This window comes from Streptomyces sp. NPDC044063 (assembly GCF_056434285.1).
Genome location: NZ_JBWKFM010000038.1, coordinates 1 through 57,091, shown reverse-complemented (window position 1 = coordinate 57,091; position 57,091 = coordinate 1). Strand labels below are relative to the sequence as shown.

At 72.9% G+C, this 57,091-nt stretch carries 50 protein-coding genes and 1 riboswitch; of the genes, 9 read left to right on the top strand and 41 right to left on the bottom strand.

The window, feature by feature from the left end:
• Positions 1-372 precede the first annotated feature (372 nt).
• On the bottom strand, positions 373-1,740 hold the full coding sequence (locus AC07BS_RS31575) for a peptidase C39 family protein (RefSeq protein ID WP_478644437.1): 1,368 nt from the start codon (positions 1,738-1,740) through the stop codon (positions 373-375).
• 310 nt (positions 1,741-2,050) lie between these two features.
• On the opposite strand from AC07BS_RS31575, the gene AC07BS_RS31570 reads away from it, so the two are divergent.
• Together AC07BS_RS31570 and AC07BS_RS31565 are read left to right on the top strand one after the other, a co-directional pair.
• The gene (locus AC07BS_RS31570) at positions 2,051-2,677 is read left to right on the top strand and encodes a uridine kinase family protein (protein ID WP_478935206.1); all 627 of its coding nucleotides are present in this window, start codon (positions 2,051-2,053) and stop codon (positions 2,675-2,677) included.
• Between the two features lie 522 nt (positions 2,678-3,199).
• Positions 3,200-5,119: an AAA family ATPase gene (locus tag AC07BS_RS31565; RefSeq protein WP_478644441.1), complete on the top strand. Its 1,920-nt coding sequence runs from the start codon at positions 3,200-3,202 to the stop codon at positions 5,117-5,119.
• Between the two features lie 50 nt (positions 5,120-5,169).
• Here the strand turns inward: AC07BS_RS31565 and AC07BS_RS31560 are convergent, their stop codons facing one another.
• The 10 genes from AC07BS_RS31560 to ribD all read right to left on the bottom strand — a co-directional run bounded on the left by AC07BS_RS31560 (position 5,170) and on the right by ribD (position 13,711).
• Complete coding sequence (locus AC07BS_RS31560; protein ID WP_478644443.1) at positions 5,170-6,294, bottom strand: hemolysin family protein; 1,125 nt, start codon at positions 6,292-6,294, stop codon at positions 5,170-5,172.
• Positions 6,291-7,622, bottom strand: coding sequence for a hemolysin family protein (locus AC07BS_RS31555; protein WP_478645055.1), 1,332 nt, complete (start codon positions 7,620-7,622; stop codon positions 6,291-6,293). Before AC07BS_RS31555 ends, AC07BS_RS31560 begins: the two co-directional genes overlap by 4 nt.
• 164 nt (positions 7,623-7,786) lie before the next feature.
• Positions 7,787-8,254: a PH domain-containing protein gene (locus AC07BS_RS31550; protein ID WP_478644446.1), complete on the bottom strand. Its 468-nt coding sequence runs from the start codon at positions 8,252-8,254 to the stop codon at positions 7,787-7,789.
• A gap of 38 nt (positions 8,255-8,292) precedes the next feature.
• Positions 8,293-9,141 carry an ATP phosphoribosyltransferase gene (gene hisG, locus AC07BS_RS31545; protein ID WP_478644449.1) on the bottom strand — a complete coding sequence of 283 codons (849 nt, stop codon included), beginning with the start codon at positions 9,139-9,141 and terminating at the stop codon, positions 8,293-8,295.
• Positions 9,142-9,199: 58 nt separating this feature from the next.
• A complete protein-coding gene (locus tag AC07BS_RS31540) occupies positions 9,200-9,469 on the bottom strand; it encodes a phosphoribosyl-ATP diphosphatase (protein WP_086574932.1) in 270 nt (89 codons plus the stop codon).
• Between the two features lie 33 nt (positions 9,470-9,502).
• Positions 9,503-9,988, bottom strand: coding sequence for a 6,7-dimethyl-8-ribityllumazine synthase (gene ribH / locus AC07BS_RS31535; protein WP_478644451.1), 486 nt, complete (start codon positions 9,986-9,988; stop codon positions 9,503-9,505).
• A gap of 49 nt (positions 9,989-10,037) precedes the next feature.
• Complete coding sequence (locus AC07BS_RS31530) at positions 10,038-11,333, bottom strand: bifunctional 3,4-dihydroxy-2-butanone-4-phosphate synthase/GTP cyclohydrolase II (RefSeq protein ID WP_478935205.1); 1,296 nt, start codon at positions 11,331-11,333, stop codon at positions 10,038-10,040.
• Entirely contained in the window at positions 11,330-11,989 is a 660-nt protein-coding gene (locus AC07BS_RS31525; RefSeq protein ID WP_478935204.1) for a nicotinamide mononucleotide transporter family protein, read from the bottom strand. The genes AC07BS_RS31530 and AC07BS_RS31525 overlap by 4 nt, the downstream gene beginning before the upstream one ends.
• On the bottom strand, positions 11,986-12,600 hold the full coding sequence (locus AC07BS_RS31520) for a riboflavin synthase (RefSeq protein WP_478644456.1): 615 nt from the start codon (positions 12,598-12,600) through the stop codon (positions 11,986-11,988). The genes AC07BS_RS31525 and AC07BS_RS31520 overlap by 4 nt, the downstream gene beginning before the upstream one ends.
• Before the next feature lies 1 nt (position 12,601).
• Positions 12,602-13,711 carry a bifunctional diaminohydroxyphosphoribosylaminopyrimidine deaminase/5-amino-6-(5-phosphoribosylamino)uracil reductase RibD gene (gene ribD, locus AC07BS_RS31515; protein WP_478935203.1) on the bottom strand — a complete coding sequence of 370 codons (1,110 nt, stop codon included), beginning with the start codon at positions 13,709-13,711 and terminating at the stop codon, positions 12,602-12,604.
• A gap of 196 nt (positions 13,712-13,907) precedes the next feature.
• Positions 13,908-14,039: riboswitch (FMN riboswitch) on the bottom strand.
• Positions 14,040-14,441: 402 nt separating this feature from the next.
• Here ribD and AC07BS_RS31510 point away from each other — a divergent pair.
• Both AC07BS_RS31510 and AC07BS_RS31505 read left to right on the top strand, forming a co-directional pair.
• Entirely contained in the window at positions 14,442-16,799 is a 2,358-nt protein-coding gene (locus AC07BS_RS31510; protein ID WP_478935211.1) for a chitinase C-terminal domain-containing protein, read from the top strand.
• A gap of 42 nt (positions 16,800-16,841) precedes the next feature.
• On the top strand, positions 16,842-18,056 hold the full coding sequence (locus AC07BS_RS31505; protein ID WP_478935202.1) for an MFS transporter: 1,215 nt from the start codon (positions 16,842-16,844) through the stop codon (positions 18,054-18,056).
• Between the two features lie 60 nt (positions 18,057-18,116).
• Here AC07BS_RS31505 and AC07BS_RS31500 read toward each other — a convergent pair whose 3' ends face one another.
• Positions 18,117-18,863: a hypothetical protein gene (locus tag AC07BS_RS31500; RefSeq protein ID WP_478644463.1), complete on the bottom strand. Its 747-nt coding sequence runs from the start codon at positions 18,861-18,863 to the stop codon at positions 18,117-18,119.
• 208 nt (positions 18,864-19,071) lie between these two features.
• Here AC07BS_RS31500 and AC07BS_RS31495 point away from each other — a divergent pair, with 208 nt between their 5' ends.
• Positions 19,072-20,502 (top strand): uracil-xanthine permease family protein, encoded by a 1,431-nt coding sequence (locus AC07BS_RS31495; RefSeq protein WP_478644465.1) that lies wholly within the window; start codon positions 19,072-19,074, stop codon positions 20,500-20,502.
• A 76-nt stretch (positions 20,503-20,578) separates the two neighbouring features.
• A complete protein-coding gene (locus AC07BS_RS31490) occupies positions 20,579-21,274 on the top strand; it encodes a DUF5995 family protein (protein ID WP_478644468.1) in 696 nt (231 codons plus the stop codon).
• Positions 21,275-21,336: 62 nt separating this feature from the next.
• Here AC07BS_RS31490 and AC07BS_RS31485 read toward each other — a convergent pair whose 3' ends face one another.
• From AC07BS_RS31485 to AC07BS_RS31475, 3 genes are all read right to left on the bottom strand, one after another.
• Positions 21,337-23,043, bottom strand: coding sequence for a flavin monoamine oxidase family protein (locus tag AC07BS_RS31485; protein WP_478644469.1), 1,707 nt, complete (start codon positions 23,041-23,043; stop codon positions 21,337-21,339).
• Positions 23,044-23,100: 57 nt separating this feature from the next.
• The gene (locus tag AC07BS_RS31480) at positions 23,101-23,901 is read right to left on the bottom strand and encodes a carbon-nitrogen hydrolase family protein (protein WP_478935201.1); all 801 of its coding nucleotides are present in this window, start codon (positions 23,899-23,901) and stop codon (positions 23,101-23,103) included.
• A gap of 205 nt (positions 23,902-24,106) precedes the next feature.
• Positions 24,107-24,598 (bottom strand): MarR family winged helix-turn-helix transcriptional regulator, encoded by a 492-nt coding sequence (locus tag AC07BS_RS31475; RefSeq protein ID WP_478644473.1) that lies wholly within the window; start codon positions 24,596-24,598, stop codon positions 24,107-24,109.
• Between the two features lie 62 nt (positions 24,599-24,660).
• Here AC07BS_RS31475 and AC07BS_RS31470 point away from each other — a divergent pair, with 62 nt between their 5' ends.
• Positions 24,661-25,788 carry a questin oxidase family protein gene (locus AC07BS_RS31470; RefSeq protein ID WP_478935200.1) on the top strand — a complete coding sequence of 376 codons (1,128 nt, stop codon included), beginning with the start codon at positions 24,661-24,663 and terminating at the stop codon, positions 25,786-25,788.
• Between the two features lie 89 nt (positions 25,789-25,877).
• Here the strand turns inward: AC07BS_RS31470 and AC07BS_RS31465 are convergent, their stop codons facing one another.
• From AC07BS_RS31465 to fmt, 12 genes are all read right to left on the bottom strand, one after another.
• Positions 25,878-26,333, bottom strand: a complete 456-nt coding sequence (locus tag AC07BS_RS31465; protein ID WP_190065105.1) for an Lrp/AsnC family transcriptional regulator — start codon at positions 26,331-26,333, stop codon at positions 25,878-25,880.
• 99 nt (positions 26,334-26,432) lie between these two features.
• Positions 26,433-26,999 carry a GNAT family N-acetyltransferase gene (locus AC07BS_RS31460; protein ID WP_478644477.1) on the bottom strand — a complete coding sequence of 189 codons (567 nt, stop codon included), beginning with the start codon at positions 26,997-26,999 and terminating at the stop codon, positions 26,433-26,435.
• Positions 27,000-27,124: 125 nt separating this feature from the next.
• Complete coding sequence (locus AC07BS_RS31455) at positions 27,125-28,837, bottom strand: amino acid permease (RefSeq protein ID WP_478644479.1); 1,713 nt, start codon at positions 28,835-28,837, stop codon at positions 27,125-27,127.
• Between the two features lie 349 nt (positions 28,838-29,186).
• Entirely contained in the window at positions 29,187-30,629 is a 1,443-nt protein-coding gene (locus tag AC07BS_RS31450; protein WP_478644481.1) for a GuaB1 family IMP dehydrogenase-related protein, read from the bottom strand.
• Positions 30,630-30,755: 126 nt separating this feature from the next.
• Positions 30,756-32,087 (bottom strand): MFS transporter, encoded by a 1,332-nt coding sequence (locus AC07BS_RS31445; protein WP_478935199.1) that lies wholly within the window; start codon positions 32,085-32,087, stop codon positions 30,756-30,758.
• A complete protein-coding gene (locus AC07BS_RS31440) occupies positions 32,084-32,593 on the bottom strand; it encodes a glycine-rich domain-containing protein (RefSeq protein WP_478935198.1) in 510 nt (169 codons plus the stop codon). The genes AC07BS_RS31445 and AC07BS_RS31440 overlap by 4 nt, the downstream gene beginning before the upstream one ends.
• Before the next feature lie 26 nt (positions 32,594-32,619).
• Positions 32,620-33,858, bottom strand: a complete 1,239-nt coding sequence (locus tag AC07BS_RS31435; protein ID WP_478644489.1) for a phenylacetate--CoA ligase family protein — start codon at positions 33,856-33,858, stop codon at positions 32,620-32,622.
• Positions 33,859-33,925: 67 nt separating this feature from the next.
• Positions 33,926-34,078 carry a hypothetical protein gene (locus AC07BS_RS31430; protein WP_478935197.1) on the bottom strand — a complete coding sequence of 51 codons (153 nt, stop codon included), beginning with the start codon at positions 34,076-34,078 and terminating at the stop codon, positions 33,926-33,928.
• A 219-nt stretch (positions 34,079-34,297) separates the two neighbouring features.
• Positions 34,298-35,287, bottom strand: coding sequence for a sugar-binding transcriptional regulator (locus tag AC07BS_RS31425; protein ID WP_478645060.1), 990 nt, complete (start codon positions 35,285-35,287; stop codon positions 34,298-34,300).
• Between the two features lie 171 nt (positions 35,288-35,458).
• Positions 35,459-36,145, bottom strand: a complete 687-nt coding sequence (rpe, locus tag AC07BS_RS31420) for a ribulose-phosphate 3-epimerase (protein WP_478644494.1) — start codon at positions 36,143-36,145, stop codon at positions 35,459-35,461.
• Between the two features lie 106 nt (positions 36,146-36,251).
• Positions 36,252-37,679, bottom strand: a complete 1,428-nt coding sequence (locus AC07BS_RS31415) for an RsmB/NOP family class I SAM-dependent RNA methyltransferase (protein ID WP_478935196.1) — start codon at positions 37,677-37,679, stop codon at positions 36,252-36,254.
• A 40-nt stretch (positions 37,680-37,719) separates the two neighbouring features.
• On the bottom strand, positions 37,720-38,664 hold the full coding sequence (gene fmt / locus AC07BS_RS31410; RefSeq protein WP_478935195.1) for a methionyl-tRNA formyltransferase: 945 nt from the start codon (positions 38,662-38,664) through the stop codon (positions 37,720-37,722).
• Positions 38,665-38,949: 285 nt separating this feature from the next.
• Between fmt and AC07BS_RS31405 the strand changes: the two genes are divergently transcribed.
• Positions 38,950-39,453, top strand: coding sequence for a hypothetical protein (locus AC07BS_RS31405; protein ID WP_478644501.1), 504 nt, complete (start codon positions 38,950-38,952; stop codon positions 39,451-39,453).
• 227 nt (positions 39,454-39,680) lie between these two features.
• Here AC07BS_RS31405 and AC07BS_RS31400 read toward each other — a convergent pair whose 3' ends face one another.
• The 14 genes from AC07BS_RS31400 to pyrR form a co-directional block, all read right to left on the bottom strand.
• Positions 39,681-41,828 carry a primosomal protein N' gene (locus AC07BS_RS31400; protein WP_478935194.1) on the bottom strand — a complete coding sequence of 716 codons (2,148 nt, stop codon included), beginning with the start codon at positions 41,826-41,828 and terminating at the stop codon, positions 39,681-39,683.
• An 87-nt stretch (positions 41,829-41,915) separates the two neighbouring features.
• Positions 41,916-43,124, bottom strand: a complete 1,209-nt coding sequence (metK, locus tag AC07BS_RS31395; RefSeq protein ID WP_478644506.1) for a methionine adenosyltransferase — start codon at positions 43,122-43,124, stop codon at positions 41,916-41,918.
• Positions 43,125-43,324: 200 nt separating this feature from the next.
• Positions 43,325-44,530 (bottom strand): bifunctional phosphopantothenoylcysteine decarboxylase/phosphopantothenate--cysteine ligase CoaBC, encoded by a 1,206-nt coding sequence (gene coaBC / locus AC07BS_RS31390; RefSeq protein WP_478935193.1) that lies wholly within the window; start codon positions 44,528-44,530, stop codon positions 43,325-43,327.
• 159 nt (positions 44,531-44,689) lie between these two features.
• Positions 44,690-44,962 carry a DNA-directed RNA polymerase subunit omega gene (gene rpoZ / locus AC07BS_RS31385; protein ID WP_030360466.1) on the bottom strand — a complete coding sequence of 91 codons (273 nt, stop codon included), beginning with the start codon at positions 44,960-44,962 and terminating at the stop codon, positions 44,690-44,692.
• Positions 44,963-44,996: 34 nt separating this feature from the next.
• On the bottom strand, positions 44,997-45,587 hold the full coding sequence (gene gmk / locus AC07BS_RS31380; RefSeq protein WP_478644511.1) for a guanylate kinase: 591 nt from the start codon (positions 45,585-45,587) through the stop codon (positions 44,997-44,999).
• 73 nt (positions 45,588-45,660) lie between these two features.
• The gene (locus tag AC07BS_RS31375; protein ID WP_086566690.1) at positions 45,661-45,984 is read right to left on the bottom strand and encodes an integration host factor; all 324 of its coding nucleotides are present in this window, start codon (positions 45,982-45,984) and stop codon (positions 45,661-45,663) included.
• 257 nt (positions 45,985-46,241) lie between these two features.
• Positions 46,242-47,090 (bottom strand): orotidine-5'-phosphate decarboxylase, encoded by an 849-nt coding sequence (gene pyrF / locus AC07BS_RS31370; RefSeq protein WP_478644514.1) that lies wholly within the window; start codon positions 47,088-47,090, stop codon positions 46,242-46,244.
• Between the two features lie 11 nt (positions 47,091-47,101).
• Positions 47,102-48,205 carry a quinone-dependent dihydroorotate dehydrogenase gene (locus AC07BS_RS31365; RefSeq protein ID WP_478644515.1) on the bottom strand — a complete coding sequence of 368 codons (1,104 nt, stop codon included), beginning with the start codon at positions 48,203-48,205 and terminating at the stop codon, positions 47,102-47,104.
• Between the two features lie 84 nt (positions 48,206-48,289).
• Positions 48,290-51,598 carry a carbamoyl-phosphate synthase large subunit gene (gene carB, locus AC07BS_RS31360; protein WP_478644516.1) on the bottom strand — a complete coding sequence of 1,103 codons (3,309 nt, stop codon included), beginning with the start codon at positions 51,596-51,598 and terminating at the stop codon, positions 48,290-48,292.
• Positions 51,591-52,730, bottom strand: coding sequence for a glutamine-hydrolyzing carbamoyl-phosphate synthase small subunit (gene carA / locus AC07BS_RS31355; RefSeq protein WP_478644518.1), 1,140 nt, complete (start codon positions 52,728-52,730; stop codon positions 51,591-51,593). The genes carB and carA overlap by 8 nt, the downstream gene beginning before the upstream one ends.
• The gene (locus AC07BS_RS31350) at positions 52,727-53,290 is read right to left on the bottom strand and encodes a PH-like domain-containing protein (protein WP_478644519.1); all 564 of its coding nucleotides are present in this window, start codon (positions 53,288-53,290) and stop codon (positions 52,727-52,729) included. The genes carA and AC07BS_RS31350 overlap by 4 nt, the downstream gene beginning before the upstream one ends.
• Positions 53,287-54,573 (bottom strand): dihydroorotase, encoded by a 1,287-nt coding sequence (locus AC07BS_RS31345; RefSeq protein ID WP_478644520.1) that lies wholly within the window; start codon positions 54,571-54,573, stop codon positions 53,287-53,289. The genes AC07BS_RS31350 and AC07BS_RS31345 overlap by 4 nt, the downstream gene beginning before the upstream one ends.
• Positions 54,574-54,575: 2 nt before the next feature.
• Entirely contained in the window at positions 54,576-55,562 is a 987-nt protein-coding gene (locus AC07BS_RS31340; RefSeq protein ID WP_478644522.1) for an aspartate carbamoyltransferase catalytic subunit, read from the bottom strand.
• A gap of 90 nt (positions 55,563-55,652) precedes the next feature.
• Positions 55,653-56,222, bottom strand: a complete 570-nt coding sequence (gene pyrR / locus AC07BS_RS31335; protein ID WP_478644524.1) for a bifunctional pyr operon transcriptional regulator/uracil phosphoribosyltransferase PyrR — start codon at positions 56,220-56,222, stop codon at positions 55,653-55,655.
• Positions 56,223-56,457: 235 nt separating this feature from the next.
• On the opposite strand from pyrR, the gene bldD reads away from it, so the two are divergent.
• Entirely contained in the window at positions 56,458-56,958 is a 501-nt protein-coding gene (gene bldD, locus AC07BS_RS31330) for a transcriptional regulator BldD (RefSeq protein ID WP_004948690.1), read from the top strand.
• The last annotated feature ends 133 nt before the right edge of the window (positions 56,959-57,091 follow it).

Genomic DNA, 57,091 nt, shown 5'->3' with positions numbered 1-57,091 from the left:
GACTGTGTCTCCAGCTCGTCTCAGGGGTGTTGAGCAGAGGCTACTGATCGTTCGTTCGAATGGAAGTAGCAAGCGGAAATGGGCGATCCGCATTCGGCCACCCTTCACCTTCGCCTCCTGCGGATGTGTTGTTCGCGGCGGTTCGAAACCACCCGGACGCGTGACATGCATCTCCCTCGCCGCGACAGCGGATCTCCGCAGGTCCGGCGCCGGAAAGCGGCAAAGATCACACCAATGATCATTTCTTCGGTCGCTGGAGCAAATGATCACATGGCGGAGGTATGTGACGTACGCGCGGGGCCCCGGCTCGCACAAGGTCCGGGTGGCCCGGGCCCGGACGGTCCCCCTGTCCCGCCCGGGCCGGGACCCGGCTCAGCGCACCCCGACCGAGGCCAGCGCCCGTGCCTGACGTGTCGTCGGGCGCAGCGGGAAGTAGAGGTAGCAGATGCCGCCCGAGCCGCTCCGGACCTCTCCCTGGGCGTTGCGGCGCTTGGTGCGCAGCCAGATGTTCTCGAACTGCCGGCGCTTGTAGACCCGCTCGACGGCCGCGTTCGAGGGGCTCGCCGGGTCGTTGACCACCACGTCGCCGTCCTCCGTGAAGCCGGCCACGCACATCAGGTGGCCCGCCGTCCCGTACCCGGCGCCGTCGAGCTCGGTGGCGAGGAAGGACTGGGAGGTGATGACGGGGATGCCCGCGCGCACGAGCCGTTCGGCGTCGTTCAGGGTGCGCAGGCGGGTGACCACCGCCTGGAGGTCGGGGTAGGTGGCGGCGTACGCGGCGTTGAACGGCCAGTTGCCGCAGCCCCGGTACTGGTGGTCGTAGGTGTGGCGGGCGGCGTGGCAGACCTGGGGGTCGGCGTAGGAGGGGTCGACCCAGGCGAGGTCCTCCCGGCTGGGCCTGCGGCCCCAGTGCTCGACGACCATCTGCGAGGAGGTGGGGCTGCACCAGGCCTCGCCGCCGTTGTCGTACTCCGGGTACTGCCCCTTGTGGATCTCCTGCGAGTAGCGCGGCACCCCCAGCCGGTGGCCGGCCCCCTCGCCGGGCGCGGAGGCGGGGACGGTGAAGCGGTCGGGGATGTCGGAGGCCATGGCGCCGAGCCGCCAGACGGTCGGCGTCAGCCGGGTGCCGGGCCGCCGGTAGAGGGTGAGCCGGAGTTCGTAGGAGGCCACGCGGAGACCGGTGGCGGGGTCGGAGACGGCGAGGGTGTCGGTGGATACGGAGCTCTTGCCGTCCCGCTGGTCGTCGACGGAGGTCCGGCGGATGTCGCCGTCCGCGTCGCCGGAGGTCCAGCGGCCCATCACATACCAGGGGCCGTGGGTGCGGTCGGTGTACGCGGGCCGCGCCTCGGCCTGGATCCAGGTGCCGGCGGGGGTGCGGGCGTTCCAGGAGACGACGATCTCGGTGGCGGGCACGGGCGGGGTGCGCACCGGGGAGAGCCAGGTGGCGTACTCCCAGGACGACGTACGGCCGGTGTGCGGGTCGCGGTACTCCTGGGTGCCGATGGGCGTGCCGATGACCAGGCCGGGCCGGTCGCCGCCGACCACGCGGGTGCCCGCGCCCCGGCCGCCGGACCACTGCGGGAAGGTGGCCCAGGAGCGGAGGTCGACGGCCCCCTCGGTGGGACCGCTGCCGCCGGAGGCGCCGGCGAAGGCGGCCGGGGCCGAGACGAGGGGCGAGGCCGCCGCGAGGGCGAGGGCGGCGGTGAGCACGGTTCGGCGGGGCGTGGATCTGCTGGACATCGACGTGGTCCCCCAGTCGTCTCATGGATGGGGCGGTGGATGGATGGGGTGTGGGACGGGAAGTCGGGTGGGATGCCGGACGGGCCCGCGGCCGTCGAGCGGGGTCGCGGCCGTGGAACGGGGTCGCGGCCGTGCAACGGGGTCGCGGCGCGATCCGGCCCGCACCGGCCGGACCACTATCGCGGCTGCGACGGCCCACGGCCAGTGATGCCCGCGCGGCGCGTCCTCGATGCCCGGCGGGGCGGGTCCGGTCGGGGAACGTGCCCCGCGGGTCGGTCACGGCCCTCGGGGCGCGGCCTAGGGTGGTCCGGTGAACGATCGATTCCGGCCTCCGGACCCCGAGCCCGCGTCCGGTCCCGGCGCGCTCGCCGGCCTCGCCCGCCGGCTGCTGGCGCTGCCCCCGTCCGTCGGCCCGGTGCGCCTCGTCGCGGTCGACGGGCACGCCGGTTCGGGGAAGTCCACCTTCGCCGAGCGGCTGGCCGCGGCCCTGGGCGGCGCACCCGTGCTGCACCTGGACGACCTGGCGACGCACGAGGAGTTGTTCGACTGGACCGGGCGGCTCGCCGAGTGGGTCCTCGCGCCCCTCTCGCGCGGCGGGACCGCGCGGTACCGGGCGTACGACTGGGTGGCGCGGCGCTTCGGCGCGGAGCACGAGCTCCCGGCGGCTCCGGTGGTGCTGGTGGAGGGCGTCGGTGCGGGCCGTCGGGCCCTCCGCCCCTATCTGGCGTGTTTGTTGTGGATGGAGTTGCCCCACGAGCACTCGTGGGAAAGGGGTCAACTCCGCGACGGACCCGAACTGACCGAATTCTGGGACGGCTGGAAGCGAGCGGAGCGCGCCCATTTCACTACCGACCCCTCCCGGCCGTACGCCGAACTCCTGGTGCTCCAGTGCAAGGAGGGGTACATGTTGCGTCCGGGGCCGCGGAAAACCGACTGATCGACCACCCCTCTCACCCTCCGTGAACGCCCGCGGCCGGACCGCTCCCGCGCGGCGTACGATCCCCGCCGACTGCCTCAACTCGGCTTGACCCAGGGGCCGTACAGGTCTTACGTTCTCAATGTGCGGTCCACCAAGGCCGCTTGCAGACGCGAAGCCCCCGGTTGTTCCCCCGTGATCGGGGGCTTCGTTCTGTCCTCCGCGTCACGTTTCGCGCCCTTCGCCCCCGCACCCCTCTCCCCGTCGCGTCACCCACCGTGACCGCTCTCCGGGGCGCTTCCCCGACCGCCCCCGGCTCGCGTTCCCGCCGCGGGGCGCGCCCCCGCACCCTTCGGCCGACGCCGATCGCGCAGGTACGATGCGAGGCGGCGCACCCGTCGGCGGCCACCGCCGGCCCGGAGGCGCCGCGGGAACATCAGGGTGGTCAACTCCCGTCCACGGCACAGCGGTTCGACGAAGGCACGGCCAAGGCACTCGCCCGGCGGCTCGGCACGCTACGGGGGCAGGTTTGTGGGGGACGTGATGGATCTCGGCATGCAGGGCCCGCCCGCCCCGGCCGATCTCGCCTGGCTGCGCGCCGTCGACGCCTACACCATGGGCGCGTACACGGAGGCCGAGCAGGAGTTCAGGGCCGCCGTGCGCGCGGACCCCGGTATGGCCGATGCCTGGCTCGGCCTCCACGCGCTGCGCGCCGAGACCACGACCGCGCTGCTGCGCATGTACCGCCACCGCGACCGGTTCGGCGAGCAGCGCGCCCGGCACCGGCGCCCCCTCAACTCCTGGTACTGGCTGGGCTGGTGGGTCCAGCCGGTGCTGGAGAACGGCCGCGACCTGCTGCTGGCCCACGCCTCCCACTGGCTGGACGCCCGGCACGTCCCCGAGCTGGACCGGGCGCTCGCCGGCTGCCCGCCCGTCGAGGCCGACCCCCAGGTCCGCTTCCTCCACGCCTGCCGGGCGTACCTGGTCAAGGACTGGGACCTCCTGGTCCGGCACACCGAACCGCTCCTCCACGACCCGCTGCTGGGGATCGAGGCCGGGCTCTTCGGCGGCATGGCCCGGGTCCGGCTGGAGATGTACGGACAGGCCGAGCCGCTGCTGGCCACCGCGCTGATGCGCTGCCGCAGCGAGCAGCCGCAGCGCAAGGAGCTGCGCTACTGGCTCGCCCGCGCCCACGAGGGCACCGGTCGCAGCGCCGCGGCCCTCCCCCTCTACCGCGCCGTCCACCGCGTCGACCCCTCCTTCATGGACACCGCGGCCCGGCTGACCGCGATCGCCGACGCCGACGGCCTCGACGACGAGCACCTGGACCTCGCCGGCGTGCCGCTGGGCGGTGGCGGCCCGCCCGCCGAGCCGGCCGACGCGGCCGTGGAGAGCGAGCCGCAGGGTCTGCCCGACGCCTTCGACGTCCTCACCGGCACCGGCCCGGAGGACGAGCCCGCGGCCGGCGCCCCGGTCGAGGCCGACGGCGTGCGCGAGAAGTTCCGCGTCCCCGCCCAGGGCGGGCCCGCCCGGCCGCCCGGCCGGTCCGACCCGGTGCTGCTCGCCAGGGCGCTGGCCGAGCTGGAGCGCATGGTGGGCCTGGAGCCCGTCAAACGGCAGGTGCGGGCGCTGTCCGCGCAGCTGCACATGGCCCGGCTGCGGGCCGGGCAGGGCCTGCCCGTCCAGCCGCCCAAGCGTCACTTCGTCTTCTCCGGCCCCTCGGGCACCGGCAAGACCACGGTCGCCCGTATCCTCGGCCGGGTCTTCTACGCCCTCGGGCTGCTCGGCGGCGACCACCTGGTCGAGGCCCAGCGGGCGGACCTGGTGGGCGAGTTCCTGGGCCAGACGGCCGTGAAGGCCAACGAGCTGATCGACTCCGCGCTCGGCGGGGTGCTCTTCGTCGACGAGGCGTACAGCCTGTCCAACTCCGGCTACAGCAAGGGCGACGCGTACGGCGACGAGGCCCTCCAGGTGCTGCTCAAGCGCGCCGAGGACAACCGCGACCGCCTCGTGGTGATCCTGGCCGGCTACCCCGAGGGCATGGACCGGCTGCTCGCCGCCAACCCGGGCCTCCACTCGCGCTTCACCACCCGGGTCGACTTCCCCAGCTACCGGCCGGCCGAACTCACCGCCATCGGCGAGGTGCTGGCCGCGGAGAACGGCGACGCGTGGGACGAGGAGGCGCTGGAGGAGCTGCGCAGCATCAGCGGTCACGTCGTCGAGCAGGGCTGGATCGACGAGCTGGGCAACGGCCGGTTCCTGCGCACCCTCTACGAGAAGAGCTGCGCCTACCGCGACCTGCGGTTGTCGGCCTATCCGGGCACGCCGACACGCGACGACCTGGCGACGCTGCGGCTGCCGGATCTGATGCAGGCCTACGGCGAGATCCTGTCCGGGCCGGGCTGGGGCGCGCCGCGCCGCCGCCAGGGCGACGCGCGCGACCCGCAGGACCCGGCGCCGTGAGGGGACCGGGGTGGAACGGCGCCCGCCCCACCCCGGTCCCCGTCGGGGGCTCAGCCCGCCAGGACCTCCTCGGCCTCCAGGGAGCGCTCCCCGGCCGCCGGCCGCTCGACCGCCGGCTCCTGGGCGGTCCGGGCCTCCGGGAGCTCCCGGTGCGCCGGGTCGCGTACCTCTCCGACGAGCATCTCCAGCACGTCCTCCAGGGCGACGAGCCCGATCACCCGTCCGGAGGCGTCGGTGACGGCGGCCATATGGGCGGCGGCCCTGCGCATGACCGTCAGCGCGTCGTCGAGCGGCAGCTCGGCCCGCACGGTCTGCACGCGCCGCCACACGTGCTGCGGCACGGCCCGTTCCCGCTCCTCCAGGTCCAGTACGTCCTTGACGTGGAGGTAGCCCATGAAGGCCCCGCCCGGCGCGGCGCATATCGGGAAACGGGAGTAGCCGGTGCGGACCGTCAGTTCCTCGATCTGCCGGGGGGTGACCGACGGGTCGACGGTCACCAGCGTGGCCGGGTCGAGCAGTACCTCCGTCACCGGGCGGCTGCCCAGTCCGAGGGCGTCCTCCAGCCGCTCCTGCTGCTCGGGCTCCAGCAGCCCGGCCTGGCGGGAGTCGTCGACCAGACGGTTGAGCTGCTCGCTGGTGAAGACGGCCTCGACCTCGTCCTTGGGCTCGACGCGGAAGAGCCGCAGCACCCCGTGCGCGCAGGCACCGAGCAACCGGGTGACCGGCCGGCACAGCCGGGCGAAGGTCACCAGGCCGGGGCCCAGCCACAGCGCCGCCCGGTCGGGCGCGGACATGGCCAGGTTCTTCGGCACCATCTCGCCGATGACCAGGTGGAGGAAGACCACCAGGGCCAGCGCGATCACATAGCCGAGGGGGTGGATGAGCCCCTGCGGCAGCCCGATCGCGTGGAAGACGGGCTCCAGCAGCTCGGCCACGGTCGGCTCGGCCACCGCGCCCAGTGTCAGCGAGCAGACGGTGATGCCGAACTGGGCCGCCGCCATCATCTGCGGCAGGTTCTCCAGGCCGGTCAGGACCGTGCGGGCCCGGCCCGAGCCCTCCGCGGCGCGCGGCTCGATCTGGCTGCGGCGCACGGACACGAGGGCGAACTCGGCGCCCACGAAGAATCCGTTGGCGAGCACCAGCACGAGGGCGAGGAGGAGTTGCAGGACGCTCATCGGCGCACTCCCGCCGGGACGTCCGTACGGACGAAGCGGACCCGCTCGGCCCGGTGGTGACCGACCCGGCGCACCGACAGCCGCCAGCCGGGCAGCTCGGCGGCGTCCCCGGGGGCCGGGATGCGCCCCAGGAGGCCGGCGACGAGGCCGGCGACGGTCTCGTAGGGCCCGTCGGGCGCCTCCAGGCCGATGCGGCGCAGGATGTCGACGCGACAGCTGCCGTCGGCCTCCCAGGCCTGGCGGCCGTCCTCGCAGGGCACGGAGGCGAGTTCCGGCCGGTCGGCGTCGAGGGCGTCGTGCTCGTCGCGCACCTCGCCGACCAGCTCCTCGACGATGTCCTCCAGCGTGACCACGCCGGCCGTGCCGCCGTACTCGTCGACGACCACGGCTATCGGCTGCCGGCTGCGCAGCTGCTCCAGGAGCGGCTGGACCGGAAGGGTGCCGGGGACGAGCATGGGGGCCACGGCGATCCGCCCGACGGGGGTGCGCAGCCGCTCGTGGCCGGGCACGGCGAGGGCGTCCTTGAGGTGGACCATGCCGACGACCTCGTCGAGGCGCTCCCGGTAGACCGGGAAACGGGAGAGGCCGGTGGCGCGGGTGAGGTTGAGGACGTCCTCCGCGGTGGCGGTGGACTGCAGGGCGCTGACCTTCACCCGGGGGGTCATGACGTGCTGGGCGGTCAGGCCGCCCAGCGAGAGGGTGCGGACGAAGAGGTCGGCGGTGTCCTGCTCCAGCGCGCCGGCCCGGGCGGAGTGCCGGGCGAGCGAGACGAGTTCGCCGGGGGTGCGGGCCGAGGCCAGCTCGTCGGCGGGCTCGACGCCCATGGCCCGGACGAGCCGGTTGGCGACGGTGTTGAGCACGGTGATGACGGGCCGGAAGAAGTGGGCGAAGACGCTCTGCGGGCCGGCCACGAACCGGGCGACCTGGAGCGGCCGGGAGACGGCCCAGTTCTTGGGGACCAGCTCGCCGACGACCATCTGCACGGCGGAGGCCAGCAGCATGCCGGACACGACGGCGGCGCCGGGCGCGGCGCCGTCCGGCAGCCCGGCGGCGGCCAGCGGGGCGGTGAGCAGCCGGCCGAGCGCGGGCTCGGCGAGCATGCCGACCACCAAGGAGGTGATGGTGATGCCCAGTTGGGTGCCGGAGAGCTGGAAGGACAGCTCCCGCAGGGCGGCGACCACGGTACGGGCCCGGCGGTCGCCGTCGGCCGCGGCCCGTTCGGCCTCCGGCTTCTCGACGGTCACCAGGCCGAACTCGGCGGCGACGAAGAAGCCGTTCGCCAGGATGAGCAGGAGGGCTGCCGCGAGCAGCAGCAGGGACACGGTGATGCTCATGACGCCGCCTCGCCGTAGGGGGCGGCGCAGGTACTACAGGACGATCCGTCCATCGCCGGAGTTCGTCACTCCTCGTTTCGCAGGTGCCCCGGTGACGGGGCGGGGCACGTGTGTGCCCGTGGCACCAGAGTAATCAAGGAACCGGGAGGGACGGCGATTCAGGTCGTGGAGCGCCCTGTGCCGTGCGCCTCGACGAGGGCGCGCAGGGCGCGGGCGTCGGCGATGGCCCGGTCGCGGGCGATGCCGGGCTGGATGCCCATGGCGGGCAGGCTGGTGCCGTCGGAGAGGTCGAGGTGGACCCAGGCGTCGCCCGAACGGAGGTTCACCCGCACGATCTGGGCCCAGGCCAGCCGCCGGGTCGTCGTGAGGTTGGTGACGGTGACACCGTCCTCGGTGGCGACGACCTTGGGGCGGCTGAGCAGGCCGAGGACCGCGAGGCCGAGCAGACCGGTGGAGATGAACGTGATCCGGTCCCCCGTGGTGAACGTCGTCAGCAGGAACGACATCACCGTGAGCACCACGAACAGCGCGGAGCCGATGCCGAGCAGGACGACGCGGGTGCGGGTGGGACGGAAGGTGACGGGCAGCGCGGGCAGGCCGGCTGCCGCCGGGGCGGGGGTGGTCACGTCGGAATGGTCTCTTTCGGGGCTGCGGCGGTGGTCCGTCAGAGGCGGCAGGCGTGGATGCCCGTGGTGAGGATGGCCCGGGCGCCGAGCTCGTAGAGCTCGTCCATGATCCGCTGGGCGTCCTTGGCCGGGACCATCGAGCGGACCGCGACCCAGCCCTCGTGGTGGAGCGGGGAGACGGTCGGGGACTCCAGGCCCGGGGTGAGGGCGACGGCCCGGTCGACGTGCTCGACACGGATGTCGTAGTCCATCATCACGTAGCGGCGGGCGACCAGGACGCCCTGCATCCGGCGGAGGAACTGCTGGACCTTGGGGTCGTCCACGGGCGCGCCGTGCCGGCGGATGACCACGGCCTCGGAGGTGAGGATCGGCTCGCCGATGACCTCCAGGCCGGCGTTGCGCAGGGTGGTGCCGGTCTCGACGACGTCCGCGATGATCTCGGCGACGCCCAGCTGGATGGCGGTCTCGACCGCGCCGTCGAGGTGGACGACGGCGGCGTCGACGCCGTGGTCGGCGAGGTGCTTGGTGACCAGGCCGGCGAAGGAGGTGGCGATCGTCATGCCGCCGAACTCGCTGACGTCGCTCGCGGTGCCCGGCCGGGTGGCGTAGCGGAAGGTGGAGCCGGCGAAGCCGAGCTGCATGATCTCCTCGGCCTGGGAGCCGGAGTCGAGCAGCAGGTCCCGGCCGGTGATGCCGATGTCGAGCTTGCCGGAGCCGACGTAGACGGCGATGTCGCGCGGGCGCAGGAAGAAGAACTCGACCTCGTTCTCGGCGTCGACGAGGACGAGCTCCCTTCGGTCCTTGCGCTGGCGGTAGCCGGCCTCATGGAGCATCGCCGACGCAGGCTCGGAGAGAGAACCCTTGTTGGGAACGGCGATGCGCAGCATGAGGTCTGTTTTCCTTCGTGCGGGAAGCGGGGTGTACGGGAGAGGTGGATCCGGTGGATCAGAGATGAGCGTATACGTCGTCCAGGGAGATCCCCCGGGCCACCATCATCACCTGAAGGTGGTACAGGAGCTGGGAGATCTCCTCGGCGGTGGCCTCGGCACCCTCGTACTCGGCGGCCATCCACACCTCGGCGGCCTCCTCGACGACCTTCTTGCCGATGGCATGGACGCCCTTGCCCACCAGCTCGGCCGTACGGGAGGTGGCGGGGTCGGCGGAGGCCTTCTGCTGGAGCTCGGCGAAGAGCTCCTCGAACGTCTTCTTGGACATGGTGGTCCTACCCTACGCCGCCCGGCCCCCGGGTCAGTGCCAGGGCTCGGACACCGAGCGGAGGATCACCGCCGTGGCGACGGCCGCGGTGACGGCCTCGTGGCCCTTGTCCTCGTTGGAGCCCTCCAGCCCGGCGCGGTCCAGGGCCTGCTCCTCGGTGTCGCAGGTGAGCACGCCGAAGCCGACCGGGACGCCGGTGTCGACGGACACCCGGGTCAGGCCGTCGGTGACGCCGTGGCACACATACTCGAAGTGCGGGGTGCCACCGCGGATGACGACGCCCAGGGCGACGATGGCGTCGTAGCCGCGGCCGGCGAGGGCCTTGGCCACGACCGGCAGCTCCCAGCTGCCCGGGACGCGCAGCAGCGTCGGCTCGTCGATGCCGAGGTCGTGGAGGGCGCGCAGGGCGCCGTCGACGAGTCCGTCCATCACCTTCTCGTGCCACTGCGCGGCGATCACGGCCACACGCAGGTCCTGGCAGTTCTTCACACTCAGCTCGGGGGCGCCCTTGCCGCTCACGTGTCGTCTCTTTTCGGTCGGGTGGTTCTTTTCGGTCGGGGTGGTCTGATCACTGGTTGCCGCAGGCGGACACCCGGTCGGTGTCCAGCCAGGGCAGGTCGTGGCCCATGCGGTCGCGCTTGGTCCGCAGGTACGTCAGGTTGTGCTCGCCGGCCTGGACGGGCATGGGCTCGCGGCCGTTGACCTTGAGTCCGTGCCGGACGAGGGCGGCGGTCTTGTCGGGGTTGTTCGTCAGCAGGCGCAGCGAGCGCACGCCGAGGTCGGTGAGGATGCGGGCGCCGGCGGCGTAGTCGCGCGCGTCGGCGGGCAGGCCCAGTTCGAGGTTGGCGTCGAGGGTGTCGCGCCCCTCCTCCTGGAGCTCGTAGGCGCGCAGCTTGGGCAGCAGGCCGATGCCGCGTCCCTCGTGGCCGCGCAGGTAGAGGACGACGCCCCGGCCCTCGGCGGTGATCCGGTCCAGGGAGGCGTGCAGCTGGGGGCCGCAGTCGCAGCGCAGGGAGCCGAAGACGTCGCCGGTCAGGCATTCGGAGTGGACGCGGACGAGGACGTCCTCGCCGTCGCCGAGGTCGCCGGAGACGAGCGCGATGTGCTCGACGCCGTCGACGGTGGAGCGGTAGCCGTAGGCGCGGAAGTCGCCGTGGGCGGTGGGCAGCCGGGTCTCGGCCTCGCGGCGCACGGTGGGCTCGGCGGAGCGGCGGTAGGCGATCAGGTCCTCGATCGAGATGATCGACAGGCCGTGCTTGCGGGCGAAGGGGACCAGCTCGGGCAGGCGCAGCATGGCGCCGTCCTCGCCGGCGATCTCCACGATCGCGGCGGCGGGCCGGAGCCCGGCGAGGCGGGCGAGGTCGACGCCGGCCTCGGTGTGGCCGTTGCGGGCCAGGACGCCGCCGGGCTTGGCGCGCAGCGGGAAGACGTGGCCGGGGCGGACGAAGTCGCCGGGGACGGCGGCGGGGTCGGCCAGCAGGCGGATGGTGACGGCCCGGTCGGCGGCGGAGATGCCGGTGTCGGTGCCGTGGGCGCGGCCGGCGTCGACGGAGACGGTGAAGGCGGTGCGCATCGACTCGGTGTTCCGCTCGACCATCTGGGGCAGGTCGAGCCGGTCGATGTCCGGCTCCTCCATGGGCACGCAGATCAGGCCGCGGCACTCGCTCATCATGAAGGCCACGATCTCGGTGGTGACCTTCTCGGCGGCGATGACGAGGTCGCCCTCGTTCTCGCGGTCGGCGTCGTCCACGACGACGACCGGCCGGCCGGCGGCGATGTCGGCGATGGCGCGCTCGACGGGGTCGAGCGTCAGCACACCGGCCTCCTCGCCCTCGGTCTCGTACCAGCTCTGCACGATGGTCATGCCGTTGCTCCTTCCGCAGCGGTCGCGGGGGCGGGACTCGTGCGCGAACGCAGCCACCAGTCGCGCAGGCCCCAGAGGACGAGGACGAGATAGACGACGTAGACGAGGCCGGAGAAGGCCAGTCCGCTGTCGAAGGCGAGCGGGACGCCGACCACGTCGACGAGCAGCCAGGCGAACCAGAACTCCACCAGTCCGCGGGCCTGGGCGACCATCGCGGCGAGGGTGCCGACGAAGATGTAGGCGTCCGGCCAGGGGTTCCAGGACAGCTCGGGCACGGCGGTGAACAGGGACCCGACGGCGAGCGTGCCGGCGGCGGTGCCGGCGAGCAGCAGGAGCCGCTCGCGGCCACTGGCGAAGCGCACGGCGATGGAGCCGTCCTGGGCCCCTTGCCGGCCGCGCGTCCACTGCCGCCAGCCCCACAGGGCGACGACGATGACGAGCAGCTGCTTGCCGATGCCGCCGCTGAGGTGGGCGGAGGCGTAGGCGGCGACGAGGACGACGCCGGAGAGGAACTGGGCCGGCCAGGTCCACACCGAACGCCGCCAGCCGAGGGCCAGGGCGACGAGGCCGATGCTGTTGCCGATCATGTCGGACCAGATGACGTGCTGGCCGAGGACCGCGAAGGCCTCCCCGTTCAGCCAGGAGAGGGCGCTCATGCCGGACCCTCCCCGCCGCCGGCGCGGTGGCCGAGCAGCGACTCGACGTACTTGGCCAGCACGTCCACCTCCAGGTTGACCTGCTCGCCCGGCTGCTTGATGCCGAGGGTGGTCAGCGCGAGGGTGGTGGGGATGAGGCTGACGGTGAACCAGTCGTCCCCGGTGGTGACGACGGTCAGGCTGATGCCGTCGACGGTGATCGAGCCCTTCTCGACGACATAGCGGCCGAGGCCGGCCGGGAGGCCGATCCTGACGATCTCCCAGTGCTCGGCGGGCACCCGCTCCAGGATGGTGCCGGTGCCGTCCACATGGCCCTGGACGAGGTGGCCGCCGAGACGCCCGCCGAGCGCCATGGGGCGCTCCAGGTTGACGCGGGAGCCGGGGACGAGGGCGCCGAGGCTGGAGCGGTTCAGGGACTCGGCCATCACATCGGCCGTGAACTCGCCGTCCTCGGTGTCGACGACGGTCAGGCAGACGCCGTTGACGGCGATCGAGTCGCCGTGCTTGGCACCCTCGGTGACGAGGGGGCCGCGCAGCCGGAAGCGGGAGGCGTCGTCGAGCTCCTCGACGGCGACGACCTCTCCCAGTTCTTCGACGATTCCGGTGAACACGTCAGTTCTCCTCGATGGCGGTGGCGGGGGCGGTGGCTTGAGGGGTGGCGGTGATCCGCAGGTCGGGGCCGATCAGGGCGACGTCGGTGACGTCCAGGCGCAGCGCCCGGGCGATGGTGCCGACGCCGGCGTCGCCCAGGGCGGCCGGTCCGGCGCCCAGCAGGGCGGGGGCGACGTAGCCGACGACCCGGTCGACGACGCCGGCGGCCAGGAAGGCCCCGGCGAGAGTGGGGCCGCCCTCCAGCAGGACCGAGCGCACGTCGCGCTCGTGGAGGGCGGCCAGCAGGGCGGGCACGTCGAGGCCGGCTCCGGCGGCGGCACGCGGGAGCCGCAGGGTCTCGACGCCCGCGAGGTGCCGGATGTCGGCGTCCTCGGCGACGGCGACGAGGGTGGGCGCGGCGCCGTCCAGGACGCGGGCGCCGGGCTTGATCGTGGCGTGGGTGTCCACGACGACGCGCAGCGGCTGGGTGACCGGGCCCGGCCGGCCCGGCGGGTCGGCGCGGACGGCCAGGTGCGGGTCGTCGGCGCGCAGCGTGCCGGAGCCGACGACGACCGCGTCGGCCTCGGCGCGCAGCCGGTGGACGTCGGCGCGGGACTCGGCGGAGGAGATCCAGCGGCTGGTGCCGTCGGCGGCGGCGCTGCGCCCGTCGAGGGTGGCGGCGTACTTCCACACCACGAAGGGGCGGCCGCGCAGCACGGAGGTGAGCCAGGCGGCGTTGCCGTCGGCGGCCCGGTCGGCGAGCAGCCCGCCCTCGACGTCGACACCGGCGGCGGCCAGGGTGGCCGCGCCGCCGGAGGCGCCCGGGGTGGGGTCGGGGACGGCGTAGACGACGCGGGCGACTCCGGCGTCGATCAGCGCCCGGGAGCAGGGGCCGGTGCGGCCGGTGTGGTCGCAGGGCTCCAGGGTGACGACGGCGGTGGCGCCGCGGACGTCGTGCCCGGCGGCGCGGGCGGCCTCCAGGGCGTTGATCTCCGCGTGCGGGCCGCCGGCCCGGTGGTGGAGGCCCTCGCCGAGGGTCCGGCCGCGGTCGTCGAGGAGGACACAGCCGACGACGGGGTTGGGGCTGGTGGAGCCGAGGGCGCGGGCCGCGAGCGCGATGGCGCGTCGCATCGCGTCTGCTTCGGTAGCGGTGGCCACCGGGGTCCTCCTGCCTCTTCAGGGCACGGACTCCGGGGCGTCGTACGGGACGACGAGCAAGCGGGTACGCCGCAGCGGTGGATCACGCCGGGTGGGGAACGGGTATACGGGTACGCCACGAGGGCGCCCGCTCCGCGCCCACCGATGACGATGTGCCGATGCGTGCCCGCCGCGCACTGCCTCCCATCCGGACTTTAACCGTCGGTCCAGGAATTCCACCTGGTCAACCGGCCGCTGGTGTGCGGTCGGGTCGCGGACTATAACCGCCGGTTCGGACTTTCACCGACCCCGGAGTGCGCTGCGTGAATGTGATCAATTTTCCAGTACAAAGCGCCTGACCTGTGGGTTCCTTGAAAACCGCAGATCCGGCGAGTCCGAGCGTACGCCGGACGGCGCCACGGTGTCCACGGGGACTTGACAGAGTGCGCGGGCTCACATCCCGGCGGGGCGACCGGAACCCCGCCGCGCACTTGGTCCAGACCTATTGACGCACTGGTCTAGTCCTCTTAACCTCTGCCACACCTCCATGGAGTACGGCCCGCCGGTGCGCGCGCACCACGGGCCACAGCACGTCGCACACCCCCCGCACCGCTCGGCAACGAGCCCCCCACTGGAGGAACCGACCGTGTTGTCCCCTACGAGCACCCCCGGCTCCCCCGCCGGATCGACCGGAAGAAGACCTTCCGGATCGCGCCGGCGCCGGATCGCCGCCCTCGCGTCGGCGGGCGCCGCCCTGGCCTCACTGCTGGCCGGCACGCTCTCCGCGACCGTCTCGCACGCCGCCGACCAGTCGGCCTGCCGCCCCGACGGTCTCTACACCACCCCCGGTGTCGACGTCCCCTACTGTTCGGTCTACGACGCCTCCGGCCGCGAGACGATGGGCCCCGACCACCAGCGCCGCGTCATCGGCTACTTCACCGGCTGGCGCACCGGCAAGGACGGCACCCCCGCCTACCTCGTCCCGGACATCCCCTGGGACAAGGTCACCCACCTCAACTACGCCTTCGCCCACGTCGGCCCCGACGACAGGATCTCCGTCGGCGCGGACGGCCCGGACAACCCCGCGACGGGGATGACCTGGCCCGGCGTCGCCGGCGCCGAGATGGACCCGGCCCTGCCCTACAAGGGCCACTTCAACCTGCTGACCACGTACAAGAAGAAGCACCCGCAGGTGAAGACGCTCATTTCCGTGGGCGGCTGGGCCGAGACCGGCGGATACATCGACGAGAACGGGAAACGCGTCGACTCCGGCGGCTTCTACAAAACGGCCACGAACGCCGACGGCTCCGTCAACCAGGCCGGCATCGAGAAATTCGCGGATTCGACCGTCGCGTTCCTCCGGACGTACGGATTCAACGGCGTCGACATCGACTACGAATACCCGACCTCGATGAAGGACGCCGGGAACCCCAAGGACTGGGCCCTCGCCAACGCCCGGCGCGGCGGCCTCACCCAGGGGTACGCGGCCCTGCTGAAGACGCTGCGCGAGAAGCTCGACCGGGCCGGCGCCGCCGACGGCCGGCACTATCTGCTCTCGGTCGCCGCGCCCTCGTCCGGTTATCTGCTGCGCGGCATGGAGACGTACCGGAGCACCCGGTACCTGGACTACGTCAACGTGATGTCGTACGACCTGCACGGCGCCTGGAACGAATTCGTCGGGCCCAACGCCGCGCTGTACGACGACGGGAAGGACGCCGAACTCGCCAAGTGGGGCGTCTACACCACCGCGCAGTACGGCGGCATCGGCTACCTCAACGGCGACTGGGCCTACCACTACTTCCGCGGCTCCCTGCCGCCCGGCCGCGTCAACCTCGGCCTGCCGTACTACACCCGCGGCTGGAAGAACGTCACCGGCGGCACCGACGGCCTGTGGGGCACCGCGAAGACCACCACCTGCCCGGCCGGCTCGGGCCTGACGACGTGCGGCGACGGCGCCGTCGGCATCGACAACCTCTGGCACGACAAGGACGACGCCGGCAAGGAGTCGCCCGCCGGGTCCAACCCGATGTGGCACGCCAAGAACCTGGAGAAGGGCGTCGCCGGCGACTACCTGCGGAAGTACGGCTTCCCGGCCGGCACGAAGCCGAGCGGGACGTACGCCCGTCACTACGACGCCACGCTGACCGCCCCCTGGCTGTGGAACGCCGAGAAGAAGGTCTTCCTGTCCACCGAGGACGAGCAGTCGGTGAAGGCCAAGGCGCAGTACGTGGTGGACAAGGGCCTCGGCGGCACCATGATCTGGGAGCTCGCCGGCGACTACGGCTGGAACGCGGGCAAGGGCCAGTACGAGCCCGGCTCCACCCTGACGACCGCCCTCCACGACGCCTTCCGCGCCGCCCCCGGGTACGGCGCCCGGCGGGCCACGACGGACCTGCCGGACCAGGCGGTCGACGTCGGCGTGGAGTTCACGGACTTCCCGCTGGGCGACTCCAACTACCCCATCAACCCCAAGATCCGCATCACCAACAACACCCGGACCGCCCTTCCCGGCGGCACGGAGTTCCAGTTCGACTACGCCAACTCCGCGCCCGGCAACGCCAAGGACCAGTCGGGCTGGGGCCTGAAGGTCGTCCGCAGCGATCACACCGCGACGGGCAACGTCGGCGGCCTCAAGGGCGACTACCACCGGGTCTCCGTACGACTGCCCGCCTCCCAGCCGCTCGCCCCGGGCGCGTCGACGAGCCTCGACTTCGTCTACTACCTGCCGGTGTCCACGCCCTCCAACTGGACCGTGACCTTCGGCGGCCGCACCTACGCCCTGGCCGGCGACCTGGCCCGCGGCACCACCGTGGTCGACCCGGGCGGCCCCACGCCCACTCCGACCGGCACGCCCACGGCCACACCCACCGGGACCCCGACCGGCACGCCCACCGGCACGCCGACCGCGAGCCCCACCGGCGGCACCTGCGCCGCGCCGGCCTGGGACCGGGAGACCGCCTACAACGGCGGCGCCACCGTCTCCTGGCAGTCGCACACCTGGAAGGCCAAGTGGTGGACGCGCGGCGAGGAGCCCGGCACCACCGGCCCCTGGGGGGTCTGGCAGGACCAGGGCACCTGCTGATGGACTGGTGGCGCACGGTCGGGCCGGCGGACGGGGAACGGCATGGACACCACACCTTCGGACCCTGACGGCGCCCGCGTCCGCCGGGCGCGGATCGCGATCGCCGCGGTCTTCGCCGTCCACGGCGCGGTCACCGGCAGCTTCGCCACCCGCGTCCCCTGGATCCAGGACCACGTGGGCGCCGGTGCCGGTGCGCTCGGCCTCGCGCTCGTCTCCCCCGCGATCGGCGCGTCGGTCGCCATGCCGCTCGCGGGGCGTGTCACCCATCGCTACGGCACCCGGGCCGCGCTGCGCCTGCTGCTCGTCCTGTGGTGCCTGTCGCTGGTGCCCGTCGCCCTCGCCCCCGGCCTGACCGCGCTCTGCGGCGCGCTGCTGGTGTACGGGGCGACCTCGGGGATGGCGGACGTCGCGATGAACGCGCTCGGCGTCCGTACCGAGGAGCGGCTCGGCCGCCCGGTGATGTCGGGACTGCACGGGATGTGGAGCGCGGGCGGGCTCGCCGGCTCCGCGGCCGGCACGGTCGCCGCCCACGTGGGGACCGACGCCCGCGTCCACTTCGCGCTGGCCGCGGCCGTGCTCGTCCCGGTAGGGGTCGTCGCCTGCCGCGGGGTGCTCGACCTGCGCCCTGCGGCCGGCGACCGCCCGCCGCCCCGCTTCGCCCCGCCGCCCCGGTCGGCCCTGGCCATCGGGGCGGTCGGGTTCTGCGCGGTCTTCGCCGAGGGCGCGGGGCTGGACTGGTCGGCGGTCTACCTGCGCGACGTGACCGGCTCCGCGGCGGGCACGGCCGCCGCCTGCACCACGGCGTTCGCCTGCGCGATGGCACTGGCCCGCTTCGCCGGCGACGCCGTGGTGCGGCGCTTCGGGCCCGTGGGGACGGTCCGGGCGAGCGGGGTCCTGGCGGTCCTCGGCGGGGCGCTGGTGGTCTCCTCGGCCGGGGTCCCGGTCGTGATCGCGGGCTTCGGTCTGCTGGGCGTGGGGATCGCCGTGGTCGTCCCGCTGGCCTTCGCGGCGGCGGGCCGCGGCGGGCCGCACCCGGACCAGGCCATCGCGGGCGTCGCGACCGTCGTCTACTCCTCGGCGCTGGTCGCGCCGGCCGTCATCGGCCAGATCGCCGGCGCCACCTCGCTCGTGGTGTCGTTCGCGCTGGTGACCGTGCTGGCGGCGGGGCTGGTCGCGGGGGCGGGGGTGCTGCGCGTGCCGGCCGCGGGGCGTGAGAGCGCGCCCGCGCTCGCCCGGACACGCCGCCGCGGGCCGTGAGCCGTCCCGGTGGGGTCGGCCACGGCCCGCGGTGGAGGGGGACCGTCAGGCGCGGAAGGGTCAGATCAGGATGCCCCAGCCGTGCCCGCCGCCCCAGTGGCCGCCGCCGTGCCCGTGGTCGTTGCAGTCGTCGTGGCCGCGGTGGTGACCGCCGCCCCACTTGTCGCCGCAGTCATCGCCCTTGTGGTGGCCGCCCCAGTGCTCGTGGCTGCCGCCCCAGTGGTCGTGGCCGCCACCCCAGTTGTCGTGGCCGCCACCCCACCAGTTGTTGTGGCCCCAGTTGTTGTGGCCCCAGTCCCAGCCGCCGTGGTGCTTCCACTTACCGATGAAGATGCCACCCCAGCCGCCACCCCAGTTGTTGTGGCCCCAGTTGTTGTGGCCCCAGCTGTCGTGGCTCCAGCTGTGACGCCAGTGGTCGCAGTCGTCCCGGTCGTGGTGACGCCCGCGGTCGCAGTCGTCCCGGTCGCGGCCGCGGTCACGGCCGTGGTCGCAGTCGTCCCGGTCACGGTCGTGGTGACGCCCGCGGTCGCAGTCCCGGTCGCGGTCGCGGTCACGGCCCTTGTCCCGGTCACGGCCCTTGTCACGGCCCTTGTCCTTGTCGCGACCCTTGTCACGGTCGCGGCCCTTGTCGCGGTCGCAGTCCCGGTCGCGGCCGCGGTCACGGCCTCGGTCGTGGTCGTCGTCCCAGCTCGAGGACTGGGCGCCCGACGCGATCTGCGGCGCGGCCTGGGCCACTCCGGCGAGCGGAATGATGGTTGCGCCGGCGATGAACGCGGCGGCCGCGGTGCGGCCGACGAGGTTACGCATGTGTGTCTCCTGAATTGCAGGAAAGTCGGACAATGAACGCATACCTCGCATGAACTGATAAACAGCCGGTGCTTCTGGTCATACAGCCCTACGGGGTGCATATTGCGCCGATCGCAGCAACCCCCTGCGCGGCCGCCGGCGGGCGGGCGCACCGCGGCGCCCGGCTTAGCATGGTCCGGATCACCACAACGCGACATATGGAGCAGTCATGGGCCTCGGCGTCCGCTGGACCCTGCACGGCGACGGGCGGACCCCCGCCCCGGGAGCCGTCGTCAGACCGGATGAGCGGCTCTCGTGGCCGAGGACGGCGGGGCTCGGTGCCCAGCACGTGGTCGCGATGTTCGGCGCCTCGTTCGTCGCGCCCGTCCTGATGGGGCTCGACCCGAACCTCGCGATCATGATGTCGGGCGTCGCCACCATGATCTTCCTGCTGGCGACCCGCGGCCGTGTGCCCAGCTACCTGGGGTGCAGCCTCTCCTTCGTGGGCGTCGCCGCGATCATCAGGGCGCAGGGCGGGGACAGCGCGGCCGTCACGGGCGCGATCCTCGTGGTGGGCGTGGTGCTGTTCCTGAGCGGTCTGGCGGTGCGCAGGTTCGGCGCCCGGATCATCCACGCGGCGATGCCGCCGGTGGTCACCGGCGCGGTCGTCATGCTCATCGGCTTCAACCTGGCGCCGGTGACGGCCACCACCTACTGGCCGCAGGACCAGTGGACCGCGCTGCTGACGATGCTGTTCACCGGGCTCGCCGTGGTGTGCCTGCGCGGGTTCTGGTCCCGCATCGCGATCTTCCTCGGCCTCCTCTTCGGCTACGCCCTGTCCTGGGTGCTCGACCGCGTCCTCGGGAAGATCCACTCGGTGCACGGCGGCACCGAGGCCGTCGACCACTGGCGGCTGGACCTCTCCGGGGTGGGCAAGGCGGACTGGATCGGCCTGCCCTCGCTGCACGGGCCGAGCTTCGGCTGGTCGGCGGCGCTGGTGGCGCTGCCGGTCGTCATCGCTCTGATCGCGGAGAACGCCGGGCACGTCAAGGCCGTCGGCGAGATGACCGGCGATCCGCTGGACGACCAGCTGGGCACCGCGATCGCCGCGGACGGCGCGGCCACGGTGCTGTCCACCGCGGTCGGCGGCCCCGCCAACACCACGTACTCCGAGAACATCGGGGTCATGGCCGCCACCCGGGTCTACTCGACCGCCGCCTACTGGGCGGCGGCCTGCTTCGCCCTGCTGTTCGGCGTGTGCCCGAAGTTCGGCGCGGTCGTCGCCGCCGTTCCCGGTGGCGTGCTGGGCGGGATCACCGTGATCCTCTACGGCATGATCGGCCTGCTGGGCGCGCAGATCTGGGTGCACAACAAGGTCGACCTGCGCAATCCGCTGAACCTGGTGCCGGTCGCCGCGGGCGTGATCATCGGCGTGGGCGGCGTCGGGCTGAAGATCAGCGACAACTTCGAGCTGAGCGGCATCGCCCTCGGCACGATCGTCGTGATCACCGGCTACCACGCGCTGCGCGCCCTGGCGCCCGCCCACCTCAGGACCCAGGAGCCGCTGCTCGACTCGGGCACGAGCGGCTACGACGACGCGGCCGGCGGCGGGGCGGGCGACACGGCGGGCGGCGAGGGCGGAACGCCCCGCGGGGCCTGACCGAACCGTTCACCCGTTCGGGCTAAATGGACCCCGGACCCTGGCTACGCTTCGTGTCCACTGTCACTCTGTGTGTATGACAAGGGTGGGGGAACGGCCGGGGACGGCCGCCGACGGCATCGAGCGGGTGCTGGCGGGGATGCGGCGGCTGGAGGCCGCGCTGCCGCCGGGCGACGGCGTGGCGGTCTTCAACCGCGTCTATCTGGCGGTCACCGAGGAGATCGCCCGCCGGGCGTCGGCGGGCGCCTTCCACGACCGCCGGGCGGCGGCCGAGCTGGACGTGCGCTTCGCCGAGCGGTATCTGCGCGCCGTCGACCGGGCCGCGTCGGGGCGGCGGGTGCCGGCCTGCTGGCGACCGCTGTTCCAGCTGCGGGGCCATCCCGGCGTCAGGCCCCTGCAGTTCGCGCTGGCGGGGATCAACGCCCACATCGGGCACGATCTGGCCCTGGCCCTGAGCGACACCTGCCGGGCGCTCGGCCGCGATCCGGCCGCCCTGGAGGGGGACTTCGACCGGATCGGCGAGGCGCTCGTCGCGATGGAGGAGCGCGTCCGGGAGGAGCTGATGCCCGGCCCGGACGTGCTGGACGTGGCCGATCCGCTGACGCACCTGGTCGGTTCGTGGACCCTGGAGGCCGCGCGGAGCGCCGCCTGGGCGTCCTTCCGCACGCTGTGGGCGCTGCGGTCCCTGCCGGAGCTGAGCGAGGAGTTCACCGACCGCGTCGACGCGAGCGTGGGGATGGTGGGACGGTGTCTGCTCACCCCGCTGGGCTGAGCGCCCGGCCCCGGGCCGGTGGGCCGGTGCGCGCGCGGACCCACGCGCACCGGCCCCGGACCTCAGTCCTCCGGGAGCTCCACGGGCGCGATCTCGTCGAAGAGGTCGCCCGGGCCCGGGTTGGTCCCGTCCGTGCCGCCGCCGAACTGGTGCATGACACCCCACACGGCGTTCAGCGCGGTCTGGACGGCACCCTCGGCCCAGCCGGCCGTCCACGAGATGTCGTCGCCGGCGAGGAAGATGCCGCGCTTGTCCTCGGGCAGACGGTCCTGCATGAAGTGGGTGTACAGACGCCGCTGGTAGCGGTAGTGGCCCGGGAGGTTCGCCTTGAACGCGCCCATGAAGTAGGGCTCGTTCTCCCACGAGACGGTCACCGGGTTGCCGATGATGTGCTTGCGGATGTCGACCTTCGGGTAGATCTCGCCGAGCGACTTGAGCATGACCTCCAGGCGCTCGTTCGCCGACAGCGGCAGCCACTTGAGGCTGTCGTCGCACCAGGTGTAGGAGAGGCAGATGACGGCGGGCTTGTCCGGGCCGTCGTCCAGCAGGTAGGTGCCGCGCGTCATGCGGTCGGTGAGCGTCATCGACATGACGTCCCGGCCCGTCTCCTCGTCCTTGTCCAGCCAGAACGGCCGGTCGACGGGCACGAACAGCTTGGACGACTCCATGTAGTGGGTGCGCTCCATCGCCGTCCAGTGGTCGATGGGGAAGAGCGAGTCGTCGCACGCGATCTTGGACAGCAGCATCCAGGACTGCGCGGTGAAGATGGCCGCCTTGTACGTACGGATGTCGCCGCTCGCGTCGGTCACGGTGATGCGGTTGCCGGCGGTGCGGTGCAGGCGGGTCACGGCCGGGCGGGGGGTACCGCCGTGCAGCGAGGACAGCGAGGTGCCCGGCGCCCAGTGGACGATCTTCTCCGGCTCGCGCTCCCACAGGCGCAGCGGCACCTGCTGGCTGCCGCCCACGATGCCGCGGTGGTGGTCGTCGGCCTCGGTGTAGACGACGCGCAGGATCTCCAGGATGGAGTTCGGGAAGTCGGTGTCCCAGCCGCCGGTGCCGAAGCCGACCTGGCCGAAGATCTCGCGGTGGCGGAAGGACTTGAAGGCCTCGGACTCGCAGAGGAAGCCGTAGAAGGTCTGGTTGTCGAGCTTCTCGACCAGCTTCGCCCAGATCTCGCGGATGCGCGGCACGTCGCGCTCGCGCATGGCGCGGTTCATGTCGGAGAAGTCCGCGCCCTCCTCCAGGCAGGCGTTCCACGCCTGGGCCACGTCGCGGTAGACCTGCGGCAGGTCGTCGACCGTCTCGGCGTAGTGGGACTCGCCCTTGAGGTCGACGACGGTCGAGGGGGTGCAGGGCGCCAGCGGGTTGGGGAACGGCTTGGTCTCCAGGCCCACCAGATCGATGTAGTGCTGGAAGGCGGTGGAGGACGGCGGGAAGCGCATCGCGCCCATCTCCGCGGTCAGGTTCTCGTCGCAGCCCTCGAAGCCCACGGTGCGCAGCCGGCCACCGATCTGGTCGGCCTCGTAGACGACGGGCTTGAGGCCCATCTTCATCAGCTCGTAGGCCGCGATGATGCCGGAGAGACCGCCGCCGATGACGGCGACCTCGGTGCCGTGCTCGGTGGCGGGTATCTGGCCCAGGCCCGCCGGGTGGGCGAGGAAGTCGTCGTAGGCGAAGGGGAAGTCCGGGCCGAACATGGTGATCGGCGGCTCGACGGGCTGGACCTGCTCGTGCTCGTCGTGGACGGCGGTGGGCACCGTGGACGTCATCGGCTGGACTCTCCTACTGGCAGGGGGGTGGGGGAGGGGGCGGGCTGGGCCCGTGGTTCAGGCGAGCGAGCCGTAGAGCTCGGGGCGGCGGTCGCTCAAGTAGGTGTTCTCGGCGCGGGAGGCCTTCAGCAGCCCCGGGTCCACATCGGCGACGATCAGGTCCTCGCCCGCGCCGGCCCGGGCCCGGACGGTCCCGTCGGGCGCCGCCACGCAGGACAGACCGGCGAAGGTGAAGTCGCCCTCGTCGCCGCAGCGGTTGGCGTACGCGATGTAGAGCTGGCTCTCCCAGGCCCGCGCCGGGACGATCGTCTGCGGAACGATCTCGTACGGGCGCATCAGCGCGGTCGGCACGAGCAGCAGCTCGGTCCCCGCCAGCGCGTGGGCGCGCACGGCCTCGGGGAACTCGACGTCGTAGCAGATCAGGAGGCCGAGGCGGACGCCGTCGAGCTCCGCCTGGACCACGGGCTCGGTGCCGGGGGTGAAGCTGGTGGTCTCGTAGTCGCCGAAGAGGTGCGCCTTGCGGTAGTTCGCCAGGAGACCGCCGTCGGGGCCGACGAGCTGGAGGGAGTTGTGGACCACCGCGCCGTCGCGCTCCGGATAGCCGAAGCCGATGGCCAGGCCGTGTTCGGCGGCGATCGCGGCGACGGCTCGCGCGGAGGGCCCGTCGGCGGGCTCGGCGAGGTCGGCGACGGCCGGCCCCAGGCCGTAGCCGGTGAGGAAGAGCTCGTCGGTCAGCAGCAGCCGGGCGCCCGCGTCCGCGGCCCGGCGGGCGGCGGCGGCCAGGGCGGCGAGGCTGTCCGCGACGGACGCCGGAACGCCACTGGGGCCCTGGTACAGCGCGATGCGCAGCGGCGTCATGCGTCCTCTTTCGCGGTCGGTGTTCGCGGCGGGGCCGTACGGCGGAGCCGGGCCGTCCACGCTTCGGTGTAAACGACTCGACGGTACGGTTCCGGCTCCGGCCCGGACAAGGCGTGGACGTTGCGCGACGACGACCGAAACGTTGCGCGTTTCGGGCCTCCGGCGGCGATTCGTTGCGCCGCCCCGCGGGCCGTCGGCCGACGCCCTAGCCCTGGACCTCCCGGACCCATGCCGTGAGCCCCGCCAGGAACCCCGCCCGCTCCTGCGGAGCCAGGCCGTCCAGGGCCCTCAGCAGCGGTTCGGAGCGGCGGGCGACGAAGGTCTCCAGCGCCGGCCGGTGGGCGGCGGCGAGGGAGACCAGGACCCGGCGGCGGTTGGCGGGGTCCTCGTTGCGCTCCACGATGCCGGCCCGGCTCAGGGCGCCCACGAGCTCGCTGGCCGTGGGGAGGGAGACATGGAGCCGCTGGCCGATCTCCCCGACGGTGAGCGGGACGCCGGCCAGCAGATGCGGCAGCACGGCGCCGTGACGGGGCGTCAGACCGTGGGTCTCCATGGCCCGGCGCAGCGGCTCGGGCATGAGCCCGCGCACCTCCGCTTTGCGGAAGAACGGCTCCAGGAGGGGGACGAGGGCGATGACGTCGAGATCGGCGGGGGTCGGAACCCGGGGCGCTGTCCCGGCCTCGCGAGTGTGCGGCATACTGCGAGTGTAGATGCTTTGGATCTCCAAACTATTGGAATATCCGAAAGGTAGGGATCCGTATGCCCACGATCAGCTACGACGACGCGCTCAACGACGCCCTGGAGCGCCTGGACGACCTCGGCTACGAACGCGGCCAGGGCGTCGACCTGGCCAATCACGGCCCGATGGGAGCCGAGGCCCTCGCCCTGCTGGGCCGCACGGACGAGGTGGCCCGCTGGGTGGAGCGCTACCGGCGCGCCATGGACCACCACGAGCCGCCCGCCCCCCGCTTCGCCCTGGACCCGGCGGACGAGGCCTCCTGGCGCCCCGCCCTGGGCCGCTTCGACCGGGCCGGCGACTGGGAGCGGCTGTTCGCCCGCGAGCTGGCCGAAGCCCCCTGGCGCGAGGTGCTCGTACGGTGGTGGCCGCGGCTGCTGCCGGGGCTCTTCGCCGGACTGACCCACGGCCTCATCCGCACCGCCCACGCCGTGCGGGGCCTCTACGCCGCCGGCACCCCCACCCCGTTCCAGCTCGCCGAGCTCGCCAGGGGCCTGGCCTACTGGGCGGCCCGCTGGAGCGAGCTGCCCGGGCGGCCCCGCCTGGCCGGTACGGACGAGGTGGCGGAGGCGGTCGCCGCGCTCCCCCGGCCGCCGGTGGACGGCACGCCGGGACCCGCGGCCGCGCAGGCCAGGCTGGCGCGCCTCGGCACGCTCCCCGGCTACGACGAGGCCCTGGGGCGGCTCGCCCCCGAGGCCGCGCCCCGGCTGCTGAGCGAGATGACGCTGCGGTTCGCCGACGTCTATCTGGGCCACCCCGAGGTCTTCCCGGTCCCCCTCGTCCACGGCGTCACGGCACCCGCCGCCGCCCGGCTCGTCCTGCCCCACCTGCCGCGGGAGCTGCACGAGCCGACGCTGGCCGTGCTGTGGCAGATCCAGGCCGCCTTCCTGCTGGTCTTCACCACGGACCGGCGGGGAGAGGAGTCGGGCGCCTGGCGGGAGGAGGTGCCGGACGTGCCGTCGCCGGCCGAGCTGGGCGCGCTGGCGGCGGAGCACGGCGACGAGCACGTCATCAAGTTCACCGAGGCGTGCCTGCGCGAGTACGCGCTGCGGCCCGATCCCCGCTATCCGGCCGCGGCCCTCGCCGCGCTGCGCCGGATACCTCCGCTGGACGCGGGCGGCGGGATCGCCAGGGCCGGGGTGCGCGGCTGAGCGGCTGAGCGGCTGAGGAGCTGAGGAGCTGAGGGGCCCAGGCGGGCGCGGGCCGGGCCGGGACCGGCCGCGCGATCCCGTAGGAGGCCCTACGAAGGCGCGCCGGAGCTGAAGCGGCGCAGCAGCGGGGAGAGCACCAGCACCGATTTGGTGCGCTCCACGAACGGCTCGCCGGCGATGCGCTCCAGCACGCGCTCGAAGTGCCGCATGTCGGAGGCGAAGATCTGCACGATGGCGTCGGCCTCGCCGGTGACGGTCGAGGCGGACGCCACCTCGGGATAGCGCGTCAGACCGCGGTGGATCGCCTCGGGCGAGGTGTTCCGGCGGCAGTAGAGCTCGATGAACCCCTCGGTCTCCCAGCCGAGCGCGGCCGGGTCCACCCGGACGGTGAAGCCCGTGATGGCCCCCTCGGCGCGCAGCCTGTCCACGCGCCGTTTGACGGCCGGGGCGGACAGGCCGACCTCCGCGCCGATGTCGGCGTAGGAGCGCCTGGCGTCCTCGGCCAGGGCATGCACGATGCGTTCGTCGAGCTCGTTCAATCGCACGGCGGGTGGATCACATTTCTACGGGTGTACCTGCTGTCGTTACCAGCAGTAGATCACGTGTCCGGGGGTGATCCCGCCCGAAGGGTGCTCATCCGGACGTCAGCCACCCAGCGCGGCACACATCGCGGACGGGCCGGGGAAGTCCTCGATCAGGGCGTCCATCAGCACTTCGTCCACGTACTGGCCCAGCCAGTGCCCCGACCTGCGGAAGCGGCCGGTGGGCCGGAATCCGGCCTTCTCGAAGGCGGTGATCCCGGCCCGGTTGGGTTCGAGGACCTTCAGCCAGACGGCCCGCAGCCCGGCCAGGTGGAACCCCCAGTCCAGGGTGAGCCGGGTGGCCTCCTCGGCGAAGCGCTTGCCGCGCTGGTGCGGGGCCAGGAAGATCGTGAACTCGGCCCGGCGCTCCCGGGGATCGACCTGGAGGGCGGTCAGGCCGACGGGTTGTTTGTCCTTCAGGCGCACGACCTCGAAGCGGGCGTGGTCGCGGTCGTCGAGCCGCCGGTCCCACTCCTCGGCGTGCACCTCCCAGGCCCGGGGGAACCGGCTGCCCCGGCCGAGGATGGTCCCGGGGTCGGTCTCCCAGGAGTGGTACTCGGCCAGCATCGCCTCGCGGGGCATGGCCAGGGCGAGGCGGTCGCCGGTCAGCAGGAGGCGGGGGCTGCTCATCGGATGTGATCCCTTCCGTGCCCCGACGGCCGGGCCGGGGCCGTCGACATGCCCGAACGAACGACTGCCGGGTCCGCGCGGAGCGGACCCGGCAGTCGGGGATCATAGGGCGACGCGTACGAAGATCACTTCTTCGCGGACCTCTTGCGGGCCTTGCCGGCCGGCTTCGCGCCGGGGCGGCCGGAGCGCTGGGCGGGCTTCGCCGGGGCCTTCCCGGACGTCGCCGCGGCGGGCTTGGCCTGCGCGGACTTCGCCGGGGCCGGCTCGGCGGCCGCCGGGACCGGCTCGGACACCGGGGCGGCGGCCTCCAGGGCCACCCCGCCACTCGCCTCACGGGCCAGACGCGAGCTGCGCATGCCGTAGGCGAAGTAGATCACCAGGCCGATGACCATCCAGCCACCGAAGACCTCCCAGGTCACGATGTCCAGGCTGGTCATCATGTAGACGCACAGACCGAAGCCGATGGCGGGGAAGATCGGGGCCAGCGGCACCGTGGTGTCGCCGAAGGGGATACGGACACCCGAAAGCGGTACCTGGAAGGTGCGCTTCATGGTGGGGCGGTTGACGCGGAGCACGATGACGGCGATGTTGACCAGCGCGAAGGCGAAGAGCGTACCGATGCTGGTGGCGTCGACCAGCTTGCCCAGCGGGACCGCCGCGGCCAGGCCGCCGCAGAACAGCGAGACGATCACGGTGTTGCCGACCGGCACGCCCTTCTTGCTGACCTTGGCGAAGCTCTTGGGCACCAGACCGTCACGGGACATGGCGAAGAGGATGCGGGTCTGGCCGTAGAGCACGGTCAGCACGACGCTGGCGATGGCGATGACGGCGCCGGCGGCCAGGAGGACGGCCCAGAAGCCGTGGCCCGTGACGTCCTTCATGATGCCGGCGAGCGCGGCCTCGGAGCCCTCGAACTTGTCCCACGGCATGGCGCCGACCGCGATCGCCGCGACCAGCACGTACAGCGCGGTGACGATCAGCAGCGAGAGCATGATGGCCTTGGGCAGGTCCCGCTTGGGGTCCTTGGCCTCCTCGCCCGCGGTGGAGGCGGCGTCGAAGCCGATGTACGAGAAGAAGAGCGTGGCGCCCGCGGCGCTGACGCCGCCGAGGCCGAGCGGCATGAACGGGCTGTAGTTGCCGGCCCGGATGCCGGTGAAGGCGACGGCGCAGAAGAGCAGCAGGGCCGCGATCTTCACACAGACCATGATGGTGTTGGCGCGGGCGCTCTCCTTGGCGCCGCCCAGCAGGAACGCCATGCACAGCAGCACGACGAGCAGGGCCGGGAGGTTGAAGACGCCGCCGTCCACGCCGGGCGGGTTGGCCATCCAGGTGGGGATGGTGACGCCGATGGTGCCTTCGAGGAGCTCGTTGAGGTACTGGCCCCAGCCGACGGCGACGGCCGCGACGGAGACGCCGTACTCCAGGATCAGGCACCAGCCGCAGATCCAGGCGACGATCTCGCCCAGGGTGGCGTAGGCGTACGAGTACGAGGAGCCGGAGACCGGGATGCTGCCCGCGAGCTCGGCGTAGGACAGGGCCGAGAAGAGCGCGGTCAGACCGGCGATCACGAACGAGATCACCACGGCCGGGCCGGCGCTGGGGACGGCCGAGCCCAGGACGACGAAGATGCCGGTGCCCAGGGTGGCACCGATGCTGATCATCGTCAGCTGCCACATGCCGAGCGAACGGCGCAGGCTGCCGCCCTCGCCCTGGCCGCCCTCGGCGACCAGGCGCTCGACGGGCTTGCGGCGCATGAGCCGGGCGCCGAAGCCGGCGGTCGGCAGCGGGGCACGCTTGTCGTCGCCGGTCAGGGCCGGCGATGCGCCTTTGTCCAACACTGGGGTCGATCCCACAGGGGTCGCTCCGTTCATGATTCCCGGTCGGGGGGTGCCGGTCGGGAGCGACGGCCGACGGCGGTGACCCAGGGCGCGCCGGCAGGGCAGAGCTGTCCCGTAGCGAGGGGGTACCGCCGAGCAAGCGGTATCCGCCACTCCACGTTCTGCGCAGACCTTACGGGGGGATGGCCCGCGCTCGTAATGCACCATTCTTGCGTATGCCCGTTCGATCATTGCGTCGGGGGGTTCTTAGCAGCCGATCGTTGCGCATGGTGTTATGAATCGGTACAGGGGGAGCAAAAAAGGGGCGCGACCCGGCGAACCGGATCACGCCCCTTCCGGGCGGTGCGGACTACTGCCAGCTGGCGTGCAGCGGCTTGCCCTCGGCGTAGCCGGCGGCGCTCTGGACGCCGACGACGGCACGCTCGGCGAACTCCTCCAGGGAGCCCGCGCCCGCGTAGGTGCAGGAGGAGCGGACGCCCGCGATGATCGAGTCGATCAGGTCCTCGACGCCCGGGCGGGCCGGGTCGAGGAACATGCGGGAGGTGGAGATGCCCTCCTCGAACAGACCCTTGCGGGCCCGGTCGTACGCGGACTCCTCGGAGGTGCGGTTCTGGACCGCGCGGGCCGAGGCCATGCCGAAGGACTCCTTGTAGAAGCGCCCGTCGGCGGTCTGCTGGAGGTCGCCCGGGGACTCGTAGGTGCCCGCGAACCAGGAACCGATCATGACGTTGGAGGCGCCGGCCGCGAGGGCCATGGCCACGTCACGCGGGTGACGGACGCCGCCGTCGGCCCAGACGTGCTTGCCGTACTTCTTCGCCTCGGCGGCGCACTCCAGCACCGCGGAGAACTGCGGGCGGCCCACGCCGGTCATCATGCGGGTGGTGCACATGGCGCCCGGGCCCACACCGACCTTGATGATGTCCGCGCCGGCCTCGATGAGGTCGCGCACGCCCTCGGCGGCGACGATGTTGCCCGCGACGATCGGGACCTTCGGGTCGAGCGCCCGGACGGCCTTGATCGCGGAGATCATCGACTCCTGGTGGCCGTGCGCGGTGTCGATGACGAGCGTGTCCACGCCGGCGTCGAGCAGCTGCTTGGCCTTGCCCACGAAGTCGCCGTTGATGCCCACGGCGGCGGCGATGCGCAGCTTGCCCTCGGCGTCGGTGGCGGGGGTGTAGAGGGTGGCCCGCAGGGCGCCCTTGCGGGTGAGGATGCCGGCCAGCCTGCCGTCCGCGTCGACGGCGGGCGCCAGCTTGCGGTGGGCGGCGTCGAGGCGGTTGAAGGCCTCGCGCGGGTCGATGTCGGCGTCCAGGAGCAGCAGTTCGGTGGACATGACCTCGGACAGCTGGGTGAAGCGGTCCACGCCGGTCAGGTCGTGCTCGGTGACGACACCGACGGGGCGGTGCTCGTCGTCGACGACCACACCGGCGCCGTGCGCCCGCTTGGGCAGCAGGGACAGCGCGTCGGCGACGGTCTGCGTCGGCGTGAGGACGATCGGGGTGTCGAGCACGAGGTGACGGCCCTTGACCCAGGAGATGACGTCGGTGACGACCTCGATCGGGATGTCCTGGGGGATGACCACGAGGCCACCGCGGCGGGCGACGGTCTCCGCCATGCGGCGGCCGGCGATCGCGGTCATGTTGGCGACGACGAGCGGGATGGTCGTGCCCGTACCGTCCTGTGCGGAGAGGTCCACACCCTGACGGGAACCGACCGCGGAGCGGCTCGGCACCATGAACACATCGTCGTACGTCAGGTCGTACGACGGCTTCTGGTCATTGAGGAAACGCATACTGGCTCTCTCACCTGCGAATTTGAGTACAAAGCGGGTGGGGAGTCAGACCGAACCTGGCGCCGGATCGGGCTGAGGTTCCTGGACCCATCATCCATGATGCTCGCGTCTTCTGGCCAATATGGGTCACATTCTGTGAGTTCTCCCAGGGGTCCCCGGAGGGCGTTTGTGGGTTCCGCCAAGAGGGCGCGAGGGTCGCGCCCGGAGCGCGAGGACGGGCACGATCGCCAGCGCCAGGAGGCCCCCGCCGGCCGCCAGCAGCGGGAAGCCGCCGTGCGCCACGACCAGGCCCGACGCCATGCCGCCGGTGGCGCCGGCCAGCGAGACGCCGACGTCCACCAGGCCCTGGGTGGAGGCGCGGGTGGCGGGCGGGACGGCGTCGGTGACCATGGCGGTGCCGCTGACGAAGCCGAGGTTCCAGCCGATGCCCAGCAGGACGAGCGCCGCGGCGAGCGCGGGCACGGAGTGCGCCGGGGCCAGGGCGGCCAGCGCGCCGGCCGTGAGCAGCGTGACCCCGGACGCCGCGGCGATCGGTGCCCGGCCGAAGCGGTCGACGAGGTGGCCGGTGACCGGCGAGGGCAGGAACATCGCGCCCACGTGGAGGGCGATGACCAGCCCGGCCGCCTGGGTGCCGTGGCCGTGGGCGCGCATGTGGACCGGCGTCATCGTCATGATCGCGATCATCGCCAGCTGGCTGAGGATCATGACGGCCGTGCCGGTGGCGACACCCCGGGCGGGCCCGCGGGCGGGCGGGGCGCCCTCCCCCGGCTCCCCCGCCCGTGGCACCGGCGCGGCGGCGGCCCGCTCCCGGGCCAGCAGCAGCGGGTCCGGGCGCAGGAAGGTGCCCAGGAGCGCGGTGGCCGCCGCGAAGGCGGCGGTGGCCAGCAGGAACGGACCGGCGAGGCGGGGAATCCCCCAGCCGTGCGCGAGGTCACCGGTCACCGTCACCAGGGTGGGGCCCACGACCGCGCCGAGGGTGGTGGCGAACAGCACCGTGCCCGCGGCGCGGCCCCGGCGGGCGGGCGCGGCCAGGTCCACCCCCGCGTAGCGGGCCAGCAGGTTGGTGGCGGTCCCGGCGCCGTAGACCAGGAGCGAGACGCAGAGCAGGGCCACGCTGCCGAGCGCCGCCGCGACGACGACGCCGAGGCTGCCCGCCGCGCCCGTCGCGTAGCCGGCGGCCAGGCCGGGCCGCCGGCCGAAGCGCTGGCAGAGCCGGCCGACGCCGACGGCCCCGGCGGCCGCGCCCGCGGTGAACAGCGCGCTCGGCAGGCCCGAGAGCCCGGTCGAGCCGAACATCTCCTCGCCGAGCAGCGCGCCGACGGTGATCCCGGCCGCCAGCCCCGCGCCGCTGAGCAGTTGGGCGAGGACCAGCACGGTCAGGACGCGGCGCTGCTCCGGCGGCTCGTCGGGGGCGAAGTCCGCCGCGGGTCCGGGGACTTCGGCGGTGCCGGCGCTCATGACCCCAGGAGTTCGAGCGCCGCGATGTCCTCCAGTGACATCTCCAGTCGCTCGTGGAGGAACCGTACGATCGTCCAGTGCGGCAGGGCCCCCTCGTCGAACGGGCCGAACTCCCGGCGGTACAACGGGATCCAGCGCAGGGCCTCCTCGGCCGACCGCTCCCGGCCCGGCTCCTCCTGGTAGTCCTCGTAAGCGATGCTGCGGTGCTCGATGAAGAAGCGCCCGGGCAGCCGCTCCTCGCACAGGGCCCGGTACTCGCGGGTCTGGAGGATGAGGTAGTGCCATATCTCGTCGATCTCCTGCTCCACGGGCAGGAAGAGGCCGGCGAGGGCCTCCCGGTGGCGCGAGACGAGGTAGAGGTAGCGCAGGCACTCGGTGACCTGCCGCTCGACGAACTCCCGGTCCGCGCCGGTGGATCCGGTGAAGTGCCGCACCACCTCGGCGTGCAGCTCCTCGCCGAGGAGGGCCGCGAGGTCGTCGGCGGAGACGTACGGCTGTGGGGTCATGACTTCTTCCGTCCGTGCGGTCACGATCACTTCTCCCGCGCCAGCCAGGCGTACTTCCCGGACTTCCCGACGGGAAGGTGCCCTCGGTGCTCGACGCGGCACCGACGGCCCGTCAGATCGCCGACGGCCTCCGCGAGGGCCGCGGTCTCCGCCCCGTCGAGGGGGTCGCCGTCGAAGGTCGTGCAGAGCAGCACGGCCCGGTCGTCGCCGGTCACGCGCAGCTGGTGGAGGAAGACCCGGTGCGAGACGCCGGCGATCCGGTCGTCGAGGTCGGCCTGGGCCACCGGCCCGGCGGGGGTGGCCAGGAGCTCCTTCTCCCGGCCGCAGAAGCGGGAGATCCGGGCCGGGTCCGGAGTGCCGTCCAGGGTCCGGGCGCAGTCCCCGGAGCGGTAGCGGATCAGCGGCATGTGCGGGTTGCGCACGCTGGTGACGATGAGGCTGTAGATCTCGCTGCCGGGGGCGACCGGGATCAGTTCCACGCTCATCCGGTCCAGGTGGGGCCAGTACCGTCCGCGGCTGTCGCTGTAGTAGAGGTAGCCCAGTTCGGTGCTGCCGAAGAGGTCGACGACCGGGCACGCGAAGTGCTGCCGGAGATAGCGGCGGACGTTCACGGGCGTGTACTCGTAGGCGTGGATGATGCTGGCGGGCGGCGGGAAGGCGTCCCACAGCCCCCATGCGCCGACCTTCCGCACCAGGTGCGCCAGGTGGTAGCCGGAGCAGTCGAGGTGGTACCAGCCCCGGGGGTGCGCCCGCGCGGCCTCGGCGATCTCGGCGAGCATCCGCTCGACGTCCGCGCGGTCCCACAGCGCCGGGTCGAGCCGGAGGTTGACGTAGCCGGTGCGGTCGTCGAGCCGCCGGTCCTCCGCCGAGGGCGACGCGGCGGGCTCGGTGCCGCGCCTGGCGGCGTTGACGCGGGCCACGTGCTCGGTGGCCAGGACGGTGGTGAGGGAGACGCGCCGGCAGCCCTGCTCCCAGGTGGCGGAGATGTCGGGGTGCTCGCTCCACAGCCGGTAGTACGAACGCAGCAGGAAGTACGGCGGGCGGATGATCTGCATACGGGCGTGGTTGGTGCCCGTGGAGAGCACGAACTCGGCCTCGCCCCGTTCCAGGGCCGCCTCCAGCTCCGGCGTCATCCAGTTGCCGGGGAAGCCGCGCGCTATCTCGGGCTTCTCCAGGATCGGGAAGTGGCCCCGCGCGACCGACTCCCGGTAGATCGGGACGTCCCTGACCAGGTCGACGACGTCCGCGGCCGGCTGACCGTTCATTGCCACCCCCAGGTGAGCTCGCACAACGGAGAACCCCGGGGAGGAATCCCCGGGGCCGGACACCGATTCAGGAGATACAACCGGCCTTGGGTGCCGCGCTGATGCACCCGGCCTTGGGGGCGGCGCTGATGCAGCCGTCCTTGGCGGCGGTCGCCGAGTTGGCGGCCACCCAGCCCTGCCAGACCGTGTCCTCGGCCATCTTCTTGATGAGCTGTTCCATTCCGGACCTCCGAAAAAAGGTGGGGTGGAGCGGGCCCGGGGGCACCCCGGCGCCGCGCGGTCCGACGGTAAAGCTCTGGCCAATGGAGTGTCAATGATTGGCAATATGACGGTGGCTCAAATGCATCCCCCCATCACCGGGCGCCCCCATGACACGAGGGCGGCTCCCCCGTGGTGTTACCGGGGGAGCCGCCCTCGGGCAGCCGGGTGGGACGGGTGGTTACGAGCCGTCCGGATCCGCGCGGTCCAGCGCCGGGCGGGGGCCCGGGCCGGTCTCCAGCAGCAGGTGGTCGGCGGCGGCCGTGTCCGTGACCAGGCTGGTCACCAGCCCGGAGCGGAGCACCGCGCCGATCGCCGCCGCCTTGCGCTTGCCGCCCGCGATCGCGACGACCTCGGGGATGCGGCGCAGCCGGTCGGCCTCGACCGTGATGCAGCGCTCGCCCAGGTCGCGGCCGATGCGCCGGCCCTCGGCGTCGAAGAGGTGCGCGGACATCTCGGCGGCGGCGCCGAGGGAGGCGTAGTGGGTGCGCTCCTCCTCGGACAGCATGTCGTAGACGGTCGAGATGCCCGGCTCCCAGGAGCCGATGGAGACCGCGGCGACGGTGACCTTGTCGAAGTAGTCGAAGGCCCGGGCGATGCCCGTCTGACCGCGCAGGGCCGCGGCGGTGGCGGAGTCGGGCAGCAGCATCGGGGCGTAGATGGGGTGCGCCTCGCCGCCCGAGACCTGGGCCGCGCGGCGCACGGCCTCCACCGAGCCGCGCTCGGCGGTGCCGGCGTCGTAGACGCCGGTGAGCTGGACGACCGTGCACGGCGGCAGCCGGTGCAGGGCCGCGGCCATGTGGATGGTGGAGCGGCCCCAGGCGAGGCCGAGCACATCGCCCTCGTGGACCAGCTCGCCGAGCAGGCCGGCCGCCACCTCGCCGAGGTTCTCGGGGTCGGGCGCGTCGTCGGCCGCGTCGGCCGGGGATTCCACGACGACCGCGTGCCGCAGGCCGTAGCGGGCGCGCAGCGCGTCGGAGCGCTCCGCGTCCAGCTCCGCCGGCACCCGGATCTCGATCCGCACCAGGTCTCGCTCCAGTGCCGTCTCCAGCACCCGGGCGACCTTGAAGCGGCTCACGCCGAACTCCTCGGCGATCTGGATCTTCGACTTGCCCTCGAGGTAGAAGCGGCGGGCCATCGCCGCCGCCTGCACCAGCTCGGCGGGCCCCATAGGCGTGGTCGAACGGCCCGTCGACACCGCGGTCTCCTCACTATGTGGTCAAGAGCTGTCGTGCTGAGAGCTCTGGAGCTGTGGACTCGCCGTCATCCTGTCAGATACGACGGTACTCGATCAGGCCCCGTCCTCCGCCCTCAGCAATTCGGGCGAGCGGCCGGGGGACGTTCAGTGGGCGCAGGCCCAGGGCGCCGCGGCCGTGGCCCGCTCCGCCCGCTCGCGCAGGGCGCGTACGGCGGCCGCCGGGTCGTCCGTACCGTAGACGGCGGAGCCCGCCACGAAGACGTCCGCGCCGGCCTCCGCGCAGCGCTCGATGGTGTCGGCCGAGACCCCGCCGTCGACCTGGAGCCAGATCGGCAGGTTGTGCCGGGAGATCAGCTCCCGAGTGCGGCGGATCTTGGGCAGCATGATGTCCAGGAAGGACTGGCCGCCGAAGCCGGGCTCGACGGTCATGACGAGCAGCATGTCCAGCTCGGGCAGCAGGTCCTCGAACGGCTCGATCGGGGTGGCGGGCTTGAGCGCCATCGACGCGCGGGCGCCCTTGCGCCGGATCTCCCGGGCCAGCCGCACGGGGGCGGCGGCCGCCTCCGCGTGGAAGGTGACCGACCCGGCGCCCAGCTCCGCGTACCGCGGCGCCCAGCGGTCCGGGTCCTCGATCATCAGATGGCAGTCGAGCGGGGTGTCCGTGGCCTTGATCAGCGACTCCACGACCGGCACGCCGAGCGTGAGGTTGGGCACGAAGTGGTTGTCCATCACGTCGACGTGGAGCCAGTCGGCGCCCTTGACCGCCTCCGCCTCGTCGGCGAGGCGGGCGAAGTCCGCGGACAGGATGCTGGGATTGATCTGCGCTGCCATACCCCAAGCCTCCCATGCCGCGTGCGCCGTCCGTGACACGGGAGGCCCGCGGTGCCCGGTCCGCCCTGCGGCGGTGGCGGACCGTGCCCGGACCGCCACCTTGGGCTCACGCCGTGCGGCGCAGGAGGGCCAGGTACATGGCGTCGGTGCCGTGGAGGTGCGGCCACAGCTGCACGTCGGGCCCCTCGCCCAGGGCCATGACGCCGCCCATGTGGGGGCGGGCGTCGATCCACTCGGCGTGGACGTCCTCGCGCTTGAGCACGTCGCCGACGACCGCACGGGTCTCGGCGGGGTGGGGCGAGCAGGTGGCGTAGCCGACCACGCCACCGACGCGCACGGCCCGCAGCGCCTCGCGCAGCAGGTCGCGCTGGAGCGGGGCGAAGCCCGGCACGTCCTCGGGACGGCGCCGCCAGCGGGCCTCGGGGCGGCGGCGCAGCGCGCCCAGGCCCGTGCACGGCACGTCGACCAGGACCCGGTCGAAGGAGCCCTCGCGCCACGGCGGGCGGGTCCCGTCGGCGGCGATGACCTGGTACGGGCCGGGGTTGCCGGCCAGCGCGCGCTCCACCAGCCGGGCCCGGTGCGGCTGCTTCTCGGAGGCCAGCAGCGCGGCGCCGCGCTGCGCGGCGAGCGCGCCGAGCAGTGCCGCCTTGCCGCCGGGGCCGGCGCAGCCGTCGAGCCAGCGCTCGTCGGGGCCCTCCAGCGGGACGTCCGCCAGCGCCAGGGCCACCAGCTGGCTGCCCTCGTCCTGGACGCCCGCCCGGCCCTCGCGCACGGCGTCGAGCGCGCCGGGCTCGCCGCCCTCGGCGAGCCGGACGGCGTACGGGGACCAGCGGCCGGGCAGCCCCGAGTCCTCGCCCAGCGCCGCCAGCAGTTCCTCGGTCGTGGCCCGGCCGGGGCGGGCGACGAGGGTGACCTCGGGGCGCTCGTTGTCGGCCTCCAGCAGGTCCTCGATGCCGGCGCGGCCGCCGCCGAGCGCGTCCCACAGCGCGGAGACGATCCAGCGCGGGTGGGAGTGGACGACGGCGAGGTGCTCCTCGGGGTCGTCCTCGTACGGCGGCGCGACCCGCTCCAGCCAGCCGTCCAGGTCGTGGGCCGCGATCCGGCGCAGCACCGCGTTGACGAACTTCGCCCGGCCGTCGCCCAGCACGACCCGGGCCAGCTCGACGGTGGCCGAGACGGCGGCGTGGCTGGGGATGCGGGTGCCGAGCAGCTGGTGGGCGCCCAGGCTCAGCACGTCCAGCACCGGCGGATCGACCTCGCGCAGCGGCCGGTCGACGCAGGCCGCGATGATCGCGTCGTAGGTGCCCTGGCGGCGCAGGGTGCCATAGACGAGCTCGGTGGCGAGCGCGGCGTCGCGCGCCTGGAAGCCCTCCTTCTCACGGGCCTTGCGCAGCAGCGGCGGCAGCACGAGGTTCGCGTACGCGTCCCGCTCGTCGACGGCCCGCAGCGCCTCGAAGGCGAGGATCCGTACCGGGTCCTTCTTGGGCCGGCGGTAGGGCTTTGCGGGGCGCTGACGAGGGGCCTGATCGTTCACGAAAGGTGCTCCGGAGCTGGGACGGCGAAGAGCCTAAAGCCTACGCCCGATCCTCCGCGCCGAGCCGCTCGCCTGCGGCGATGCGCACACCGCGGGCCCAGTCGGCGGCCTGCATCGGCTTCTTGCCCTGCGGCTGGACCCAGCTCAGCAGCACGGCGTGGGAGCCGGTGCCGACGTGGACGGCGTTCTTGGCGACGGCCATCTCGCCGGGCGCCAGATCACCGCGGCCGGGCTCCTGGGTGAGCGACATCAGCTTGAGGCGCTCGCCGCGGAAGGTCGTCCACGCGCCGGGTGCGGGGGCGCAGCCGCGCACCACGCGGTCGACGCGCAGGGCCGGCACGGTCCAGTCGACGCGGGCGTCCTCGACGGTGATCTTCGGGGCGAGGGAGACGCCCTCGGCGGGCTGGGGCACGGCCTTGAGCGTGCCGTCCTCGATGCCGTCCATGGTGGCCGCGAGCAGCCCGGAGCCGGCGAAGGCGAGCCGGGTGAGCAGATCGCCACTGGTGTCCGTGGGGCGCACGTGCTCGGTGAGGACGCCGAAGACGGGGCCGGAGTCCAGGCCCTCCTCGATGAGGAAGGTGGAGGCGCCGGTGACCTCGTCGCCGGCCATGACCGCGTGCTGTACGGGCGCGGCGCCGCGCCAGGCGGGCAGCAGCGAGAAGTGGAGGTTCACCCAGCCGTGGGCCGGGATGTCGAGGGCGGCCTTGGGCAGCAGGGCGCCGTAGGCGACGACGGGGCAGCAGTCGGGGGCGATCTCCCGCAGCCGGGTGAGGAAGTCCTCGTCGCGCGGCCGGGCGGGCTTGAGCACCTCGATGCCCGCTTCCTCGGCCCGTTCGGCGACGGGGCTGGCGACCAGCCGGCGGCCGCGCCCGGCGGGCGCGTCGGGCCGGGTGACGACGGCGACGACCTCGTGCCGCTCCGAGGCGATCAGGGCGTCGAGGGCGGGCACGGCGACCTCGGGGGTACCGGCGAAGACGAGCCTCATGGGTGGCGAACAACCTCTCTCGCGGGGCCGGTGGCCCAGTTTAGAGGGGCCGGGCCGCCAGGGGGCGTGCGGGCTGGCGCGCGCCCCATTCCGGCGGATGTACGCCCCCATACCGTGACCCAGCGGCGCGTGGCGCGTTGTGTCAAGAGAGATTGACCGGAACGGGCCGCAACACCGGCCCACAGCCCTTGCGTTGCTTGTCATCCCCGCGTCAACGCTCGTCCTTTGCCGAGTCTTCGCCAGTCACTTCAACAGTCCTTCAACGCCGGTCCGAGAGGCTTGTTCATGCCCGACCACGCAACCCACGACGCCCAGGCACGGGCCAGCCTGCATCTCCTGGTCCGGGACATCGAGCGGGTCCGCCGTCAGGTGGACGCGCTGCGCACCCTCACCGCTCAGCTGGGCAACGTCTACCGTCCGCGCCGCACCGGCCCGTCGGCGGGCTTCGTCGTCTACGGACGCGCCCCCGCGCCCACGGTACGTCTGGCGCAGGAGCTGCGGGACAGCGTCGAGACGCTGGTCACGGCGGCGGTGGACTTCGACCGCTCGCTGGGCTTCTCGTGGGACGCGGTGGGTTCGGCGCTCGGCGTCACCAAGCAGGCGGTCCACCGGCGTTACGGCGCCCGGCGCGCCGGCGCCCAGGCCACCGTCGAGCCCGGCGACGCCGTCCGCACCGCGGAGCCCACGCCCGTGCCGGTCGTCCCGGCGGCCCGTACGGTCCCGGGCCAGCCGGGCGCGCACCGCGAGGAGCCGCGCGCATCGGCGTTCCCGGGTCCCCGCAACGGTTGACCGCCCGGACCCGGCCCGGGCGGACGAGGCCGGGCCCGGCCCCGGGGCCCCTCTCCCCGCCACGGCGGTGGGCACCCTCCACCGCGGGTCCGGCGGTGCCGAACCGGTCGCACGCGGGGCACCCACCGGCCCGAGCCCGGTCCGGCACCGGCGAACCCCACCGTCCTGGCCGATGCCGCGGCGCGGCGGGACGTGGGTGCCCGGCAGCGGACCCGGCGCGGGTGCCGTCACCCGATGTCCGGCGGATCCACCCGCAGGCGTACGGGCTCGCCGTCGCGGCGGGCCAGGCGTATCGCCTGGGCGGCCTTGAGCGCCGCCGCCAGCCCCGCCCCCTGCCCGGGCCGCACCCGGACCAGGGCACGCTCCCACCGGCCGGCGGCCGGGGGCGGGTCCCCCGCCCGGCGCGGCCGGCCCTCCGCCGGCACCGGCAGGGGCACCGGCCCCAGCACCTCGGCCCCCTCCGGCAGGTCCGCCATGCCGAGCAGCTCCGCGACCGCCTCCGGCGGCCCGCTCACCGCCGCCATCCGGGAGACTGGGGGGAAGCCCAGCTCCGCCCGGTCGGCCAGCTCGCGCACCGCGTGCCCGGCGGGGTCCCAGCGGACCAGCGCCTGGACGGGCCGCAGCGTCGGCTCGGCCACGACCACCACCGTGCCGCCCGCCTCCTGGCCCCGCACCAGCGCGGCGGCGCCCAGCCAGCGGCGCAGCGCCTCCTCCCCCGCCCGCAGGTCCGGGCGGCCGAGCAGGGCCCAGCCGTCCAGCAGCAGGGCGGCCGCGTAGCCCCCTTCCGCGACGGGCTCGGCACCGGGCGTGGAGACCACGATCGCGGGCCGGTCGGGGACGGAGTCCAGGACGTGGTCCCGGCCCGACGTGCGCACCGGCACCGACGGGAACGCCCGGCCCAGCTCCTCGGCCGTACGCCGGGCGCCGACCACCTGCGCGCGCAGCCGGAAGCCGCCGCACTCCCCGCAGTGCCAGTCACGGGCCTCCTGCCCGCACCAGCCGCAGTGGAGCTCCCCGGAGCCGCCCCGCGCCTCCAGCGGCCCCGCGCAGGCCGTGCAGCGGGCGGGCTCCCGGCAGCGCTCGCAGGCCAGCCGGGGGACGTAGCCCCGGCGCGGGACCTGCACCAGCACCGGGCCGTGCCGCAGCCCCTCGCGGGCGACCTCCCAGGCGACGCTGGGCAGCCGGGCGGAGCGCGCCGCGGCGTCCCGCGCCTCGTCGGCCTCCCCCACCGTGCGCACCCGGGGCGCGAGGGCGCGCACCCGCTCCCGGCCGGCTGCCAGCGGCAGCGCCCAGCCCGTGTCGACGAGCTGGGCCGCCTCCACCGTGCAGCCGAAGCCGCCCAGCAGGAAGGCCGCCTTCTCGTGCGCGGCGCGCGACAGCAGCACCTCGCGGGCGTGCGGCTGCGGGGCGTGCGGCTCGCTGTGGCTGGAGTCGCCGTCGTCCCAGATCGCGACGAGGCCCGGATTCCGTACGGGCGCGAACATCGCGGCGCGGGTGCCGACGACCGCGCGGACGGCGCCCCGGCTGACGGCCAGCCAGCGGCGGTACCGCTCCTCGGGGCCGGTGTCGGCGGTCAGCAGCACATGCCGCCCCGCGCCCAGCAGCGCCGTCAGCGCCGCGTCGACCCGGGCGGCGGTCCGCCCGTCCGGCACGACCACCAGGGCGCCGCGCCCGGAGGCGAGGGCGGCCGCCGCGGCCCGGGCCAGCTCGGCGGGCCAGTGCGGCCCGGGCAGGGCGGTCCACACCGCGCGCGGGGAGTCGCCCCGGGCGATGGCGTCCAGATACGCGGGACCGGTGGGATAGCGCGCCCAGCTGCCCGGGTCGGGCGCGGCGGGCGGGGGCGCCGGGGCGGGCGAGGGCTCGGCCTCGACGCGGGCGTGCCGGGGCGGCACGGCCAGCTGCAGCACGTCGGCGAGCGAGCCGGCGTAGCGGTCGGCGACGGACCGGCACAGCCCCAGCAGCGCGGGGCTCAGCACGGGCTCGGGCGACAGCACCTGGGCGAGGGCGGCCAGCGGGCCTTGATAGTCGGACTCGGCGACGCGCTCCACGATGAAGCCGTCGAGCAGCCCGCCCCCCTCGCGCCGCCCGCCGCGCACCTGGCGGGTGCCGGCTCCGAAGCGCACCCGGACCCGGGTGCCGGGCCGGGCGTCGGCGTCGAGCTCGGCGGGCACGGCGTAGTCCCACAGCCGGTCCAGGTGCACCGGGCCCTTGTCCACCAGCACCCGCGCGACCGGCAGCTCGGCGGCCAGCTCGGCCCCCCGCCACGTCCGCGGCCTGGCCCGCGGGGCCTTGGCCCTGCGCACGCTCTCGCGGATCAGCGCGAGCTGCTCCGCCTCTGGAGCCCCCTGCTCCGACCGCCCGTTCTCGCTGCTCACAGCTCCAGTCCTACCAGAGCCCGCTGACAACGAAGGCGCCCCCGCCACAAGGGCGGGGACGCCTTCCGGGAAGCTCGGGCGCGGGGCTTACAGCCCGGCGGCCTTCTTCAGCGCCTCGACGCGGTCGGTGCGCTCCCAGGTGAAGTCGGGGAGCTCACGGCCGAAGTGGCCGTAGGCCGCGGTCTGCGCGTAGATCGGGCGGAGCAGGTCGAGGTCGCGGATGATCGCGGCCGGGCGGAGGTCGAAGACCTCGGCGATGGCGGTCTCGATCTTCTCCGGGTCGATCGTGTTGGTGCCGAAGGTCTCGACGAACAGACCGACCGGCTCGGCCTTGCCGATCGCGTAGGCGACCTGGACCTCGCAGCGCGCGGCCAGGCCGGCGGCGACGACGTTCTTGGCGACCCAGCGCATGGCGTAGGCGGCCGAGCGGTCCACCTTGGACGGGTCCTTGCCGGAGAAGGCACCGCCGCCGTGGCGGGCCATGCCGCCGTAGGTGTCGATGATGATCTTGCGGCCGGTGAGGCCGGCGTCGCCCATCGGGCCGCCGATCTCGAAGCGGCCGGTGGGGTTCACCAGCAGGCGGTAGCCGTCGGTGTCCAGCTTGATGCCGTCCTCGACGAGCTCCTTGAGGACGTGCTCCACGACGAACTCACGGACGTCGGGCGCGAGCAGCGAGTCCAGGTCGATGTCCGACGCGTGCTGCGAGGAGACGACGACGGTGTCCAGGCGCACGGCCTTGTTGCCGTCGTACTCGATGGTGACCTGGGTCTTGCCGTCGGGGCGCAGGTAGGGGATGGTGCCGTTCTTGCGGACCTCCGACAGGCGGCGCGAGAGCCGGTGGGCCAGCTCGATCGGCAGCGGCATCAGGTTCGGGGTCTCGTCGCAGGCGAAGCCGAACATCAGGCCCTGGTCGCCGGCGCCCTGCTTGTCGAGCTCGTCCTCGTCGCCCTCGACCCGCGACTCGTAGGCGGTGTCGACACCCTGGGCGATGTCCGCGGACTGCGCGCCGATGGAGACCGACACGCCGCAGGAGGCGCCGTCGAAGCCCTTCTTCGACGAGTCGTAGCCGATCTCGAGGATCTTGCTGCGGACGAGCGAGGCGATCGGCGCGTAGGCCTTCGTGGTCACCTCACCGGCCACGTGCACCAGGCCGGTGGTGATGAGGGTCTCGACGGCGACGCGGGACGTCGGGTCCTCCTTGAGGAGGGCGTCGAGAATGGAGTCGCTGATCTGGTCAGCGATCTTGTCGGGGTGACCCTCGGTGACGGACTCCGAGGTGAACAGGCGGCGGGACACATCGCTCCCTGGGGTTGCAGCGGCTGCTGGCTGATCATTGAAAGATCCGGCCGAGAGCTGCGCTCGACCCGGATCCGGTTGCCAGTTTATCCGGCGTTCTTCCGCTTCGGACATCCCCTCCCGGATGACATACCGCATGCCCTGTGACTCCCGTCACGAAATCGTCACGGGAGCACAGCGGAATGCGGCCGTCCCCCGGGTCAGGCGAGACGCGGCAGCACCAGGTCCCAGACGGTGTCCGCGAGGGCTTCCTTGGGACCGTGCGGGACCGCGGTCTCGGTGCCGTCACAGGCGAGGACGACGGCCTCGTTCTCCTCCGACCCGAAGGTCTTGCGCTCCCCCACCTCGTTGACGACCAGCAGGTCACAGCCCTTGCGGGCCAGCTTGGCGCGGCCGTTCGCGAGGACGTCGTCGGTCTCCGCGGCGAAGCCGACGACGATCTGGCCGGGCCGCGCGCGGTGCGCGGAGAGCTCGGCGAGGACGTCGGGGTTGCGGACGAGCGCGACCGGCTCGGGCTCCTGCCCGTCCCGCTTCTTGATCTTGCCTTCGGCGTAGCTCGCCGGGCGGAAGTCGGCCACGGCGGCGGCCATCACCACGGCGTCCGCGTCCGTCGCCGCCTTGATCACGGCCTCCCGCAGTTGAACGGCCGTCCCCACGCGCACCACGTCGACCCCGGCCGGGTCGGGCAGCTCGCTGTTGGCGGCGACGAGCGTCACCCTGGCTCCCCGGGCGACAGCCGTACGGGCCAGGGCGTACCCCTGCTTGCCCGAGGAGCGGTTGCCCAGGTACCGCACGGGGTCCAGCGGCTCACGGGTGCCGCCGGCGCTCACCACGACGTGACGGCCGGCGAGGTCGGCCGCCGCCCGGTCGCCCCGGGCGAGCACCCGGCGGCAGACCTCGAAGATCTCCGCGGGGTCCGGGAAGCGGCCCTTGCCGGTGTCGGCGCCGGTCAGCCGGCCGACGGCGGGCTCCAGGACGATCGCGCCGCGGCGGCGCAGCGTGGCCACGTTCTCCTGGGTGGCGGCGTGCTCCCACATCTCGGTGTGCATGGCCGGGGCGAAGACGACGGGGCAGCGGGCCGTGAGCAGGGTGTTGGTCAGCAGGTCGTCGGCCAGGCCGTGGGCCGCCTTGGCCAGCATGTCGGCGGTGGCGGGCGCGACCACGACGAGGTCGGCGCGCTGGCCGATCCGCACGTGCGGCACCTCGTGCACGGACTCCCACACCCGGGTGGCGGCGGGGTGGCCGGAGAGCGCGGACCAGGTCGCCTCCCCGACGAAGTTCAGGGCCGACTCGGTCGGCACGACCCGGACGTCGTGCCCCGACTCGGTGAGCCTGCGCAGCAGCTCGCACGCCTTGTAGGCGGCGATCCCGCCGCTGACCCCCAGGACGACCTCGGGCTTGTCCATCGCTCTCGCTTCTCCCCACGATCACCGTGCACACGCACGTATGTACGGTCCTATGACACACCAAGGGCCCGGCAGACGTCCCCCAGCATCGCTGGGTGGCGCCCCCTGCCGGGCCCTTGGTGACGAAAAGTTACGACGCGAATGCCGCGCCGGGTGCGCCTACTGCGCCGGGGCCTCGACGGCCTCGGAGGTCAGCAGGCCCGCGTTGATCTCGCGGAGCGCGATGGAGAGCGGCTTCTCGTGGACGTGGGTGTCCACCAGCGGGCCGACGTACTCCAGCAGGCCCTCGCCGAGCTGCGAGTAGTACGCGTTGATCTGACGCGCGCGCTTGGCGGCGTAGATCACCAGGCTGTACTTCGAGTCGGTCGCCTCGAGCAGCTCATCAATCGGCGGGTTGATGATGCCCTCGGGCGCGGTGATGGAAGAGGACACTCTCTGCCTTCCGAAGGGGGGTGAAGAAAGATGTTCAGCGCAGCAAGGCTAGCAGCTCGCGCGCGACGTCCTCGACCGAGGTGTTGACCAGCGTGGTGTCGAACTCCGACTCCGCCGCCAGCTCCACCTTGGCCACCGTCAGCCGGCGCTCGATGACCTCGGGCGACTCGGTGCCCCGGCCGGTGAGCCGGCGGACCAGCTCGTCCCAGCCGGGGGGCGCGAGGAAGACCAGCTGGGCCTCCGGCATGGTCTCGCGCACCTGGCGGGCGCCCTGGAGATCGATCTCCAGCAGGACCGGCTCGCCCGCCTCCAGGCGGTCGAGCACGGCCCGGCGGGGCGTGCCGTAGCGGTTGCCCGCGAACTCGGCCCACTCCAGCAGCTCGCCATTGGCGACCAGCTTGTCGAACTCCTCGTCGTCCACGAAGAAGTACTGGACGCCCTCCTGCTCGCCGGGCCGCGGCTTGCGGGTGGTGCAGGAGACCGACAGCCAGACGTCGGGGTGGGCCTTGCGCATATGGGCGACGACCGTGCTCTTACCGACCCCGGAGGGGCCGGAGAGCACGGTCAGCCGCGGTTGTCCGGCCGGAGGGACGGGGGACGTCCCCCGGGAGACTGCAGTACTCATGCAGCGATTATCCCGGTTCCCGGGAGTGCCTGGGAACGCCGGGCCGCCGCGGGGCACTCCCGGGGGGCCGTCGTCAGGCGGCCTTGCCGCCGAACTCGCGCTCCAGGGAGGCGATCTGGTTGGAGCCGAGACCGCGGACACGGCGGCTCTCGGAGATGCCGAGCCGCTCCATGATCTGCTTGGCGCGGACCTTGCCGACGCCGGGCAGGCTCTCCAGCAGGGCGCTGACCTTCATCTTGCCGATGACGTCGTCCTTCTGTCCCTGCTCGATGACCTCGTGCAGGGAGGCGCCGGAGTGCTTGAGCCGATTCTTGACCTCGGCGCGGGCCCGGCGAGCCGCGGCGGCCTTTTCGAGCGCGGCTGCGCGCTGTTCAGGGGTAAGGGGCGGAAGAGCCACGCCTACGTCACCTCGGATGTCGAACTGTCGGATACGGACCGGTGAGGAACCTAGTCGGCCCACACCTGGGGAGCAACGAGCAACGCGCTTGCACGTTCGCTCTCGTCGGAGACTAGCGGCCGATGCCGCTCCAGTCAGCGAGAACAAGCGAAAAGTCCTGGTCAGCCTCGATCGACCAGGACTTTTCCGGACATAATGACCGACAATTTTCCTTGGCGGTTGGCGTTAACTCGCCGGTGCCTCCCGCCTGGGACGTGTCAGCCGCCCACCGCTTCGCGCACATCGGCGGCGAAACGCGCCGCACTGTCGCGCAGGGCGGCCGTGTCCGGGCCATGACGGAGCACTCCGCGGCTCACATTCGGGACAACGTCGCGCACGGCCGCGCCGAAGACCTTGGGCAGGTCGGCGGCGGTGGCGCCCTGCGCGCCGATGCCCGGCGCGAGCAGCGGACCGTTGATGGCCAGCTCGGCACCCGCCGCGGTCAGGGAGTCACCCAGCGTGGCACCGACGACCGCGCCGTACGAGCCCATGGGCGCGGCGTCCGCGTTCTCGGCCCGCAGGTGGTCCAGCATCGTCGCGGCGACGCTCCGGCCGTCGGAGCGCACCGCGTGCTGCACCTCCGCGCCCTCCGGGTTGGAGGTGAGCGCCAGCACGAACACGCCGGTGCCGCTCTCCCGGGCCAGGTCCAGCGCCGGGCGCAGCGAGCCGTAGCCCAGGTACGGGCTGACGGTCACGGCGTCGGAGAAGAGCGGCGAGGACGGCTCCAGGTACGTCTCGGCGTACGCGGCCATCGTCGAGCCGATGTCGCCGCGCTTGGCGTCCATCAGCACCAGCGCGCCGGCGGCGCGGGCGTCGGCCACCGCCCGCTCCAGGACCGCGAGGCCGCGCGAGCCGAAGCGCTCGAAGAAGGCGGACTGCGGCTTGAGGACGGCCACGCGGTCGGCCAGCGCCTCCACGACGGTGTGCGTGAAGCGCTCCAGGCCGGCGATGTCGTCGGACAGGCCCCAGTCGGCCAGCAGGGAGGCGTGGGGGTCGATGCCGACGCAGAGGGGGCCGCGCTCGTCCATGGCGCGGCGCAGACGGGCGCCGAAGGATTCGGTCGTCATGGGCTTCTCCTTCATCGCGCGGCCGCGCCGACGGCCTCGGCGAGGGTGGTGTACGGGCTGGCCGCCAGGCGCTCGGCCAGGCCCTTGTGGATCGTGCGGCACCAGAAGGGGCCCTCGTAGACGAAGGCGCTGTAGCCCTGGACGAGCGTGGCGCCCGCCAGGATGCGCTCCCAGACGTCGTCGGCGGTCTCGACGCCGCCGACCCCGACGAGGGTGATCCGGTCGCCCACACGGGCGTACAGACGGCTCAGGACCTCCAGCGAGCGGGCCTTCAGGGGGGCGCCGGACAGACCGCCCGCGCCGATGGCCTCGACGGTCCGCTTCGGGGTGGTGAGGCCGAGGCCGTCGCGGGCGATGGTGGTGTTGGTGGCGATGATGCCGTCCAGGCCCAGCTCGACGGCGAGGTCGGCGACGGCGTCGACGTCCTCGTCGGCCAGATCGGGGGCGATCTTCACCAGCAGGGGCACCCGGCGCGCGGTGACCGTGCGGTCGGCGGCCTCGCGGACGGCGGCGAGCAGCGGCCGCAGCGACTCGGTGGCCTGGAGGTTCCGCAGCCCGGGCGTGTTGGGCGAGGAGACGTTGACGACGAGGTAGTCGGCGTGGGCCGCGAGCCGCTCGGTGGAGGCGACGTAGTCGGCGACGGCCTCGGCCTCGGGCACGACCTTGGTCTTGCCGATGTTGACACCGACGGTGGTACGGAAGACCTCGCGGCGGGCCGCCAGGCGCTCCGCCACGGCCACCGAGCCGTCGTTGTTGAAGCCCATGCGGTTGACCAGCGCGCGGTCCGCCACGAGGCGGAAGAGGCGCTTCTTGGGGTTGCCGGGCTGGGGCTGCGCGGTGACGGTGCCGACCTCGACGTGGTCGAAGCCGAGCATGGCCATGCCGTCGATCGCGGAGGCGTTCTTGTCGAAGCCCGCGGCGAGGCCGAAGGGGCCGTGCATCCGCAGGCCCAGGGCCTCCGTACGCAGCTCCTTGTGGCGCGGCGCGAGGACGGCCGCGACGAAGGTGCGCAGGACGGGGACGCGGGAGACGGCACGGATCCAGCCGAAGGCCAGGTGGTGGGCCCGCTCGGGGTCCATGCGCGTGAAGATCAGTCGGAAGAGGAGCGAGTACATCGGGGTGACGGGCCTTCCACGGGCGAGGGGGAGGTTCCGGGGAACCGCCCACCCGCCCCGGGCGGGGCGGGTGGGCGGCGGGGGTCAGGACCTGGCGTCGGTCAGCTGCCGGGCGTGCTCCTGGAGGGAGCGGACGCCGACCTCGCCCCGGTTGAAGGCCTCGATGCCCTGGACGGCGGCGGCGAGCGCCTGGACCGTCGTCAGGCACGGCACCGCGCGGGCGACCGCGGCGGTGCGGATCTCGTAGCCGTCGAGACGGCCGCCGGTGCCGTACGGGGTGTTGACGATCAGGTCGACCTGGCCGTCGTGGATGAGCTGGACGATGGTCTTCTCGCCGTTCGGGCCCTCGCCCTCGCTCTGCTTGCGGACCACGGTGGCGTTGATGCCGTTGCGGCGCAGGACCTCGGCGGTGCCGGAGGTGGCGAGGAGCTCGAAGCCGTGGGCGACCAGCTCACGGGCCGGGAAGATCATCGAGCGCTTGTCGCGGTTGGCGACCGAGACGAACGCGCGGCCCTTGGTGGGCAGCGCGCCGTACGCGCCGGCCTGCGACTTGGCGTAGGCGGTGCCGAAGACGCTGTCGATGCCCATGACCTCTCCGGTGGAGCGCATCTCCGGGCCGAGGACGGTGTCCACGCCGCGGCCGTGGATGTCGCGGAAGCGCGACCACGGCATGACGGCCTCCTTGACGGAGATCGGCGCGTCCAGCGGCAGCGTGCCGCCGTCGCCGGCCTTCGGCAGCATGCCCTCGGCGCGCAGCTCGGCGATGGTCGCGCCCAGCGAGATCCGGGCGGCGGCCTTCGCCAGCGGGACGGCCGTCGCCTTGGAGGTGAACGGCACCGTACGGGAGGCGCGCGGGTTGGCCTCCAGGACGTAGAGGATGTCCCCGGCCATGGCGAACTGGATGTTGATCAGACCGCGCACGCCGACGCCCTTGGCGATGGCCTCGGTGGAGGCCCGCAGCCGCTTGATGTCGTAGCCGCCGAGGGTGATCGGGGGCAGCGCGCAGGCGGAGTCGCCGGAGTGGATGCCGGCCTCCTCGATGTGCTCCATGACGCCGCCGAGGTAGAGCTCCTGGCCGTCGTAGAGCGCGTCGACGTCGATCTCGATGGCGTCGTCGAGGAAGCGGTCGATGAGCACCGGGTGCTCGGAGATCAGGCCCGCGTGCCGCTCCAGGTAGCCGGCGAGCGAGGGCTCGTCGTAGACGATCTCCATGCCGCGGCCGCCGAGCACGTAGGACGGGCGGACCATGACCGGGTAGCCGATGCCGGCGGCGATGCCCTTGGCCTCCTCGAAGGAGTAGGCGGTGCCGTACTTGGGCGCGGGCAGCCCGGCCTCGGTCAGCACGCGGCCGAAGGCGCCGCGCTCCTCGGCGAGGTCGATGGCCTCCGGGGAGGTGCCGACGATCGGCACGCCGTTGTCCTTGAGCGCCTGGGCGAGGCCCAGCGGGGTCTGGCCGCCGAGCTGGACGACGACGCCCGCGACGGGGCCCGCGAGGGACTCCGCGTGGACGATCTCCAGGACGTCCTCCAGGGTGAGCGGCTCGAAGTAGAGCCGGTCGGAGGTGTCGTAGTCGGTGGAGACGGTCTCCGGGTTGCAGTTGACCATCACGGTCTCGTAGCCCGCGTCGCTCAGCGCGAAGGAGGCGTGGACGCACGAGTAGTCGAACTCGATGCCCTGGCCGATACGGTTCGGGCCGGAGCCCAGGATGATCACCGCGGGCTTCTCGCGCGGCGCGACCTCGGACTCCTCGTCGTAGGACGAGTAGAAGTACGGGGTCTTCGCGGCGAACTCGGCGGCGCAGGTGTCGACCGTCTTGTAGACCGGGCGGACACCGAGGGCGTGCCGGACCTCGCGGACGACGTCCTCGCGCAGGCCCCGGATCGCGCCGATCTGGGCGTCGGAGAAGCCGTGCCGCTTGGCCTCGGCGAGCAGCTCGGGCTCGAGCTTGTCGGCGGCGGCCAGCTCGTCGGCGATCTCCTTGATCAGGAAGAGCTGGTCGACGAACCAGGGGTCGATACGGGTGGCCTCGAAGACCTCCTCGGGCGTGGCACCGGCCCGGATGGCGGCCATCACGGTGTTGATGCGGCCGTCGGTGGGCCGGACGGCCTTCTCCAGCAGCTCGGCCTTGTCGCCCGGTGCCGACACGAAGTCGAACTGCGAGCCCTTCTTCTCCAGCGAGCGCAGGGCCTTCTGGAGGGCCTCGGTGAAGTTGCGGCCGATGGCCATGGCCTCGCCGACCGACTTCATGGTCGTCGTCAGCGTGGCGTCGGCGGCCGGGAACTTCTCGAACGCGAAGCGGGGCGCCTTGACCACGACGTAGTCGAGCGTGGGCTCGAAGGACGCCGGGGTCTTCTCGGTGATGTCGTTGGGGATCTCGTCCAGCGTGTAGCCGACGGCGAGCCGCGCCGCGATCTTGGCGATCGGGAAGCCGGTGGCCTTGGACGCCAGCGCCGAGGAGCGGGAGACGCGCGGGTTCATCTCGATGACGATGACCCGGCCGTCGTCGGGGTTGACCGCGAACTGGATGTTGCAGCCGCCGGTGTCGACGCCGACCTCGCGGATGATCGCGATGCCGATGTCGCGCAGGACCTGGTACTCGCGGTCGGTCAGCGTCATCGCGGGCGCCACGGTGATGGAGTCACCGGTGTGCACGCCCATCGGGTCGAAGTTCTCGATGGAGCAGACGACCACGACGTTGTCGTTCTTGTCGCGCATCAGCTCCAGCTCGTACTCCTTCCAGCCGAGGATGGACTCCTCCAGGAGCACCTCGGTGGTCGGGGAGAGCGTGAGGCCTTGACCGGCGATGCGGCGCAGCTCCTCCTCGTCGTGGGCGAAGCCGGAGCCGGCGCCGCCCATGGTGAAGGAGGGGCGGACGACGACGGGGTAGCCGCCGAGCTCGTCGACGCCCGCGATGACCTCGTCCATGGTGTGGCAGATGACCGAGCGAGCGGACTCTCCGTGGCCGATCTTGGCGTTGACCGCCTCGACGACGCCCTTGAACAGGTCGCGGTCCTCGCCCTTGTGGATGGCCTCGACGTTGGCGCCGATCAGCTCCACGCCGTACTTCTCCAGGACACCGTTCTCGTGCATCGAGATCGCGGTGTTGAGCGCGGTCTGGCCGCCGAGGGTGGGCAGGAGCGCGTCGGGGCGCTCCTTGGCGATGATCTTCTCGACGAACTCCGGGGTGATCGGCTCGACGTACGTGGCGTCGGCGATCTCCGGGTCGGTCATGATCGTGGCCGGGTTGGAGTTGACGAGGACGACCCGCAGGCCCTCGGACTTCAGCACGCGGCAGGCCTGGGTGCCGGAGTAGTCGAACTCCGCGGCCTGGCCGATGACGATCGGGCCGGAGCCGATGACCAGAACGGACTGGATGTCGGTGCGCTTAGGCACGCTGGCCCTCCATCAGGGAGACGAAGCGGTCGAACAGGTACGCGGCGTCGTGCGGTCCTGCGGCTGCCTCGGGGTGGTACTGGACGCTGAATGCCGGCTGGTCGAGCAGCTGGAGGCCTTCGACCACGTTGTCGTTGAGACACACGTGGGAGACCTCGACCCGGCCGTAGGGCGTGTCGGTGGCCGCGTCGAGCGGGGCGTCGACGGCGAAACCGTGGTTGTGGGCCGTGACCTCGACCTTGCCGGTCGTGCGGTCCTGCACGGGCTGGTTGATGCCCCGGTGGCCGTACTTCAGCTTGTAGGTGCCGAAGCCCAGCGCGCGGCCGAGGATCTGGTTGCCGAAGCAGATGCCGAACAGGGGGGTCTTGCGGGAGAGGACCTCGCGCATCACGGAGACCGGGTGGTCGGCGGTGGCCGGGTCGCCCGGGCCGTTGGAGAAGAACACGCCGTCCGGGTTCACCGCGTAGACGTCCTCGGCGGTGGCGGTGGCCGGCAGGACGTGCACCTCGATGCCGCGCTCGGCCATCCGGTGCGGGGTCATGCCCTTGATGCCCAGGTCGACCGCGGCGACGGTGAAGCGCTTCTCACCGATCGCGGGGACGACGTAGGCCTCCTTGGTGGCGACCTCCGCGGAGAGGTCGGCGCCCTGCATCTCGGGGGCCTGGCGGACCTCGGCGAGCATGACGCCCTCGTCGGGGAGCGAGTTGCCGGAGAAGATGCCGACACGCATCGCGCCGCGCTCGCGCAGGTGGCGGGTGAGCGCGCGGGTGTCGACGCCGCTGATGCCGACGACGCCCTGCTTGGCCAGCTCCTCGTCCAGGGAACGGCGCGAGCGCCAGTTGGACGGGACGCGGGCGGGGTCGCGGACCACGTAGCCGGCGACCCAGATGCGGCCGGACTCGGGGTCCTCGTCGTTGACGCCCGTGTTGCCCACGTGCGGGGCCGTCATCACGACGACCTGGCGGTGGTAGGACGGGTCGGTCAGGGTCTCCTGGTAGCCGGTCATGCCGGTGGAGAACACGGCCTCGCCGAAGGTCGTCCCGACCGCCCCGTAGGCACGGCCGCGGAACGTACGACCGTCCTCCAGGACGAGTACGGCGGGGACCTTGCTTCCCCTGCTGGAGGTCGTCATCGTGCGCCTTCCGTAGTGCTGTTCATGGTGCCGACCGCCTCGACCCAGGCGGCGTGCTCGGCCGCCCGGTCGGAGCGGAAGCCCGAGTCGATGGTCTTGTCGCCGTGCTGCCAGGTGATCACGAGCAGGCCCTCGGGGAGGACCTTGCCCGCGATGCCCGTCTCCAGGCGGGCGCCGCGCAGGGCGGCGGCGGGGATGAAGAAGTCCTGGGCGCCGGGCCGTACGACGTCCACGCCCTGCTCCGTCAGGGTGAGCTCCGCCTTGCTGCGCGTGCCCAGCCCGTGCGCGACGATGCGGTCGAGCCACTGCCCGGCGGTGGTGGAGCCGTGGTAGCGGCCACTCATCGTGAGCGTGGGCTCACCCCGCCCGCCGGGGGCCGCGGGCAACTCGGGCAGGTCGCCCTGGAGCGTGCCGCGCCACTTCCAGCCCTCGCGCATCAGCCAGTAGAGCAGTGCGATGAAGAGCAGCAGCCCCACGACCCAGCCGGCGCGCGCGGCCCAGTCGGTGACGTCGGCGGACTTCCGCTCGGCCGCCAGAGTGATGATTTGTGCAGGTGTCACGCGAGATTCCCGTCCACGACCGTCGCCCGGCCCCGCAGGAAGGTGTGGGTGACGCGACCCGGCAGCTCGCGGCCCTCGTAGGGGGTGTTGCGGCTGCGGGAGGCGAAGCCCGCGGGGTCCACGACACCACGGTAAGCGGAATCGACCAGGGTGAGGTTGGCGGGCTCACCGGGAGCGATGGGGCGGCCGTGACCGGCGAGGCTGCCGATCTCCGCGGGCTTGACCGACATCCGCTCGGCGACCCCGGCCCAGTCCAGCAGCCCGGTCTCGACCATCGTGTGCTGCACCACGGCGAGCGCGGTCTCCAGGCCCACCATGCCCATGGCGGCCGCGGCCCACTCGCAGTCCTTGTCCTCGTGGGGGTGCGGGGCGTGGTCGGTGGCGACGATGTCGATCGTGCCGTCGGCCAGCGCCTCGCGCAGCGCCATCACGTCGCGCTCGGTGCGCAGCGGCGGGTTCACCTTGTAGACCGGGTTGTAGGACCGCACGAGCTCGTCGGTGAGGAGCAGGTGGTGCGGGGTGACCTCGGCGGTGACGTCGATGCCGCGGGACTTGGCCCAGCGGACGATCTCGACCGAGCCGGCGGTGGACAGGTGGCAGATGTGCACCCGGGAGCCGACGTGCTCGGCGAGCAGGACGTCGCGCGCGATGATCGACTCCTCGGCGACGGCCGGCCAGCCGCCCAGGCCCAGCTCGGCGGAGACGATGCCCTCGTTCATCTGGGCACCCTCGGTGAGCCGGGGCTCCTGCGCGTGCTGGGCGATGACGCCGCCGAAGGCCTTCACGTACTCCAGCGCGCGGCGCATGATCACCGCGTCGTCGACGCACTTGCCGTCGTCGGAGAAGACGGTGACACCGGCGGCGGAGTCGTGCATGGCGCCGAGCTCGGAGAGCTGCTTGCCCTCCAGGCCGACGGTGACGGCGCCGATGGGCTGGACGTCGCAGTAACCGGACTCCTTGCCGAGCCGCCAGACCTGCTCGACGACGCCGGCCGTGTCGGCGACCGGGAAGGTGTTGGCCATGGCGAAGACGGCGGTGTAGCCGCCGCTCGCGGCGGCCCGGGTGCCGGTCAGGACGGTCTCGGAGTCCTCGCGGCCGGGCTCGCGCAGGTGGGTGTGGAGGTCGACCAGTCCGGGCAGCAGGATCTTGCCGTCGGCCTCGATGACCGTCGCGTCCTCGGCGGACAGGCCGGTGCCGACCGCCGCGATGGTCTCGCCGTCGATCAGGACGTCCTGCGGCTCGCCGCCGAGGACCTTCGCACCACGGATCAGGATCTTGGTCATGGTTACTTGCTCTCCTCGGTGCGGGCGTTGTTCGTGGTGACGGCCGGCTCGGAGCCGCCCAGCAGCAGGTAGAGGACGGCCATCCGGGTGCTGACGCCGTTGGCGACCTGCTCGACGGCCGTGCAGCGGTCGGAGTCGGCGACCTCGGCGGTGATCTCCATGCCGCGGTTCATCGGGCCGGGGTGCATCACGACGGCGTGCTCGGGCATCTTCGCCATGCGGTCGCCGTCCAGGCCGTAGCGCCGCGAGTACTCGCGCTCGGTGGGGAAGAACGCGGCGTTCATCCGCTCGCGCTGCACCCGCAGCATCATCACGGCGTCGGACTTCGGCAGCACCGCGTCCAGGTCGTAGGAGACCTCGCAGGGCCAGGTCTCGACGCCGACCGGCACCAGCGTGGGCGGGGCGACCAGGGTGACCTCGGCGCCGAGCGTGGTCAGCAGGTGGACGTTGGAGCGGGCCACCCGGCTGTGCAGCACGTCGCCGACGATCGTGATCCGGCGGCCGGACAGGTCCTTGCCGAGGCCGGCGTCCCGGCCGACCAGGCGGCGGCGCATGGTGAAGGCGTCCAGCAGCGCCTGGGTGGGGTGCTCGTGGGTGCCGTCACCGGCGTTGACGACGGCCCCGTCGATCCAGCCGGAGTTGGCGAGCCGGTAGGGCGCGCCGGAGGCGTGGTGGCGGATGACGACGGCGTCCGCGCCCATCGCCTCCAGGGTCAGGGCGGTGTCCTTGAGCGACTCGCCCTTGGAGACCGAGGAGCCCTTGGCGGAGAAGTTGATGACGTCGGCCGAGAGCCGCTTGGCGGCGGCCTCGAAGGAGATGCGGGTCCGCGTCGAGTCCTCGAAGAAGAGGTTGACGACGGTACGGCCGCGCAGGGTCGGCAGCTTCTTGATGGGCCGGTCGGCGACCCGGGCCATTTCCTCGGCGGTGTCGAGGATCAGGACGGCGTCGTCGCGGGTGAGGTCGGCGGCCGAGATGAGATGGCGCTGCATCCGGTTGCTCCGTGGTTGAGGAGGTATGCGGGGGTACGGACGGGCATGCCGCGGCACGGCCCCGGGATCACCGGGTCCGTGGTGGGGGTGCTACTGCCCGTCTGCCGGGGTGGTCGTGCCCGCGCCGAGGAGCACGCTGTCGCGGCCGTCCTCCTCGGTCAGGTGGACCTTGACCGTCTCCCGCAGCGACGTGGGGAGGTTCTTGCCGACGTAGTCGGCGCGGATCGGGAGCTCGCGGTGGCCGCGGTCGACGAGGACGGCCAGCTGGACGGCGCGCGGCCGGCCGAGGTCGTTCATGGCGTCGAGGGCGGCACGGATGGTGCGGCCGGAGAAGAGCACGTCGTCGACGAGGATGACGAGCCTGCCGTCGATGCCCTCACCGGGGATCTCGGTGCGGGCGAGCGCACGGGCGGGACGCAGCCGCAGGTCGTCGCGGTACATCGTGATGTCGAGGGAGCCGACCGGCATCTTGCCGCCGGTGATCTCTTCGAGCTTGGCGGCCAGCCGGCGGGCGAGGAAGACACCGCGGGTGGGAATGCCGAGGAGCACGACGTCGTCGGCGCCCTTGGCGCGCTCGACGATCTCATGAGCGATCCGGGTGAGGACCCGGGCGATGTCCGGTGCTTCGAGCACGGGACGCGCAGCAGGAATTGCGTCCATACGAAACGGACCTCCTTCTCCGCCTCACGGGACGGACTTTAAAGGACGTCGGATTTACATGTTTCACCGTACCAGCACCAGCGGGCGCCTTACGCCATCACCCCACTGACGGCCCAGAGCGGGCACCATTCGGCTTGACGAACCGAGATTACGCTGCGTAACCTCACAGTGAGTTACCAGACACGCGGCCGTCGAGCTGACGCCGCGCACGTCGATACAGCGTCCGGGGAGCTTTATGTCCAGCGAATACGCCAAACAGCTCGGGGCCAAGCTCCGCGCCATCCGCACCCAGCAGGGCCTCTCCCTCCATGGCGTCGAGGAGAAGTCCCAGGGGCGCTGGAAGGCCGTCGTGGTCGGTTCGTACGAGCGCGGCGACCGTGCCGTGACCGTGCAGCGCCTGGCCGAGCTGGCCGATTTCTACGGTGTGCCCGTGCAGGAGCTGCTGCCCGGCACCACGCCCGGCGGCGCCGCCGAGCCGCCGCCGAAGCTGGTCCTGGACCTGGAGCGGCTCGCCCACGTCCCGGCCGAGAAGGCCGGCCCGCTGCAGCGTTACGCCGCCACCATCCAGAGCCAGCGCGGCGACTACAACGGCAAGGTCCTCTCGATCCGCCAGGACGACCTGCGGACCCTCGCCGTCATCTACGACCAGTCGCCCTCGGTGCTCACCGAGCAGCTGATCAGCTGGGGTGTGCTCGACGCCGACGCCCGTCGCGCCGTCCAGCACGAGGACGCCTAGCCGTCACAGCGGCTGCCGTCTTTTGCCGATAACGAACCGGGGGGGGGGGGGGGGGGGGGGGGGGGGGGGGGGGGGGGGGGGGGGGGGGGGGGGGGGGGGGGGGGGGGGGGGGGGGGGGGGGAGAGGGGGGGGG

Coding starts and splice junctions, on each gene's coding strand:
- AC07BS_RS31575 (WP_478644437.1), bottom strand. CDS start 1,740: ATGTCCAGCAGATCCACGCCCCGCCGAACCGTGCTCACCGCCGCCCTC.
- AC07BS_RS31565 (WP_478644441.1), top strand. CDS start 3,200: ATGGATCTCGGCATGCAGGGCCCGCCCGCCCCGGCCGATCTCGCCTGG.
- AC07BS_RS31560 (WP_478644443.1), bottom strand. CDS start 6,294: ATGAGCGTCCTGCAACTCCTCCTCGCCCTCGTGCTGGTGCTCGCCAAC.
- hisG (WP_478644449.1), bottom strand. CDS start 9,141: ATGCTGCGCATCGCCGTTCCCAACAAGGGTTCTCTCTCCGAGCCTGCG.
- AC07BS_RS31540 (WP_086574932.1), bottom strand. CDS start 9,469: ATGTCCAAGAAGACGTTCGAGGAGCTCTTCGCCGAGCTCCAGCAGAAG.
- AC07BS_RS31530 (WP_478935205.1), bottom strand. CDS start 11,333: ATGACCATCGTGCAGAGCTGGTACGAGACCGAGGGCGAGGAGGCCGGT.
- AC07BS_RS31525 (WP_478935204.1), bottom strand. CDS start 11,989: ATGAGCGCCCTCTCCTGGCTGAACGGGGAGGCCTTCGCGGTCCTCGGC.
- ribD (WP_478935203.1), bottom strand. CDS start 13,711: ATGCGACGCGCCATCGCGCTCGCGGCCCGCGCCCTCGGCTCCACCAGC.
- AC07BS_RS31505 (WP_478935202.1), top strand. CDS start 16,842: ATGGACACCACACCTTCGGACCCTGACGGCGCCCGCGTCCGCCGGGCG.
- AC07BS_RS31500 (WP_478644463.1), bottom strand. CDS start 18,863: ATGCGTAACCTCGTCGGCCGCACCGCGGCCGCCGCGTTCATCGCCGGC.
- AC07BS_RS31495 (WP_478644465.1), top strand. CDS start 19,072: ATGGGCCTCGGCGTCCGCTGGACCCTGCACGGCGACGGGCGGACCCCC.
- AC07BS_RS31490 (WP_478644468.1), top strand. CDS start 20,579: ATGACAAGGGTGGGGGAACGGCCGGGGACGGCCGCCGACGGCATCGAG.
- AC07BS_RS31485 (WP_478644469.1), bottom strand. CDS start 23,043: ATGACGTCCACGGTGCCCACCGCCGTCCACGACGAGCACGAGCAGGTC.
- AC07BS_RS31480 (WP_478935201.1), bottom strand. CDS start 23,901: ATGACGCCGCTGCGCATCGCGCTGTACCAGGGCCCCAGTGGCGTTCCG.
- AC07BS_RS31475 (WP_478644473.1), bottom strand. CDS start 24,598: ATGCCGCACACTCGCGAGGCCGGGACAGCGCCCCGGGTTCCGACCCCC.
- AC07BS_RS31470 (WP_478935200.1), top strand. CDS start 24,661: ATGCCCACGATCAGCTACGACGACGCGCTCAACGACGCCCTGGAGCGC.
- AC07BS_RS31460 (WP_478644477.1), bottom strand. CDS start 26,999: ATGAGCAGCCCCCGCCTCCTGCTGACCGGCGACCGCCTCGCCCTGGCC.
- AC07BS_RS31450 (WP_478644481.1), bottom strand. CDS start 30,629: ATGCGTTTCCTCAATGACCAGAAGCCGTCGTACGACCTGACGTACGAC.
- AC07BS_RS31445 (WP_478935199.1), bottom strand. CDS start 32,087: ATGAGCGCCGGCACCGCCGAAGTCCCCGGACCCGCGGCGGACTTCGCC.
- AC07BS_RS31440 (WP_478935198.1), bottom strand. CDS start 32,593: ATGACCCCACAGCCGTACGTCTCCGCCGACGACCTCGCGGCCCTCCTC.
- AC07BS_RS31435 (WP_478644489.1), bottom strand. CDS start 33,858: ATGAACGGTCAGCCGGCCGCGGACGTCGTCGACCTGGTCAGGGACGTC.
- AC07BS_RS31430 (WP_478935197.1), bottom strand. CDS start 34,078: ATGGAACAGCTCATCAAGAAGATGGCCGAGGACACGGTCTGGCAGGGC.
- AC07BS_RS31425 (WP_478645060.1), bottom strand. CDS start 35,287: ATGGGGCCCGCCGAGCTGGTGCAGGCGGCGGCGATGGCCCGCCGCTTC.
- rpe (WP_478644494.1), bottom strand. CDS start 36,145: ATGGCAGCGCAGATCAATCCCAGCATCCTGTCCGCGGACTTCGCCCGC.
- fmt (WP_478935195.1), bottom strand. CDS start 38,664: ATGAGGCTCGTCTTCGCCGGTACCCCCGAGGTCGCCGTGCCCGCCCTC.
- AC07BS_RS31405 (WP_478644501.1), top strand. CDS start 38,950: ATGCCCGACCACGCAACCCACGACGCCCAGGCACGGGCCAGCCTGCAT.
- coaBC (WP_478935193.1), bottom strand. CDS start 44,530: ATGGACAAGCCCGAGGTCGTCCTGGGGGTCAGCGGCGGGATCGCCGCC.
- gmk (WP_478644511.1), bottom strand. CDS start 45,587: ATGAGTACTGCAGTCTCCCGGGGGACGTCCCCCGTCCCTCCGGCCGGA.
- pyrF (WP_478644514.1), bottom strand. CDS start 47,090: ATGACGACCGAATCCTTCGGCGCCCGTCTGCGCCGCGCCATGGACGAG.
- AC07BS_RS31365 (WP_478644515.1), bottom strand. CDS start 48,205: ATGTACTCGCTCCTCTTCCGACTGATCTTCACGCGCATGGACCCCGAG.
- carA (WP_478644518.1), bottom strand. CDS start 52,730: ATGACGACCTCCAGCAGGGGAAGCAAGGTCCCCGCCGTACTCGTCCTG.
- AC07BS_RS31345 (WP_478644520.1), bottom strand. CDS start 54,573: ATGACCAAGATCCTGATCCGTGGTGCGAAGGTCCTCGGCGGCGAGCCG.
- AC07BS_RS31340 (WP_478644522.1), bottom strand. CDS start 55,562: ATGCAGCGCCATCTCATCTCGGCCGCCGACCTCACCCGCGACGACGCC.
- pyrR (WP_478644524.1), bottom strand. CDS start 56,222: ATGGACGCAATTCCTGCTGCGCGTCCCGTGCTCGAAGCACCGGACATC.
- bldD (WP_004948690.1), top strand. CDS start 56,458: ATGTCCAGCGAATACGCCAAACAGCTCGGGGCCAAGCTCCGCGCCATC.